General features: G+C 72.4%; 49 protein-coding genes (2 of these 49 only partly in view). 23 read left to right on the forward strand and 26 right to left on the reverse strand.

Annotated elements, in window-relative coordinates; all coding sequences use genetic code 11:
• The 3 genes in view from AB0O28_RS34795 to AB0O28_RS34805 are tightly spaced (at most 43 nt apart) and all read left to right on the forward strand, a layout consistent with a single transcriptional unit that may run on beyond the window.
• Positions 1 to 710, forward strand: the 3' portion of a protein-coding gene (locus AB0O28_RS34795) for a sugar ABC transporter permease (RefSeq protein ID WP_363646826.1). It extends 298 nt beyond the left edge of the window; the window shows 710 of its 1,008 coding nt (coding positions 299–1,008); its start codon lies off the left edge, out of view; the stop codon is at positions 708 to 710.
• Positions 703 to 1,542 carry a carbohydrate ABC transporter permease gene (locus AB0O28_RS34800; protein ID WP_363646827.1) on the forward strand — a complete coding sequence of 280 codons (840 nt, stop codon included), beginning with the start codon at positions 703 to 705 and terminating at the stop codon, positions 1,540 to 1,542. The genes AB0O28_RS34795 and AB0O28_RS34800 overlap by 8 nt, the downstream gene beginning before the upstream one ends.
• Before the next feature lie 43 nt (positions 1,543 to 1,585).
• Positions 1,586 to 2,956 carry a GH1 family beta-glucosidase gene (locus AB0O28_RS34805; RefSeq protein WP_363646828.1) on the forward strand — a complete coding sequence of 457 codons (1,371 nt, stop codon included), beginning with the start codon at positions 1,586 to 1,588 and terminating at the stop codon, positions 2,954 to 2,956.
• A 31-nt stretch (positions 2,957 to 2,987) separates the two neighbouring features.
• Here the strand turns inward: AB0O28_RS34805 and AB0O28_RS34810 are convergent, their stop codons facing one another.
• Positions 2,988 to 4,037 carry a LacI family DNA-binding transcriptional regulator gene (locus AB0O28_RS34810; RefSeq protein ID WP_363646829.1) on the reverse strand — a complete coding sequence of 350 codons (1,050 nt, stop codon included), beginning with the start codon at positions 4,035 to 4,037 and terminating at the stop codon, positions 2,988 to 2,990.
• A gap of 213 nt (positions 4,038 to 4,250) precedes the next feature.
• Between AB0O28_RS34810 and AB0O28_RS34815 the strand changes: the two genes are divergently transcribed.
• The 3 genes from AB0O28_RS34815 (at position 4,251) to AB0O28_RS34825 (ending at position 6,232) form a co-directional block, all read left to right on the forward strand.
• Positions 4,251 to 4,784, forward strand: coding sequence for a GNAT family protein (locus tag AB0O28_RS34815; protein WP_363646830.1), 534 nt, complete (start codon positions 4,251 to 4,253; stop codon positions 4,782 to 4,784).
• Between the two features lie 48 nt (positions 4,785 to 4,832).
• Complete coding sequence (locus AB0O28_RS34820; RefSeq protein ID WP_363646831.1) at positions 4,833 to 5,276, forward strand: protein-tyrosine phosphatase family protein; 444 nt, start codon at positions 4,833 to 4,835, stop codon at positions 5,274 to 5,276.
• 203 nt (positions 5,277 to 5,479) lie between these two features.
• A complete protein-coding gene (locus AB0O28_RS34825) occupies positions 5,480 to 6,232 on the forward strand; it encodes a sulfite exporter TauE/SafE family protein (RefSeq protein WP_363646832.1) in 753 nt (250 codons plus the stop codon).
• Here the strand turns inward: AB0O28_RS34825 and AB0O28_RS34830 are convergent.
• Positions 6,217 to 6,414, reverse strand: a complete 198-nt coding sequence (locus tag AB0O28_RS34830) for a hypothetical protein (protein WP_363646879.1) — start codon at positions 6,412 to 6,414, stop codon at positions 6,217 to 6,219. The two genes, AB0O28_RS34825 and AB0O28_RS34830, sit on opposite strands and share 16 nt — an antisense overlap.
• Positions 6,415 to 6,431: 17 nt before the next feature.
• Here AB0O28_RS34830 and AB0O28_RS34835 point away from each other — a divergent pair, with 17 nt between their 5' ends.
• Together AB0O28_RS34835 and AB0O28_RS34840 are read left to right on the forward strand one after the other, a co-directional pair.
• Complete coding sequence (locus tag AB0O28_RS34835; RefSeq protein WP_363646833.1) at positions 6,432 to 7,151, forward strand: hypothetical protein; 720 nt, start codon at positions 6,432 to 6,434, stop codon at positions 7,149 to 7,151.
• 153 nt (positions 7,152 to 7,304) lie between these two features.
• Positions 7,305 to 7,514 (forward strand): hypothetical protein, encoded by a 210-nt coding sequence (locus tag AB0O28_RS34840; protein WP_363646834.1) that lies wholly within the window; start codon positions 7,305 to 7,307, stop codon positions 7,512 to 7,514.
• 107 nt (positions 7,515 to 7,621) lie between these two features.
• On the opposite strand, the gene AB0O28_RS34845 is transcribed toward AB0O28_RS34840, so the two are convergent.
• Genes AB0O28_RS34845 through AB0O28_RS34860 form a run of 4 tightly spaced genes read right to left on the reverse strand, consistent with a single transcriptional unit; the run spans position 7,622 to position 12,758 of the window.
• Positions 7,622 to 9,835, reverse strand: a complete 2,214-nt coding sequence (locus tag AB0O28_RS34845; RefSeq protein WP_363646835.1) for a prolyl oligopeptidase family serine peptidase — start codon at positions 9,833 to 9,835, stop codon at positions 7,622 to 7,624.
• Positions 9,835 to 11,616, reverse strand: a complete 1,782-nt coding sequence (locus tag AB0O28_RS34850; RefSeq protein WP_363646836.1) for an N-acetylglutaminylglutamine amidotransferase — start codon at positions 11,614 to 11,616, stop codon at positions 9,835 to 9,837. Before AB0O28_RS34850 ends, AB0O28_RS34845 begins: the two co-directional genes overlap by 1 nt.
• A gap of 3 nt (positions 11,617 to 11,619) precedes the next feature.
• Positions 11,620 to 12,063: a hypothetical protein gene (locus AB0O28_RS34855; protein ID WP_363646837.1), complete on the reverse strand. Its 444-nt coding sequence runs from the start codon at positions 12,061 to 12,063 to the stop codon at positions 11,620 to 11,622.
• A complete protein-coding gene (locus AB0O28_RS34860) occupies positions 12,027 to 12,758 on the reverse strand; it encodes a YbdK family carboxylate-amine ligase (protein WP_363646838.1) in 732 nt (243 codons plus the stop codon). Before AB0O28_RS34860 ends, AB0O28_RS34855 begins: the two co-directional genes overlap by 37 nt.
• Positions 12,759 to 12,983: 225 nt before the next feature.
• Here AB0O28_RS34860 and AB0O28_RS34865 point away from each other — a divergent pair, with 225 nt between their 5' ends.
• From AB0O28_RS34865 to AB0O28_RS34880, 4 genes are all read left to right on the forward strand, one after another.
• Positions 12,984 to 14,354, forward strand: a complete 1,371-nt coding sequence (locus tag AB0O28_RS34865) for a cellulose binding domain-containing protein (protein ID WP_363646839.1) — start codon at positions 12,984 to 12,986, stop codon at positions 14,352 to 14,354.
• 275 nt (positions 14,355 to 14,629) lie between these two features.
• Positions 14,630 to 15,502 carry a universal stress protein gene (locus AB0O28_RS34870; RefSeq protein WP_363646840.1) on the forward strand — a complete coding sequence of 291 codons (873 nt, stop codon included), beginning with the start codon at positions 14,630 to 14,632 and terminating at the stop codon, positions 15,500 to 15,502.
• A gap of 111 nt (positions 15,503 to 15,613) precedes the next feature.
• Positions 15,614 to 16,099 (forward strand): DUF6194 family protein, encoded by a 486-nt coding sequence (locus AB0O28_RS34875; protein ID WP_363646841.1) that lies wholly within the window; start codon positions 15,614 to 15,616, stop codon positions 16,097 to 16,099.
• A 50-nt stretch (positions 16,100 to 16,149) separates the two neighbouring features.
• Positions 16,150 to 16,458, forward strand: a complete 309-nt coding sequence (locus tag AB0O28_RS34880; RefSeq protein WP_363646842.1) for a thiamine-binding protein — start codon at positions 16,150 to 16,152, stop codon at positions 16,456 to 16,458.
• A 66-nt stretch (positions 16,459 to 16,524) separates the two neighbouring features.
• Here the strand turns inward: AB0O28_RS34880 and AB0O28_RS34885 are convergent, their stop codons facing one another.
• From AB0O28_RS34885 to AB0O28_RS34905, 5 genes are all read right to left on the reverse strand, one after another.
• A complete protein-coding gene (locus AB0O28_RS34885) occupies positions 16,525 to 17,208 on the reverse strand; it encodes an endonuclease V (protein ID WP_363646843.1) in 684 nt (227 codons plus the stop codon).
• A gap of 170 nt (positions 17,209 to 17,378) precedes the next feature.
• The gene (locus AB0O28_RS34890; RefSeq protein WP_363646844.1) at positions 17,379 to 18,644 is read right to left on the reverse strand and encodes a hypothetical protein; all 1,266 of its coding nucleotides are present in this window, start codon (positions 18,642 to 18,644) and stop codon (positions 17,379 to 17,381) included.
• A gap of 163 nt (positions 18,645 to 18,807) precedes the next feature.
• Positions 18,808 to 19,713, reverse strand: a complete 906-nt coding sequence (locus tag AB0O28_RS34895; protein ID WP_363646845.1) for a D-isomer specific 2-hydroxyacid dehydrogenase family protein — start codon at positions 19,711 to 19,713, stop codon at positions 18,808 to 18,810.
• Positions 19,714 to 19,859: 146 nt separating this feature from the next.
• Positions 19,860 to 21,011, reverse strand: coding sequence for a glutathione-independent formaldehyde dehydrogenase (locus AB0O28_RS34900; RefSeq protein WP_363646846.1), 1,152 nt, complete (start codon positions 21,009 to 21,011; stop codon positions 19,860 to 19,862).
• Positions 21,012 to 21,200: 189 nt separating this feature from the next.
• On the reverse strand, positions 21,201 to 22,337 hold the full coding sequence (locus AB0O28_RS34905) for a histidine kinase (protein WP_363646847.1): 1,137 nt from the start codon (positions 22,335 to 22,337) through the stop codon (positions 21,201 to 21,203).
• Positions 22,338 to 22,548: 211 nt separating this feature from the next.
• Between AB0O28_RS34905 and AB0O28_RS34910 the strand changes: the two genes are divergently transcribed.
• Positions 22,549 to 23,364: a TetR family transcriptional regulator gene (locus tag AB0O28_RS34910; protein ID WP_363646849.1), complete on the forward strand. Its 816-nt coding sequence runs from the start codon at positions 22,549 to 22,551 to the stop codon at positions 23,362 to 23,364.
• Position 23,365: 1 nt separating this feature from the next.
• Positions 23,366 to 24,634, forward strand: a complete 1,269-nt coding sequence (locus AB0O28_RS34915) for a cytochrome P450 (RefSeq protein WP_363646850.1) — start codon at positions 23,366 to 23,368, stop codon at positions 24,632 to 24,634.
• Positions 24,635 to 24,664: 30 nt separating this feature from the next.
• Here the strand turns inward: AB0O28_RS34915 and AB0O28_RS34920 are convergent, their stop codons facing one another.
• Positions 24,665 to 25,957 (reverse strand): glycosyltransferase family 4 protein, encoded by a 1,293-nt coding sequence (locus tag AB0O28_RS34920; protein WP_363646851.1) that lies wholly within the window; start codon positions 25,955 to 25,957, stop codon positions 24,665 to 24,667.
• A gap of 76 nt (positions 25,958 to 26,033) precedes the next feature.
• Between AB0O28_RS34920 and AB0O28_RS34925 the strand changes: the two genes are divergently transcribed.
• Complete coding sequence (locus tag AB0O28_RS34925; RefSeq protein WP_363646852.1) at positions 26,034 to 26,918, forward strand: AraC family transcriptional regulator; 885 nt, start codon at positions 26,034 to 26,036, stop codon at positions 26,916 to 26,918.
• Positions 26,919 to 26,932: 14 nt separating this feature from the next.
• On the opposite strand, the gene AB0O28_RS34930 is transcribed toward AB0O28_RS34925, so the two are convergent.
• The 3 genes from AB0O28_RS34930 to AB0O28_RS34940 all read right to left on the reverse strand — a co-directional run bounded on the left by AB0O28_RS34930 (position 26,933) and on the right by AB0O28_RS34940 (position 29,851).
• A complete protein-coding gene (locus AB0O28_RS34930) occupies positions 26,933 to 27,961 on the reverse strand; it encodes a hypothetical protein (protein WP_363646853.1) in 1,029 nt (342 codons plus the stop codon).
• 241 nt (positions 27,962 to 28,202) lie between these two features.
• Positions 28,203 to 28,967 carry an SDR family oxidoreductase gene (locus AB0O28_RS34935; protein ID WP_363646854.1) on the reverse strand — a complete coding sequence of 255 codons (765 nt, stop codon included), beginning with the start codon at positions 28,965 to 28,967 and terminating at the stop codon, positions 28,203 to 28,205.
• Entirely contained in the window at positions 28,964 to 29,851 is an 888-nt protein-coding gene (locus tag AB0O28_RS34940; RefSeq protein ID WP_363646855.1) for an NAD(P)-dependent oxidoreductase, read from the reverse strand. The genes AB0O28_RS34935 and AB0O28_RS34940 overlap by 4 nt, the downstream gene beginning before the upstream one ends.
• A 413-nt stretch (positions 29,852 to 30,264) precedes the next feature.
• Between AB0O28_RS34940 and AB0O28_RS34945 the strand changes: the two genes are divergently transcribed.
• Positions 30,265 to 31,728 (forward strand): Ig-like domain-containing protein, encoded by a 1,464-nt coding sequence (locus tag AB0O28_RS34945; protein ID WP_363646856.1) that lies wholly within the window; start codon positions 30,265 to 30,267, stop codon positions 31,726 to 31,728.
• 112 nt (positions 31,729 to 31,840) lie between these two features.
• Here AB0O28_RS34945 and AB0O28_RS34950 read toward each other — a convergent pair whose 3' ends face one another.
• On the reverse strand, positions 31,841 to 33,094 hold the full coding sequence (locus AB0O28_RS34950) for an MFS transporter (protein WP_363646857.1): 1,254 nt from the start codon (positions 33,092 to 33,094) through the stop codon (positions 31,841 to 31,843).
• Positions 33,095 to 33,343: 249 nt separating this feature from the next.
• Here AB0O28_RS34950 and AB0O28_RS34955 point away from each other — a divergent pair, with 249 nt between their 5' ends.
• Entirely contained in the window at positions 33,344 to 34,912 is a 1,569-nt protein-coding gene (locus AB0O28_RS34955) for an alkaline phosphatase D family protein (RefSeq protein ID WP_363646858.1), read from the forward strand.
• A gap of 11 nt (positions 34,913 to 34,923) precedes the next feature.
• Here the strand turns inward: AB0O28_RS34955 and AB0O28_RS34960 are convergent, their stop codons facing one another.
• Positions 34,924 to 36,690, reverse strand: coding sequence for a thiamine pyrophosphate-dependent enzyme (locus AB0O28_RS34960; protein ID WP_363646859.1), 1,767 nt, complete (start codon positions 36,688 to 36,690; stop codon positions 34,924 to 34,926).
• Positions 36,691 to 36,702: 12 nt separating this feature from the next.
• On the reverse strand, positions 36,703 to 36,948 hold the full coding sequence (locus AB0O28_RS34965) for a hypothetical protein (protein WP_363646860.1): 246 nt from the start codon (positions 36,946 to 36,948) through the stop codon (positions 36,703 to 36,705).
• A gap of 280 nt (positions 36,949 to 37,228) precedes the next feature.
• Here AB0O28_RS34965 and AB0O28_RS34970 point away from each other — a divergent pair, with 280 nt between their 5' ends.
• Both AB0O28_RS34970 and AB0O28_RS34975 read left to right on the forward strand, forming a co-directional pair.
• Complete coding sequence (locus tag AB0O28_RS34970) at positions 37,229 to 40,390, forward strand: FAD-binding and (Fe-S)-binding domain-containing protein (RefSeq protein WP_363646861.1); 3,162 nt, start codon at positions 37,229 to 37,231, stop codon at positions 40,388 to 40,390.
• A complete protein-coding gene (locus tag AB0O28_RS34975) occupies positions 40,380 to 42,242 on the forward strand; it encodes a thiamine pyrophosphate-dependent enzyme (RefSeq protein ID WP_363646862.1) in 1,863 nt (620 codons plus the stop codon). Before AB0O28_RS34970 ends, AB0O28_RS34975 begins: the two co-directional genes overlap by 11 nt.
• A gap of 80 nt (positions 42,243 to 42,322) precedes the next feature.
• On the opposite strand, the gene AB0O28_RS34980 is transcribed toward AB0O28_RS34975, so the two are convergent.
• The 5 genes from AB0O28_RS34980 to AB0O28_RS35000 all read right to left on the reverse strand — a co-directional run bounded on the left by AB0O28_RS34980 (position 42,323) and on the right by AB0O28_RS35000 (position 47,601).
• Complete coding sequence (locus tag AB0O28_RS34980) at positions 42,323 to 43,363, reverse strand: PP2C family protein-serine/threonine phosphatase (RefSeq protein ID WP_363646863.1); 1,041 nt, start codon at positions 43,361 to 43,363, stop codon at positions 42,323 to 42,325.
• Between the two features lie 238 nt (positions 43,364 to 43,601).
• Entirely contained in the window at positions 43,602 to 44,255 is a 654-nt protein-coding gene (locus AB0O28_RS34985; RefSeq protein ID WP_363646864.1) for a TrkA family potassium uptake protein, read from the reverse strand.
• Between the two features lies 1 nt (position 44,256).
• Complete coding sequence (locus AB0O28_RS34990) at positions 44,257 to 45,606, reverse strand: potassium transporter TrkG (protein ID WP_363646865.1); 1,350 nt, start codon at positions 45,604 to 45,606, stop codon at positions 44,257 to 44,259.
• Between the two features lie 185 nt (positions 45,607 to 45,791).
• A complete protein-coding gene (locus tag AB0O28_RS34995) occupies positions 45,792 to 46,967 on the reverse strand; it encodes a GDSL-type esterase/lipase family protein (protein ID WP_363646866.1) in 1,176 nt (391 codons plus the stop codon).
• A 64-nt stretch (positions 46,968 to 47,031) separates the two neighbouring features.
• Entirely contained in the window at positions 47,032 to 47,601 is a 570-nt protein-coding gene (locus tag AB0O28_RS35000; RefSeq protein ID WP_363646867.1) for a TetR/AcrR family transcriptional regulator, read from the reverse strand.
• A 126-nt stretch (positions 47,602 to 47,727) separates the two neighbouring features.
• On the opposite strand from AB0O28_RS35000, the gene AB0O28_RS35005 reads away from it, so the two are divergent.
• Together AB0O28_RS35005 and AB0O28_RS35010 are read left to right on the forward strand one after the other, a co-directional pair.
• The gene (locus AB0O28_RS35005; protein ID WP_363646868.1) at positions 47,728 to 48,066 is read left to right on the forward strand and encodes a PadR family transcriptional regulator; all 339 of its coding nucleotides are present in this window, start codon (positions 47,728 to 47,730) and stop codon (positions 48,064 to 48,066) included.
• Positions 48,063 to 49,190, forward strand: a complete 1,128-nt coding sequence (locus AB0O28_RS35010; protein ID WP_363646869.1) for a hypothetical protein — start codon at positions 48,063 to 48,065, stop codon at positions 49,188 to 49,190. The genes AB0O28_RS35005 and AB0O28_RS35010 overlap by 4 nt, the downstream gene beginning before the upstream one ends.
• A gap of 28 nt (positions 49,191 to 49,218) precedes the next feature.
• Here AB0O28_RS35010 and AB0O28_RS35015 read toward each other — a convergent pair whose 3' ends face one another.
• Complete coding sequence (locus AB0O28_RS35015) at positions 49,219 to 49,770, reverse strand: TetR family transcriptional regulator (RefSeq protein WP_363646870.1); 552 nt, start codon at positions 49,768 to 49,770, stop codon at positions 49,219 to 49,221.
• A gap of 41 nt (positions 49,771 to 49,811) precedes the next feature.
• Between AB0O28_RS35015 and AB0O28_RS35020 the strand changes: the two genes are divergently transcribed.
• Together AB0O28_RS35020 and AB0O28_RS35025 are read left to right on the forward strand one after the other, a co-directional pair.
• A complete protein-coding gene (locus AB0O28_RS35020) occupies positions 49,812 to 50,798 on the forward strand; it encodes an FAD-dependent monooxygenase (RefSeq protein WP_363646878.1) in 987 nt (328 codons plus the stop codon).
• Positions 50,799 to 50,868: 70 nt separating this feature from the next.
• Positions 50,869 to 51,522, forward strand: coding sequence for a hypothetical protein (locus tag AB0O28_RS35025; RefSeq protein WP_363646871.1), 654 nt, complete (start codon positions 50,869 to 50,871; stop codon positions 51,520 to 51,522).
• 34 nt (positions 51,523 to 51,556) lie between these two features.
• On the opposite strand, the gene AB0O28_RS35030 is transcribed toward AB0O28_RS35025, so the two are convergent.
• Both AB0O28_RS35030 and AB0O28_RS35035 read right to left on the reverse strand, forming a co-directional pair.
• Positions 51,557 to 53,848 carry a peptidoglycan recognition family protein gene (locus AB0O28_RS35030; protein WP_363646872.1) on the reverse strand — a complete coding sequence of 764 codons (2,292 nt, stop codon included), beginning with the start codon at positions 53,846 to 53,848 and terminating at the stop codon, positions 51,557 to 51,559.
• A gap of 192 nt (positions 53,849 to 54,040) precedes the next feature.
• Positions 54,041 to 56,490 carry the final stretch of an amino acid adenylation domain-containing protein gene (locus AB0O28_RS35035; RefSeq protein WP_363646873.1) on the reverse strand. Its footprint extends 2,923 nt past the window's final position, so the window shows 2,450 of its 5,373 coding nt (coding positions 2,924–5,373); the start codon falls outside the window, past its right edge; its stop codon occupies positions 54,041 to 54,043.

The raw sequence follows: 56,490 nt of genomic DNA on the forward strand, positions 1-56,490 counted from the left end.
GCGCGGTCGGCCGCTCGCTGCTGCACTCGTTCCTCGTCACCGTAGGATTCACCGCGCTCACCGTCGGACTGTCGTGGCTGCTCGGCATCTGCGGCGCGGTGCTCATGCAGGGCTCGTTCCGGGGCCGGGCCGTGCTGCGCGCGCTGTTCCTCGTGCCGTACGCCCTGCCGGTCTACGCCGGGGTGATCACCTGGAGCTTCCTGCTCCAGCGCGACTCGGGGCTCGTCAACCACGTGCTTGTGGACCAGCTGCACCTGTTCGGGGAGCGGCCGTTCTGGCTGATCGGGTCCAACAGCTTCTGGTCCCTCATCGTGGTCTGCGTGTGGCGGTCGTGGCCGTTCGCCTTCCTCGTGCTGATGGCCGGGCTGCAGAACATTCCCGCCGACCTGTACGAGGCGGCCGCGATCGACGGCGCGGGCTGGGGCCGGCGGCTGCGCGCGGTGACGCTGCCCATGCTGCGCCCGATCAACCAGGTGCTCGTGCTCGTGCTGTTCCTGTGGACGTTCAACGACTTCAACACCCCGTACGTGCTGTTCGGCAAATCGGCCCCGCACGAGGCGGACCTGATCTCGATCCACATCTACCAGAGCTCGTTCGTCACCTGGAACTTCGGCTCGGGCTCGGCCATGTCGGTGCTGCTCCTGCTGTTCCTGCTGCTGGTGACCGCCGTGTACCTGGTCGCGACGTCCCGGAGGAGGAGCGATGCGTGAGCCCCGCTGGCTGCCCTGGGCGCGGTGGGCCGGTCTCGGCCTGCTCGGCCTGTTCACCCTGACCCCGCTGTACGTGATGCTGACCTCGGCCATCAAGCCGCTGCGGGACGTGCAGGGGGACTTCCACTGGATCCCCACGACGATCACGCTGCGGCCGTTCGCCGACATGTGGCGGACGGTCCCGCTGGCGCGTTATTTCGCCAACAGCCTGATCGTGGCGTCGGTGGCGGCGCTGGTGTCGGTCCTCATCGCGATCTTCGCGGCGTACGCGATCAGCCGCTTCCGCTTCCCCGGCCGCCGGATCTTCTCGGTCACCGTGCTGTCGACGCAGATGTTCCCCGGCATCCTGTTCCTGCTTCCGCTGTTCATGATCTACGTGAACCTCGGGACCGCGCTCGGAGTCGAGTTGTACGCGAGCCGCACCGGCCTGATCATCACCTATCTGACCTTCTCGCTGCCGTTCTCGATCTGGATGCTGGCCGGGTATTTCGACTCGATTCCCACGGCGCTGGACGAGGCCGCCCAGGTCGACGGCAGCGGCCCGGTCGGGGCCCTGCTGCGGGTCGTCCTGCCCGCCGCCACCCCCGGTATCGTGGCTGTCGCGATCTACGCGTTCATGACGGCGTGGGGGGAGGTGCTGTTCGCCTCGGTCATGACCGACGAGTCGAGCCGGACCCTCGCCGTCGGCCTGCAGGGGTACGCCACGGAGAACGACGTCTACTGGAACCAGATCATGGCGGCCTCCCTGGTCGTCAGCGTCCCCGTGGTGGCGGGGTTCCTGCTGCTGCAGCGCTACCTCGTGCAGGGCCTCACCGCGGGCGCCGTCAAGTGACCCGCCCGTAACCCATCACCCTCGAACCAAGGAGAACCAACGCATGGAGCCGCAGCGCGGCCACGTCCCCGATGTAACCGCTTTCGATGACTTCGTCTGGGGCGTCGCCACCTCGGCCTACCAGATCGAGGGCGCGGCCCTCGAGGACGGCAGGCTGCCCTCGATCTGGGACACCTTCTGCCGGGTGCCCGGGGCGATCGACGGCGGCGATACCGGGGACGTGGCCTGCGACCACTACCACCGGTGGCGCGAGGACGTCGGCCTGCTCGAACGCCTCGGCGTGGACGCCTACCGCTTCTCGGTGGCCTGGCCGCGCGTGGTGCCCGACGGCACGGGCCCGGTCAACCCGCGCGGGCTGGCCTTCTACGACCGTCTCGTGGACGCCCTGCTCGACGCCGGCATCCGTCCGTTCGTGACCCTCTATCACTGGGACCTGCCGCAGGCGTTGCAGGACCGCGGCGGGTGGCCCGAGCGCGACACCGCCCAGCGCTTCGCCGAGTACGCCGCCGTCGTGGCCGAACGGCTCGGCGACCGCGTCACCGACTGGACGACGCTCAACGAGCCGCTGTGCAGCTCCTGGCTCGGGCACCTGGAGGGCTCCATGGCGCCCGGGGTGAGGGACCTGGAGGCCGCCGTCCGCACGTCCTACCACCTCCACCTCGCCCACGGGCTGGCCACGCAGGCCGTACGGGCGGCGGCGCGGCTGACGCCGTCGATCGGGATCGTCAACAACCTCAGCCCGTGCGACCCGGCGACCGACAGCGAGGAGGACCACGCCGCCGCGCGCCGCCTCGACGGGCACGTCAACCGGTGGTGGCTCGACCCGGTCACCGGCCGGGGCTATCCCGAGGACATGATCGCCGTGTACGGCGTCGACCTGCCGATCCGGCCCGGCGACCTGGAGACGATCGCCACGCCGCTCGACTACCTCGGGATCAACTACTACTTCCGGCAGGTGGCCGCGGCCGACCCCGAGGGGCCCGCGCCGTACGCGCGCCAGGTGGAGGTGCCGGGGGCGACGACCACGGCCATGGGCTGGGAGGTCGACGCGGGCGGCCTGGAGCGCCTGCTGCTGCGCGTCACCCGGGAGTACGGCGCGCAGCGCCTGTACGTGACCGAGAGCGGGTCGGCCTGGCCCGACACCGTCGGCCTGGACGGCGCCGTCGACGACCCCGATCGCGTGGCGTACCTGGAGGACCACATCGCGGCCTGCGGGCGGGCGATCGAGCAGGGGGCGCCGGTGGCGGGCTACTTCGCGTGGTCGCTGCTGGACAACTTCGAGTGGGCCTACGGCTATGACAAGCGGTTCGGCCTGGTGCACGTCGACTACGAGACCCAGGCGCGGACGGTCAAGTCGAGCGGGCGCCGCTACGCCGAGATCATCGGCGCGAGCAAGCGGCTGCGGGTGGCCTGAGCGGCGTGAGGCGAGCGGCGCCGGTGGTCCGTCAGGCGGACTCGCGGACCACCAGCGTCGGCTGGACGATGACCGAGGTGACCCGGAAGCCCGGGTCGGCGACGTGCGCCAGCAGCAGGCGGGCCATCTCGGCGGCCATGTCCTCCATCGGCTGGCGCACGGTCGTCAGCGGCGGTCGGCAGGCGGCCGCCGCGCTGTCGTCGAAGCCGACCACCGCGACGTCCTCGGGCACCCGGCGCCCGAGGTCGCGCAGCGCGAGCAGCGCGCCCTGCGCCATGAGGTCGTTGGCGACGAAGACGCCGTCGATGTCCGGGTGCTCCTTGATGAGCCGGTGCATCCCGGCCTCTCCGCTCGCCGGCATGAAGTCGCCCTCCACGGCCGGCACGTACGGGTGGCCGTGGCCGGCCATGGCCTCCTGAAAGCCCGACAACCGGTCCTGGGCCGCGGGCACGTCGAAAGGCCCGCTGATCGTGGCCACCCGGCGGCAGCCGCGCGCCACCAGGTGGTCGGCCGCCAGCGCCGCGCCCGCCCGGTGGGCGAGGTCGACGTAGCTGATCGGGATCGGCCGGGCGGGCCGCGCCCACAGCACGGCGGGCAGCCCGGCGTCCACCAGCAGCTTCGGCAGCGGGTCCTCGCCGTGGGTCGAGACGACCAGGGCGCCGTCGGCGCTGCCCTGCCGGAGGAAGGACACGACGTCGTCGCGGGTCTGCGCCGAGTCCGCCAGCATCAGCACCGGGTGGATGCCCCGCGGCCGCAGGTAGCTCACCACGCCGCTGGCCACCCGGCCGAAGAACGCGTCGGCGAAGACCCGGGACTCGAACGACTCGCCGCCTCTCGCGTCACCCGCGCCGGAGACGACCAGCGCGACCGCTCCCGTACGGCGGGTGACGAGGGACCGGGCGGCCCGGTTCGGCACGTAGCCGGTCGTCGCGATGGCCCGGTGCACGGACTCCTGGATCTCCGGCGCGACGTTGCGAATGCCGTTGATCACGCGCGAGACGGTCGCCCGGGACACCCCCGCCACGCGGGCCACGTCCTCCAGTGTGGGAGCTCCCGATAGCGGCGGAAGGTCGCTGCTCATGCAGCCATTTATAGCATGGGACGGAGAGCGCTCTCCGCGCCCGATTGCAGGGGTGACGCCGATCCGGTCACCGGCGTGCGGCATGCGATGATCGGGCACGCGCCCGCCGTTCTGTACGGATGCCCACCGCTCCTGGACGGGCGAGGCGAACGCCGCCCCGCGTGGCCGGGCGCCCGGCCGCCCGCACTGGACCGATCGTGAGGAACGACAGGAATGCCCGATCACCTGGCACTTCGACCCGTCACCGAAGCCGACCTGGACGCCTTCGACGCGGCCTTCCAGAGCGAGAGCGGAGCCACTTCGTACCAGTGGTTCGGATTCACCCCGACCGTCGCGCTGCGGGAGGCCCTGCGCGCCCGCGGGCTCCTGGCCGGAGCCGACAACATGCTCGCCGTCACGGTGGACGGCGAGCTCACCGGGCGGGTCGAGTGGCTGGAGCGGCGCTGGGGCCGCCGTGACACGTCGCTGTGCTGGGAGATCGCCGTCGGCCTGCTGCCGGACTGGCGAGGCAGGGGGATCGGGACCCGGGCCCAGCGGGAGCTCGTCCGCTACCTGTTCACCCACACCCGGGTGGAACGCGTCCAGGCGACCACCGACCCGGAGAACACGGCCGAGATACGGTGCCTGGAGAAGATCGGGTTCCGGCTCGAAGGCGTGGTCCGGCGCGCCCAGTGGCGCGGCGGGCGCTGGCACGACCAGCTCCTGTTCTCCATCCTGCGGGACGAGTTCGACCTCACGTCCGGATGAGTCCGGAAATTCGCTGCGAGGAAGGCGCGGCGGCGGGCAGGATGAGGCATGCCCATCGACGATCTTCCTGGTGCCATCCGGCTTCCCGACGGCACCGCGGTGCGGGGCCGCGGCCTCAGACGTCCCACGCCGCCGGGCGTTCTGCCCGACCACGGCCTCTACCTGGGCAGCCGACGGCTCAGGCACAAGCATGACCACGGCCTCACCTGGCCGCACGAGTGGATCGACTGGCCCGACTTCCTCCTGCCACGCGACCCGGAGCACGCGATCGGCCGCATCCGGGCGCTGCACGCGCACGCGCGCGCCGGCCGCCGGGTGGAGGTCGCCTGCGGCGGAGGAGTCGGGCGCACCGGCACGGTGATCGCCTGCCTGGCCATCCTGTCGGGCCTGCCCGCCGACCGGGCCGTCGCCTGGACCCGGGCCGAATATCACCCGCGAGCCGTGGAGACGCCCTGGCAGCGCCGCTGGGTGCTGCGTTTCCCTTCGTCCTGACCGTCGCGCGCGGCGAAGGACACCGGCCGGCGGTTCACCAGACCGAGCCGGGCACGCCCGATCACGACGCGATACTGCCGCTCGAAACGGGATCGGGCACGGCCTCAGCTCGGATCCAGCGAGTGCGGCGGCGCCCGGCCTCGTGCGCCCGTACGGGAGGGCCGGTGCCAGGCGTCCTGAAACCTGTGTGGTTGGGTGCCTTTGTGCTTTTGGACGTGCTGGGACTGGCCGCGGTCGGCTTGGTCGCGGGAGTGGCCAGCACAGTGGTGAGCCTGGCCTCGATCGTGTCGTACCCCGCGCTGCTGGCCTTCGGCCTGCCGCCGCTGACCGCGAACGTCACCAACACGGTCGCGCTGTTGTTCACCGGTGTGGGAGCGGCGGCCGGCTCCCGGCCCGAACTCGCGGGTCAGAAGCCTCTCATCGGCCGCCTCGGCCTCGCCACCGCGCTGGGCGGGGCGACGGGCGCGGCGCTGCTGCTGGTCACGCCGTCGCGGACGTTCGAGGCGGTCGCCCCGTGGCTGATCGCGGGCGCCTCACTGCTGCTGTTGTTGCGCCCGCCCCGCCCGGGACGGGTGCGTCTCGGCGGGGAGAACGGCCTGGCCCTGCGCGTGGGCGTCTTCTGCGTCGCCGTCTACACCGGCTACTTCGGCGCCGCCGGCGGCATCATGATGTTCGCCGTGCTCGCCGCCGCGCTCGACCGCCCGGCGGCCGGCGTCAACGCGGTCAAGAACGTCATAGGAGCGTTCGCCAACGCCGTCGCGGCCGTGTGGTTCGCCCTGTTCGGCCCGGTCGACTGGGCGGCGGTGGCTCCACTGGCCGTGGGGTTCCTCGTGGGCGGCTGGCTCGGCCCGGCGGTCGCGCGCCGCCTCCCGGGCGAGACGCTGCGCCTCGCCGCGGCCCTCTGCGGTCTCGCGGTCGCGGTCAAGCTCGGCTTCGACGTCTACCGCGGCGGCTGAGCGGAGGAGCCGCCGCGGGGAACCTCCGCCGCGGCCACGGCCTCGGCGTGCCGGGCGCGCAGGCGCTCCCGGATCTCCTCCGGCGTGTACGCACGCCGCCGGCGCTCGGCCCGTGCGAGCACCACACCGGTCGCCGCGACACCCGCGAAGGCCGCCAGACCGAGTATCTTCCACCAGCGCATGTGCCTAGGCTACTGCCGTGGCTCATACGCGGATAAGCCTCGACAAGGCGCTCGAACTGGCCCGTACCGGCGACGTCTGGGTGTTCCGCGGACGCAGTGTCCCGGACCGCGCCATCCAGGTCACCACCAACAGCCCGGTCAACCACGTCGGCATGGCCGTCGTCATCGAAGACCTGCCGCCGCTCATGTGGCACGCCGAACTCGGCCGGTCGCTGCCCGACATGTGGTCGGGCACCCACCAGCGCGGCGTCCAGCTGCACGACATGCGCGACGCGGTCTGCGTCTGGGCGGCCAGGTACGGCCAGCGTGCCTGGCTGCGGCAGTTGGAGCCGTCCGCCGGCAGGGAGATGGAGGACGCCGTCCTGCGGACGATCGCGCGGCTGGACGGCACGCCGTTCCCGTCCACGGCCCGCCTGGCCGGGCGCTGGGTGCGCGGGCGGCTGCCCTCGCTCCGGCGCGGAGCGTGGGACGGCGAGCGGACCGGCGAGCGGTCCCGTGGGCGGGATGGCGAGCGGGACGGTGCGCCGGACCGTGCACTGGACCGTGCGCTGGAGACGGCCTACTGCGCGGAGGTCGTCGCCGTGACCTACGAGGCGATGGGTCTGCTGCCCGCAGGGCGCCGCCCGAACTGGTACGACCCCGGGAGGTTCTGGAGCGGCGACAACCTCGTTCTCAGCGGGGGACGCCGGCTGGGCGGCGAGATCGCGGTCGACGTCCCCGGCGGCGAGGCGCCCTGAGAAGACATCGGGAGGACCGGTGACACCTACTCGCCGGTACGTGCTCGCTCCGAAAGTTTTGCCGCGGCGGTCAACCTAGCGCCGCCGAGGCGCGTCAGGTGTAGGCACCGTTCGTCCAGACCCGGAGGGCAGAGCCCCATGCCTACTCCTGAGATGAGACGCGAGGATCTCGCCGGAAGTCCCGACCGAGAGCGGCTGGCGCGCCTCGCGCTCGACGCCATACGCCGCCAGGGCCCAGAGGCGGTGCAGGAGGAGACGCTCCGCATGAAGTCCGAGTTGTTCCGGTTGTACGGCTGGGAGGGGTACCAGCGGGTCATCGCCAAGATGGAGAGCGACCTGGCGCGGCTGCACGAGTCCCGCTGAAGCACGCACCGCGGCACTCACCGCGCGGCACTCACCGCGCGGCACCGCCGAGCGTCAGGGCTGGAGATCACCACGGCTGAGCACCGCTGAGGTGTCAGCGCCGTGAGTCACCCGGAGGAGACGGCGGTCAGGTGCCGTCCGAGCCACTCGGTCACCCGCCTCACGAACATGGTCCGGTTGGCTCGCCGCCGGATCTCGTGCCCCTCGTCCTCGAACAGCAGCAGTTCGCAGGGCACCCCCCGGGCCCGTGCCGCGCGGACGACCTGCTCGGCCTCGTACACCGGGACGTTGGTGTCCCGCGCGCCGTGCACCACGAGCAGGGGAGCCGTCAGGCGGTCGAAGGCGTGCAGAGGTGACAGGGCGTGCAGCAGGTCGCGGTCGGTCTCCGGATGGCCGTACTCGCTCACGGCGGCCGCCGCGATCCACGGCTCCGTGCGCTCGTAGAAGGTGGCGAAGTCGGCCATCCCGCACACGTCCACTCCGGCGCGGAAGAGCCGCGGATACGTGACGAGCGCGGCCAGCGTGAGGTAGCCGCCGTACGACCAGCCCATGCAGGCCAGCCTGGCGGGGTCGGCGAGCCCTGCCCGCACCAGGTAGGCGGCGCAGTCGGCCACGTCGTCGATGGCGTGGAAGCGCAGCGCGTGGTTGTCGGCGTCACGGAAGGCGCGGCCGAACCCGGCCGACCCGCGCACGTTCGGCGCGAACACGCCGATGCCGGCGGCCACCAGGCACTGGTACAGCGGGGTGAACGCCGGTCGCTCCTGGTCCTCGGGCCCGCCGTGCAGGAAGATCGCGTACGGCGCCGGGCCCAGGACGCCGGGTGGCCGGTAGAGCCACCCGCTGAGCTCCAGCGCATCGCGGGCCGGGACACGCACGAGTTCGGCGTCCACGGCCCCGGCGATCCGGGCCGTTCCGGCGACCGGCAGGTATCGGCCCTCGTCCAGGTCGCAGAGCACGACGTGCGACGGCTGGGCCGGTCCCTCGACGGCCAGCGCGGCCATCCGGCCGTCCGGCGACAGCCTGACGGAGGAGACGACCTCACCGGGCGGAGCGGGGAGCGGGCGCCGCACCCACCCGGAGCCGCCGCCGAACCCCGCGCCGGGCCGCGCACGGGACTGCGCATCGAACTCGGCACCGGACTGCGCACCGGACTCCGCGCCGGGCCGCGCCCCGGACTCGGCACCGAATTCCGCACCGGACTGCGCGCCGGATTCGGCAGCTTCGCCGTCGATTCCACCACCGACCGTGCCCGTGTCCCCGACGCCCCCGGCGCATGTGGCGCCCGTGGAGGGCTCTGAGGCCCCGCGCCCAGGGTTCACAGGGTCGGTGTCCGCACGCACGGCGTTGCGGGCACCGCCGCCGGTGTCGTTGCCCGTCTCCAGCATCTCCAGTTCCGAGCGTCCCGCCGCGTTCCACACCAGCACCAGGCGACGGCCGTCCACGCTGAGCGCGAAGCGGTCCAGCTCGGCGTCCGGACGCTCGGCCACCACGACCGTCAGGCCCTCCCGGGCCCCGGCGAGCGGTCCGGCGAGCGGTCGGCCGCCCTGTCGGCCGCCCAGTCCGCAGGTCAGCCCGTCAACCGGCACGGCGACCAGCGCGGCACGGTCGCGGCCCGCGTCGGTCAGCAGGTAGGCGGTCGCCCCGCCGGGGGAGAGCACGCCGTGCTCGGTCGAGCCGGGCAGGCCCGCGAGCAGCGACCGCTCGGTGACGCCCTCGGACAGTCCTGCGCCCCCGGACAACCCCGCGCCCCCGGACAGGCCCGCGCCTCCCGGGAGGTGCGGGCCGTCCGGGGAGAGGTCCTTGACGTACATGCGCCGGACTCCGCGCGGGCCGTGCCGCAGCAGCACCCTCGCGTGGTCGCGGCTGACCGACTCCGGGAGCAGCAGCGGTCCGGCGGCGACCGTTTCACGGCTCCCGGTGGCCGCGTCGATCAGCAGGGCCTCGGTCAGCCCGGACGCCGAGACCTCGGCGACCAGGAGCAGGTCGCCCCGGCCGGTCCAGTCGACGAACCACGCCGATCCGCCCTCGGGCGCGGCCAGCGGGCGTAGGCCGCCGCCGTCGGCGCGGACCGTCCAGACCTGCGTGTGCTCGCCGCCGCCCGGCGCCACGAGCACGGCCAGCCGGCCCCCGGCCGGCGACCAGCTCACGTCCGTGACCGGCTCGGGCCCGGTGCCGACGACCCGCGCCCGCCCGCCCGGCCGCAGCGGCTCGACCCAGACCCGTGGCACGCCGTCGCGGTCGCTGACGTACGCGACGGCCCGGTGGTCCGGGGCCAGTGCGGGCGCCCAGCAGCCCCAGGCGCCGAGGACGTGCTCCGCCATTAGATCCCTTGCGCCTGCAGCCACATCTCCAGCAGCCCGAGCTGCCACAGCATGTTGACCCCTGTCGTGGTGCGGTCGGCCTGGGGGTTGTCCAGCAGCTTCCCGACGTACGCCGGGTCGAACAGGCCGCGGGAGCGCGCGGCGGGCGCGGTGAGCGCGTCGCGCACCAGATCGAGGAACGGCCCGTCGATGTGCCGGATCGCGGGCACCGGGAAGTATCCCTTCGGCCGGTCGACGACCTCGCGCGGCAGCAGCGCCCGGGAGGCCTCCTTCAGGATGCCCTTGCCGCCCTCGGCGAGCTTCAGCTCCGGCGGGCACGCCGCCGCGAGTTCGACCAGCTCGTGGTCGAGGAACGGCGTGCGTGCCTCCAGACCGTGGGCCATCGTCATGTTGTCCACCCGCTTGACCGGATCGTCGGCGAGCATCAGCCGGGTCTCCAGGCGCAACACCGCGTCGAGCGCGGTCTCGGCGCCAGGCCGGTCGAGGTGACGGCGGACGAGGTCGGCACTCACGTCCTCCTCGACCAGATGGTCCGGTGCGACGATGCCGGCGAGGTCCTCGTGCGGCCGGTCGAAGAACTCCCTGGCGTACGTCGCGAAGGCCTCCTCGCGTGGCACGGCGGCGAGCGGGGGGAACCAGCGGTATCCGGCGAACACCTCGTCGGCGCCCTGCCCGGACTGCACCACCTTGACGTGCCTGGCCACCTCCCCGGACAGCAGGTGGAAGGCGACGCAGTCGTGGCTGACCATCGGCTCGCTCATGGCCCGCACCGCCTCCGGCAGGCCGGAAAGCAGGCGGGAGTCCTCGATGAGGATGCGGTGATGGTCGGTGCCGAACCGTTCGGCGACCAGGTCGGAGTAGCGGAACTCGTCTCCGGCGTCGCCGCCCGCGGCGTGGAACCCGATGCTGAACGTCGACAGGTCCCGCTGCCCCTCCTCGGCCAGCAGCGCCACGATGACGCTGGAGTCCAGGCCGCCCGACAGCAGCACGCCCACGGGCACGTCCGCGACCATGCGCCTGCGGACGGCGGCGCGCAGCCGGTCGAGCACGGCCTCGCGCCAGTCGTGCGCGTCCATCCCCTCGTACTGCCGCAGCCGGGTGAAGGGCGGGTCCCAGTAGACCGTGTCGCGGGACGTCCCGTCGGCCTCGACCGTGCGTACGGTCGCCGGGGGCAGCTTGCGCACACCGGTGAGGATCGTGCGATCGCCGGGCACCAGCGAATGGAAGGTCATGTAGTGGTGCAGCGCGACCGAATCGACGTCGGTGCTCACCTCGCCCCCGGCGAGCAGCGCCGGCAGGGTGGAGGCGAAGCGCAGCCGCCGCCCGTCCCCGGACACGTACATCGGCTTGATGCCGAGCCGGTCGCGGGCGAGCGTGAGCCGTCCCGTCGCCGTTTCGAACACGGCGAATGCGAACATGCCCGCGAAGCGGCGCACGCAGTCGGGTCCCCAGTGGTGGAACGCCTTGACCAGGACCTCGGTGTCGGAGCCGGAGAAGAAGTGGTACCCCTCGGCCCGCAGCTCCTCGCGCAGCTCACGGTAGTTGTAGAGACAGCCGTTGAAGACCGCGGCCAGGCCGAGGGAGGAATCCGCCATCGGCTGGGCCGCCTTGTCCGACAGGTCGATGATCTTCAGGCGCCGGTGGCCGAGGGCGACCGGGCCCTGTGACCACAGGCCCGACCCGTCCGGGCCGCGATCGTGCATCGCGTCGGTCATCCGGCCCACCGCGCCGATGTCGGCGCGCCGGCCGTCGAACCGGATCTCGCCGGTCAGTCCGCACATGTCCTACCTCCCGGCCGCCGCGAGTCGCCGGTTCCCGGACCTCGTCTCCTCCAGCAGGAGGTCCACCACGTCGGTCAGCCGGCCGCCGCGCCGGAACGCCTCGCGCTGCCGCGCGGCCGACCCGCCGTCCGCCAGCGTCCGCCCGGCCAGCGACGAGACGAGCGCCCAGTCGCCGGACTCCTCCAGCTGCGGCCGCAGCTCCTCCAGCATCCGGCCGACGACCGTACGGGCCGGCCTGGGCACGCCCTCGACGGGGTCGATCAGCTCGCCGTCGAGCCCCGAACGGGCCGCCCGCCAGGAGGCCGCCCGCACGAGCTCCGTACGCACGGGCTCCTCGGTTGCGGGGGGCGGGCCGCCGGCGGCGAGGGCGTCCAGCTCCCGCCGTACGAGCGCGCGGAACAGCCCGGCGATCAGCACGATGTCGTCCACCCGGGGCAGGCGTCGCACACCCGCAGCTCGACGGTGGGCACGTGCGCCGACGGCCGGACGTCGAAGTAGAGCATCCCGGGATCGCTGATGACCCCCGACCGCACGAGCTCGTCCACCATCGCGTCGTACTCCTCGGCCGACTCGAAGTGCTCCACAGGCCCGGCGGTCGGCCAGCGCTGCCACACCATCGACCGGAAACTCGCGTAACCGGTGTCGGCTCCCATCCAGTACGGCGAGCTGCAGCTCAGCGCCAGCAGCGGCGGCAGCCAGGGGGCCAGCCGGTGCGTGACGGCCACCGCGAGGTCGCGGTCGCGCACCTCGGCGTGTACCTGGGTGCCGCAGATGAGCTGCTCACGGGCGAGCGCCTGGTAGTCCGCCAGCATCTGCTCGTAGCGCGGGTCCGGGGAGATCTTCATCGTCTCGGCGTCGACCAGCGGGACCGCCCCCGCGGCGACCACGCCCAGGCCGAGGCCGTCCGCCGCCGCGACCGCTTCGGCCCGCAGCCCGGTGAGCTCACGCGAGAGGTCCTCCAGCCGCGTGCACGGGCGGGTGTTGGCCTCCACGACCGAGCGTTGCAACTCCTGCGTGAACCGATCGGGTGGCAACTGCTGGAGGAGCAGACCGGCGCGCGGGACGAGCTGCCGGGTTTCCAGGTCCACGACATGGAACTCCTCTTCGACGCCGACCGCCATATCCCGCGCCAACTCCGTCATATGGTCGCTCCCCAGGCTGATGAGTGCTTTCGTGTCCTCTGCCCCGAAAGTCGGCTTACGCACGTCTCTGGTTTCGCATGGTGATGAAAGTTACAGGCCCTCACCGGAGGGTCGCCCAGCTCACCGGCTCGCCGACGAGGGCCGCCCTGACCCGACCCTTGACGGAGGAGGGCTTCGCCGCCACGATCGCCGCGTTCCGAGCCGACCGTGAGCGCAGGGAGCCCGATGAACGGCCGCAGCCTTTCCTTCCGACGCCGCATCTGGGCGGCCGCCGTCGCCGCGGTGCTGCTGACCGCCTGGCCCGCCGCCACGCCGGCCGGGGCGGTCGACGACCCGCCCGCGCCGGTGACCGGCAGCGCGACCTATTTCGACGGCCTCGGCTCACCGTACGGCGGTTGCGGCATGCCGCAGTCCGAGCTGGACTCGCAGGACTTCGTCGCGCTCAACGTGTACGACACACCGGGTGACTACTCCTTCTACCCCCGGCCGCTGACCGGTGCGAACGCTTCAAAAGCGGGGCTGTGGAACAACGGCCTCAACTGCGGCCGGTACGTGAAGGTCACCGTCTCCGACTACTGCACCGGCGTGAACGACGGCGCGCCCGGCCAGGCGTTCTGCCGCAACGGCTCGTGGGTCTCCGACGCCTACAACGGCGCCACGCTCACCATGATCGTCGCCGACAGCTGCGGCGACTCCAACGGCTGGTGCCGCGACGACCGGTATCACCTGGACCTGTCGAAGCCCTCGCTCAACAGGTTCGTCAAAAACGGGGCGCCGGTCGGGGACATGTACCCGAACCACTGGAACAACCGCCACCTGACGTGGTCGTTCGTCCCGGCGCCCGGCTACAGCGGCGACATCAGGATCGGCTTCATGAAGGGCGCGCAGGCGTGGTGGCCCGCCATCGCGGTCTCCCACCTGCCCAACGGCATCCACGGAGTGGAGTACTACGCCGACGGCGCCTGGAAGCAGGCCCAGATGAACTCCGACATGGGCCAGTCGTACATCATCGGCGGGCTCACACAGGGCGCGACCCGGTTCCAGATCCGGGTGCGTGACGCGTCCGACGCGCTGGTGAACGGTGGCCGCGTCTACAGCTTCGCCCTGCCCGCGTCCTGCGGATCGCAGTGCGGCGCCGACTACACGGAGGCGAGTTACACCACGACGACGCCCAGCGGGTCGCCCTCGCCCTCGCCGTCCGCCTCGCCGTCGGTCTCTCCGTCCGTCTCGCCGTCGGCGTCGCCGTCCGTCTCACCGTCGGCCTCGCCCAGCCCCAGCCCGTCCCCCTCGGCGAACCCCGGCAACTGCCAGGTGACCTATCAGGTGGCCAGCTCCTGGCAGGGCGGGTTCACGACGAACGTCACGGTCAAGAACGCCGGCACCGCGGCCTTGTCCGACTGGACGGTCACCTGGGACATGCCGTCCGGAGTGAGCCTCGTCAGCGGCTGGAGCGCGACCGTGACCTCCAGCGGCACGCGCTGGACGGCGAAGGCGCCCTCGTGGGCGAGGAACCTCGCGCCCGGCGCGTCGGCGAGCTTCGGCTTCCAGGCGTCCGGCCCCTCCTCTCCGGGAGCGAGCGGATTCACCTGCTCCTGACATCCGCCTGCTCCCGACTCTCCGATCTGCTCCTGCCGCTCCGGTCTGCGTCCTGACCGTCCAGTCCGGTTCTGATCTTCCGGCCGGCTCGCGGCACCAGCGGCACGCGAGCCGGCCGGCCCGAGCCCGCTCGCGATCTCCTGGCTCCGACGCACCGGCCCTGCCCCGAGCGCCGCACCCGCGGAGGGAGGAAGGTCCCGCGGGGCAGGGACCAGCGGCCCTGCCCCCGACGTCGCGCAGACGGTCGGATAGGGGCAGGAGCAGAAGGAGGAGTCATGACCGGACCCGTCATCGTCGGCACAGACGGCTCGCGCGCCGCGGCCGCCGCCGTGGAGTGGGCCGCGGGCGACGCGGCGCGCAGGGGCCTGCCGTTGCGGGTCGTCCACGCGGTGGACCGCCTGCCGTACGAGATCGCGCGCTATCCCATCCCCGTGGAGGACCAGCTCGACCGGGCCGGCCGGCGGATCCTGGAGGAGGCCGAGCAGGCCGTACGGGAGACCCACCCGGCCGTCCGCGTCACCCCCGCCCTGATCGAGGGCGACCCGTCCCGTGTGCTGCGCCAGGAGGCCGCGAACGCCGCGGAGATCGTGATCGGCAGCAGGGGACACGGCGGATTCGCCGGCATGCTGCTCGGATCGGTCGGCATGCACGTCGCCGGGCAGGTCGACGTCCCCGTCGTCGTGGTGCGTCCCGGGGTGTCGGCGCCCCACGGGCTGGTCGTCGTCGGCGTCGACGGCTCCGCCGAGGCCGACGCCGCCCTGACCTACGCGTACGAGCAGGCACGGCTGCGCGAGTGCCGCCTGCTCGCGCTGTACGCCTGGCAGCTTCCGGTGCACTCCTTCGCGCCCGAGATCGCCTATGACCTCGACGAGGTGCGCACGGCGCAGGAGGACTACGTGGCGGACGCGCTGCGCACCCACCGGGAGCGGAACCCGGGCGTCCCCGCCGAGACGCGGGCCGTCTGCGCGCACCCGGTCACCGCGCTGGTGGAGGCCGGGGAGAAGGCCGATCTGCTCGTCGTGGGGTCGCGGGGGCGTGGCGCCGTCGGCGCGGCGGTGCTCGGCTCGGTGAGCCGCGCGGTCCTGCACCACGCGCACTGCCCCGTCGCGGTGGTACGGGTTCCCCGGCCGTCCGCCGAGGACGTGTGAGCCGCAGGTTGAGAGTTCACGAAGGTCCGGCTGCGAATTTCCCGAAAAAGCCTCACAGGGAAGTTCAATGAAACACTCGAAGGAGGAAATCCGCCGAGAAAGGGACCTCGTGTGACCGAGAACGACGTCATCGAATTCGTGACCGGCCTGCCGGGCGTCGTCGCCTTCACCGCCGGCGAGGACAACGGCGCCCCGCGGGCGGCGTGGGGAGACACCTTCTTCTACTACGACCCCGACGACCTGCCCTCGAACCGGCAGATGCCGTTCGCCACGATCGTCGTCACGGATTACGAGGGGTTCGACACCGCCTCCGACCTGAACCGGCCCGGTGTCTTCCGGGTCAACATCGGGGTCGGCCGCGCCGTGTTCGAGGAAGTGCTCGGCTATCCGCCTGCCGCGCACGCCGGCCGTCACGAGGCGGTGGACTATCGCGCGCTCGACCGGATCCTGCCGCATCCGGTCTACGCCGCCCAGTCCTGGATCTGCGTGCTCAACCCCGGCGACGCCACGGCCGATCGGATGCGTACCCTCCTGACGGGCGCGCATGCCCGTGCGGCCGCCCGCCACAGGAAGGGTGAGCACACCACCCGCACGTGACAAGGCGGGTGTTAGCGTGACCCCGCAGATGTGATCTTCGAGGAGGGTTCATGTCGGTTCTCGTCGCGTTCAGCGTCACGCCGATCGGCGCCGGTGAGGATGTCGGCGAGGCGGTGGCGGAGGCGGTGCGCGTGGTCCGCGCGTCCGGGCTGCCCAACCGCACGGACGCCATGTTCACCACCGTCGAGGGGGAGACCTGGGACGAGGTGCTCGGCGTCGTCAAGGACGCGGTCGCCGCCGTCGAGGCCCGCTGCTCCCGCGTCAGCCTGGTGCTCAAGGCCGACGCCCGGGCCGGGCAGGGCAGGCTCGACGCCAAGGTCGCCTCCGTCGAACGCCACCTCGCCGAGCGCTCGTCCTGACCACGGCCCGGACGTGCGACGGCGCGTACGCCGGGGGAGTTCGTCAGCGCGTCGTCAGGTCGTCCGTCAGGGGGAAGCGGCCAGGGCGGCCTTCAGCGCCGCCCGGCACAGGCGGTCGGCGGCGCGCGTCGTCTCGGGGAGCCGGTGACGGGGGGTCAGAGCGAGGACGTCGTGGCAGGCGGTCTCCAGGTCGACGCGGTGGCCGACGGAGACGAAGACCGGCTTGACGCCGTCCCGGGTGCGCAGCACGCGACCGACCACCTCGCCGTCCAGGAGCAGTTCGCTCCACGCGCCGCGCTCCCGGCCGGGCTGCTCGAAGGAGCCGACGAAGGCCGTCTTGCCGACGCCGATCGTGGGCAGGCCGGTGAGCACCCCGAGGTGGCAGGCGAGGCCGAACCGCCGCGGGTGCGCCAGGCCGTACCCGTCGCACACGAGCAGGTCGGGAGTGACGGTGAGCCGCTCCAGCGCCTCGACGAGGCTGGGCAGTTCGCGGAAGGCGAGCAGTCCGGGCACGTAGTCGAAGGCGCGCCGTCCCGGCACCGTCACCTGCTCGACCACGTCCAGGCTCGCCCCGTCGAGCACCACGACCGCGGCGGCCAGCAGGTCGTCGGCGTAGGCCACGTCCACCCCCGCGACCAGGGCGGGGTCACGGGGACCTGGACCGGTCAGGTCCAGCCGGGGCCGCAGGGCGTCCTGGATCGCCTCCGCCTCCTCGGCGGTGGCCGGAGCGGTGATGGGACAGACCTCCATGCGGAGACGATAGACGCCATCGGCGACCGTGCGGGCGCCCGGTTCACGTGACGTGAGCGGGTCTTCGCGCGGGTGCGGGTCGCCTCCCGCGCCCGAGGGTGACCGCGTCGGGCCCCTCGCGCGCCCGGTCGTCGCCCACGCCCCGGCTCATCGCGGGCAGACGGGAGTGATCAGCCCTTCGTCGGTGTGGGGGCGCCGGCTTCCGAAGCGGCGGCCGCTCCGGCATCGTGATCGGCCGCGGCCCGCCGGGCCCGCAGCAGTGGAACGGCGGGGGCGAGCGCGGCGACGGTGGCGAGTGCCGCGGGAGCGACGCCGCCCAGCTCGGCCAGCCGCTCCGCGGGCCACTCCAGGAGGTCCGCCCCACCGTCGGCCACGGTGGTGAGGACGACAAGCAGGGCGCCCGTCCGCCCGAGCAGCCGGTGTGGCGTGACGGCCTGCCGGTGGCTGAGCAGGGCGACGGCGGCGATCACCGTCCCGGCGGCGGGGACGGCGCTTCCGAGGACGTACCAGATCCGCCCCGGTCCGGTTCCGGACAAGGCGAGCAGCAGGGTGAACGGCGCGCTCGCGAGCAGCGCCCACCACGCCAGGCGGAAGGTCCCGAGCCTGCGGTGCAGCAGCACGGCGAGCAGCGCCCCGATGACGGACGGGCCGTGAACCCGCGCGATCCTCAGCCACCAGGGAAAGCCGGTCTGCGTCCCGCTCAGGCCGTTGAGGGCGGTCTCCCACGCCGCGCCCGCCGCCGCGTCGACGATCCCGGCGAACAGGGCCGACAGCACCAGATAGAGGGCGATCGCCCGCAGCGCCGGATGCCGGGCCGTGAAACGAATCGCCTCCGCCGTCTCCCGCCACAGTCCCGTTCTGGGCGGCGGCGACCTCTCCGCGGCGCGGACGCCGCGGAACAGCGCCGCCGCCGCGGCCAACGCCAGGCCGATGGAGAACAGGAACGCCCAACCCCACCACAGGACCCGCGCCAGCGTCACCGGCACGACGACGATCTGCGGCAGCAGGATCAGCAGGGCGTTCGCCGGAAGCAGGCGCTCACGCCGTACGACGGAGGGCAGGTACGCGTCCGCGCCGAGCCCCGTCACCATCGTCAGGACACCGGACGCCGTGATGACCACGAGGAGGTGAGGCAAGGCGGATGTCCCGGCGGCCCCGGCCGCCGCGACGGACGTGACCACCGCCGCTCCCAGCAGCGCGGACACCACCAGGACGGACCGGCGTCGCGTCCGGTCGATCAGCACTCCGAGCGGCAGCGCCAGCACGAGGATCGCCACCGGCACCACGTTCCGGTCGACCATGACGAGGATCTTCAACGAGAGTCCCCGGTCGGCGGTCCACAGCGCCGGTTCGGCCAGCGGGAGGCAGACACAGACGACGGCGGCGGCGAGCGCGAAGAGCGCGAACCGCCGTCGAGCCGGGCTGGGGGAGGTCATCCGGTGATCTTCGCCGCCACCGCCCGGTGCACGCAAATCCGCCCCCGGCCCGCGTCGAGCGTCGTGGATCCGAGAGAGCCCGGAGGGCCGTGCAGCCGGCCCCCGAGGCCCGGCCCGTGCCCGGCGGAGGGGCGTCTCCCGCTCCGATCAGGTTCTTGCCGCCTCAGTAGCCCCGCGCCGGATCGATCAGGCCCAGCAGCGGTTCGCCCCGCAGGTAGCGGGCGACGTTCTCGCGCACCCGCTCGGCGAGGCTCTCGGTGAGGCGGGCCTGCGGGTTGGCGCTGTGCGAGGTGATCAGCACGTTCGGCTCGGTCCACAGGCCGTGCCCGTCGGGCAGCGGCTCGGGGTCGGTGACGTCGAGGGCGGCGCCGCCGATCTCGCCGGCGCGCAGCGCGGCGAGCAGGGCGCCGGTGTCGACGAGCTCACCCCGGGCCACGTTGACCACCCACGCGTGCGGGCCCAGGGCGCGCAGTTCGTCCCGCCCGACCATCCGGTACGTCTCCGGGGTGGCGGGCGCGGCGAGGATGACGTGGTCGGCCCGCGACCAGACGGCGGGCAGGCCCTCGAACGGCACGGTCTCGGCCGCGCCCTCGACGGGCTCGCCCGAGCGGTTGACCGCGAGGACGCTCGCGCCGAGGGCGCGCAGCATGGGGATGACCGCCCTGCCGATCCCGCCCGCGCCGACGACGGCCACCGTGCTTGCGCGCAGCGTGCCGGGCTGGTCGCGCTGCCACGTGCGGCGCCGGGCGGCGGCGTGCAGCCGGTGCACCCCGGCCAGCAGCAGGGCGAGGGCGTGCTCGGCGACCTGCGGGGCGTAGGCCCCCGCCGCCGAGCACCACACGCGCGTGGAGTCGACGAGCCCCTCCCGCGTCCAGCGTTCCACACCCGCGGAGGGCAGCTGGACCCAGCGCACGCTCGGTGTCAGGTAATCGCGCACGCCCTCCGGCCGCGAGTCGGTCCAGACCAGCGCCTCCGCCCGGCGGGGATCGCCGACGACCTCGCCGCCGGCGGCGCGAACCGACTCGACGATCAGCGGCGGGTCCGCAGGGGCCACGCAGACGGTGAGCACGCGCCTGGTCCTTCCTGGTCGCGCCGGGCGCCTCCACTGCCGCGGCTTTCCATCACAACAGTACGGTCCGCCCGCTTTCGCCGATCACCGGCCCGGCTCATCGCGATCAGCGCGGCCGGGGCCGCCCGGACGCGGCCGCCAGGCGCTCAGCCGGCCTTGGTGGGATGCAAGACCACCTTGGTCCAGCCCTGTTCCCGCGCGTCGAAGTGCTGATACGCCCCGGGCGCCTCGTCGAGATCCAGCTCGTGCGAGACGATCCAGGACGGCCGGGCCCCGGCCTCGTGGATGAGGGCGCACAGCTGGCGGTTGTAGTTCTTGACGTTGCACTGGCCGGTGCTCATCGTCTGTCCCTTGGACCAGAAGGTCCCGTAGTCGATGGCGACCTTGCCCCCCTTGGAGAGGGTGTCCCCGCCGCCGGGGTCGCGGGGGACGAAAAGCCCGACGACGGCGATGTTCCCCGTGAACTTCACCGATCTGACCAGGTTGTTGAGTGTCATGTTGGGACGCTCCGCACCCTCCGGGTCGTGCGCCTGGAAACCCACGCACTCGCAACCCCGGTCGGCGCCCATCCCCTGAGTGAGCTCCAGGACCTCGTCCACCGGGCAGGACCGGGAGTCGTCGATCGCGATCGCGCCGATCTGTTCCGCCTTCTCGAGACGGTCCGGATGGTGGTCGATGACCATGACGCCGCTCGCGTTCCTGAGCACGGCGGAGTAGGCGGCCATCAGTCCGACCGGGCCCGCGCCGTAGACCACGACGGTGTCGCCGGGCTGCACGCAGGCGAGCATGGTCGCGTGCCAGCCGGTGGGCCAGACGTCGGCCAGCATGACGTAGTCGGTCTGCCTCTCGTGCGCGTCCTCCGGCAGGATCAGGCAGTTGAAGTCGCCGTACGGCACGCGCAGCAGCTCGGCCTGGCCGCCGTTGTACGGGCCCATGTCGGCGTAGCCGTACGCGGCGCCGGCCAGGCCCGGCTCGGGGTTGGTGGTCAGGCAGAAGGCCGTCAGGCCCCGCTCGCAGTTGGCGCAGAAGCCGCAGGAGATGTTGAACGGCATGCACACCATGTCGCCGACCTTGACCCGGTCGACGGCGTCCCCGATCTCGACGACCTCGCCGAGGTTCTCGTGCCCGAGCACCCGGCCCGGCGCGAAGCTGGTCCTGCCCTCGTACATGTGCAGGTCGGATCCGCAGATGTTGGACGTGGTGACGCGGACGAGCACGTCGGTGTGCCGCTCGATCCGGGCGTCCGGCACAGTGGTGACGCTGACCTGTCGGGGGCCTTCGTAGACCACTGCTCTCATGACTGTCCTCAGCAAACCCGATCGTGACGGCGGACGCGTGTATTGGCGACGCAGCACGCCGCACTCCGCCTCCGGCGACGGCGGCCCGGCGCCGGTGCGTCCCGGGCCCACGTGCTCGCGCTGTACCGGTCTGAAGGGCGTACCCCTGTAATTGGGGCGAAAACCGGTCCGCCCGTGTGACGGCCCGCTTCAGCCGTCCGGCCGCCGGAGGGGGAGCCGGGCGGCGAGCACGAAGCCGCCCTCCGGGGTCGGCCCGGAGACGAACCGGCCCTGCGCGAGGCAGACGCGCTCCCGGATTCCGGCCAGCCCGTACCCGCCGCCGAGGGAGGGCGCCGCCCTGACCGTCTTCCCACCGGCATGGGCGGGGTGCGGCGTGTCGATCACGGAGACGGCCACCTGGTCGCCGGTGACCTCGCAGGTGACCTGCACGCGGGAGTCCGGCGCGTGCTTGCGCACGTTGTTGAGTCCCTCCTGCACCAGGCGATAACAGGCGTGCGAGACCTGCCTGGGCAGCCCTCCCGGGGGCACGTCGAGGTGGAGATCGATCTGGAGTCCGCCGGCCTGGGCCTCGCCGACCAGCCGAACGATGGCCTCGCTGCCTTCGGCGAGATCCCCGTCCTCACGCCGGAGCACGGTGAGCAGCTCACGCAGCTCGCCGAGCGCCTGCACGCCCTTGTCCTCGATGGCCGCCGTCAGGTCGCGGATCTCGCCCGGCTCGGTGGTGTCACGGGCCATGCCCGCGTTGAGCACCATGGCGGTGACCGCATGGGTGACGGTGTCGTGCATCTCCCTGGCGATCTTGCGGCGCTCCTCGGAGGCGGCGATCTCCTCGCGTTCGCGTACGCCGACACGCAGATCCCGGATCAGCCGCCGATAGGCGTGCACCCAGGTGCCGACCACCGCGGGCAGGTAGATGAGGGTCAGCGCGCGCACGATGTTCAAGTAGACCGAGTGGTCGGTGTGGGGGTTCACGTAGTCGACGGCGAAGTAGATGACCGTCATGGCCAGGGCGACGTACTGCCACCGGCGCACCCGATGCTCGGCCGTCATGGAGAAGACGGCGAGGATCATCGGCACGACCTGCCCGGTAGCGCAGGCGCACGCGGCTGAGGCGACGATCGCGGGCCAGGGGGTGCGGCGCCGCACCAGCATGGTCGCCGCGGTGATCACTCCTATCGCGATCTCGAGCCCGCCCGGCGTGCTGCCCCAGAGGGAGAAGCTGTAGCCGGTGAGCGTGGTGGGGATGGTGAACGCGATGACGGCCGCCGCGAGCGCCGCGTCGACGAACCAGGTGCGATGCCTGATTGATACCCATTTGCGCCACATACTGCAAGTCTGCGAGATTCACTTTGCGACCATCACGCCGGCATCGTTCTCGCCGGCGGTGCCGGCGACGGCTCCGCTTCGGAATCCGCGGCCGCCGGGAACGGAGGCCCGGCTCCTGCCGGAATCCCAGGTGGCATTCATGGGAAACTTTTTCCTTCGCGGCCCGCGGCACGGCTTGACGCAATCAAATGAACAATCATTTAATTTCGGCATGGGGCGGATCGCGGGCGTCACCGCCGCCGAGACGCGTGAGCGGCTGTTGAGTGCCGCCGCCGACGTCTTCGCGAGCCGTGGCTACGACGGCACTCGTGTGGCCGACATCGCCGCCGCGGCCGGGGTGAGCAACGGCGCCCTGTACGCGCACTTCGGCTCGAAGGCCGAGCTGATCGTGGCCGCGCTGCGCGCCCACGGGCCGCGACTGCTGGCCGACCTGCTGGCCGCCGACCCGAGCAGGCCGGTCGCGGACCTGCTCCTGGCCGTCGGCCGCAAGCTTCCGCGCAGTCGTGACGCCCGCGGTTCCCTGATCGTCGAGGCGCTGGTCGCGGCACGGCGTGACGAGGACGTCGCCCGGCCGATGCGGGACTACGTCGGCGAGCGGGCGGACTGGCTCTCCGGGCTCGTCCGCGCCGCCCAGGACGCCGGACAGATCGACCCCGCGTTGTCGCCCGGCGCGCTCGCCCAGTTCTGCCTCCTGCTCTCGATGGGCAGCGCGCTCGTGCCGAGGGACCTGCACGCGGTCGGCGACGAGGAGTGGAGCGCCCTGCTCACCCGGCTCGTCGCCGCACTCGCCCCGACCCGACCTCACTCCGCGAAGGGGAACACCACAGTGAGAGTTCAGATCGACCCCGAGCGCTGCCAGGGACATGGCCGCTGCTACGACCTCGCCCCCACGCTGTTCACGGAGGACGACGAGGGCTACGGACAGGTCGCCGGCGACGGCGTGGTGCCGCCGGGCGAGGAGCGCGCGGCGCGCGTCGCGGCCTCCAACTGCCCCGAGCGGGCGGTCGCCGTCGTCGAGGAGGCCTGAGATGACCGTCGACGACCGTTTCATCCGCGACTTCCGGGACAGCGAGGAGCCGCCTGCCGGCACCCGCAACGAGATCGTCACCGGGCCGGTCTCGGACTGGGCGACGGACTTCTCTCACCACGAGCCCGAGTGGGCCGCCGATCCGTACCCGATCCAGGACGACCTGCGGGGGCGCTGCCCGATCGCGCACACCGGGAGGTACGGCGGCGGGTGGCTGCCGACGCGATACGAGGACGTCGCCGCGGTCGCGTACGACACCGAGCGTTTCTCCTCCCGGTCGATCATCATGAGCAACTACCGGCCGCCCAAGGACATCGCGCCGGTGGGATCCGTACCGCCGATCTCCTCCGACCCGCCGTTCCACCACGACGCGCGCAAGCTGCTGCTTCCGGCGTTCACGAAGAAGGCGGTCGCGAGGCGGGAGGAGGCGACGAGGGCGTTCTGCCACTCGCTTATCGACACGCTGGAGGGACTCGAGGTCGTCGACGCCGCGCGTGATTACGCGCAGCACATCCCGATGCGGGTGATCGCCGACATGCTGGGCTTCCCGCCGGAGGACGGGACGCGGTTCCGCAAATTCGTCGAGACCGCGCTGGAGAGCGTCAACCTGCCTCCGGAGGAGCGGCTGGCGCTCATGGAGGAGCTGTTCGGCTACCTGTACGCCCAGATCCGTGACCATGTCGCCAACCCCCGCGACGACCTCACGACCTATCTGGTCGACGCGGAGCTGTACGGCCGCAAGCTGGAGCCGACGCACGTGGCCGGCACCATCGCCCTGCTGCTCATCGCCGGAATCGACACGACGTGGAGCGCGATCGGCGCCTCGTTGTGGCACCTGGCGAAGACCCCGGCCGACCGCGAGCGCCTGGTGGCCGAGCCCGAGCTGCTGCCGACCGCCATGGAGGAGTTCCTGCGGGCGTACGCGCCCGTCACGATGGCCCGGCTGGTCAAGGAGGACATGCACTGGCGGGGCGTCGACATGAGGGCCGACGACTGGATCCTGCTGTCGTTCCCCGCGGCCAACCGCGACCCCGCGCAGTTCGACCGGGCCGACGAGGTGATCATCGATCGTGAGGTCAACCGGCACGTGGCGTTCGGGCTCGGCATCCACCGCTGCGTGGGTTCGCATCTGGCCCGCATGGAGCTGCGGGTCGCCCTGGAGGTCTGGCTGGAGCGGATCCCCGTGTTCGGCCTCGCCGACCCCTCGGCGGTGACCTGGGCCCCCGGCCAGGTGCGGGGACCGCGTACGCTCCCGCTCCGCATCGGCTGACCGCCCCGCGGGGTCCCCGCCCGGGGGTGATCACGCCCCCGGGCGGAGACGCGCCGCGTCGGCGTACGCCGCGAGCGTGCGGCGGGCGGTACGCGCCCAGCTGTAGCGCTCCCGCACGTACGCCGCGCCCCGCAGCGCGAGCCGGTCCGCCTCCCCGGCGTCGCCGAGGACACCCAGCAGGGCCGCAGCCAGCTCGCCGGGATCGTCGCGCGCGCAGCGGACGGCGCCGTCGCCGACGACCTCGGGCGAGTAGCCGGGCCCGACGACCACCGGGCTGGCGAGCGCCATCGCCTCGACGGCGACCAGACCGAACGGCTCGTACACCGAGGGGAAGACGCAGACGTCGGCGGCCAGGAAGTGCGCGAACACCTCGTCCGGGGCGAGGAAGCGGTTTTCGGCGACCACGTGCCCGGAGGTCCGCGTCCGCTCGATCAGCCGGGCCACCGCCACGGCGTCGCCGGACTGCGGCGCCTGGGCGCCGACGAGCACGAACCGCGCGTCACCGTGCTCGGAGACGACCCGTGGCACCGCCCGGATCAGCGTCCGGACTCCCTTGTGCGGCGACGGCCGCCCGGCGAACACGACGAGCCGGCCCTGGCCGCCGGGCAGGTAGCGCCGCCGCACCTCCGCACGGATCCGGTCGCGCTGGTCGTCCGGCAGCGCGCAAAGCCGCAGCAGGCCGGGCTCCTCGAAGCCGTGCGGCACGACGAGCAGCCGGTCCCGCGGCCAGCCGCGGGCGGCGAGGTCGTCGCGCATGCGGACGCTCGGCACCAGGATCAGCCGCGCCATCCTCGCCTGAGCCGTCTCCAGCAGGTCGAGCAGGACGGCGTACGCCGAACGACGCGGCGCCGGCCCATCACCCGCGGGGGCGTTCAGCTCGCGGGTGTGCACGTGGAACACGACCGGCAGCCGTCCCAGCACCCGGCACACGATTCCGGCCGCGCAGCCCATCCAGTCGTGCACGGCGACGACCGCGCCGGTCCGTCCCGCCTCGGCTCTCAGGATCCGGGCGGCCGCCCGCACGTTGAACACGAACAGTCCGGCGACCCTCAGCAGCCGACGTACGCCCGGCGGGAGGACCGATCCTCCACCGAGGCCGGGGGTGGGCAGCCGGTGCAGTGTGACGTCACCCAGGCGTTCCGTCCCGGGCGCCCGGCCGCCGCGGGGTGCGGCGCCGAAGACCACGACCGGCACCCCGGCGTCTCGTAGCGCGCCCGTCATCCTTTCGGTGTACCTGCCGAGGCCGCCGACCACGTCGGGCGGGACCTCCGAGCAGACGGTGTAGACCCGGACGCCGGGGGAGGGGTGATCAGCGGTGGGCACGGGCGGGAACCTAGTCCCTCACGCCGCGCGTCGCCAGGACATTCGCCGAAAACGTGATCGCCTGTAGTCTCGGCGCGTGCGGCACCAATCACCGGACGGCGGTGCGGGCCTGCGCCGGCATCTGCCGGCCGGCGGGACCCTGCCCGGCCACCGGCTGCGGTTCGGCTCCGGCGCGGCGGGCGTCGAGCGGCTCGAGGCGTCGCTCGTCGGCGAGGGGTTCGCCACCCACCGCCACGACACGTACGCGATCGGGATGACGCTGCGGGGCGTGCAGACGTTCCGCTACCGCGGTGAGCCGCGGCACTGCCTGCCCGGGGAGTGGCACGTCCTGCACCCCGACGAACCGCATGACGGCGTGGCGGGCACCGACGAGGGGTTCGGCTACCGGATCATCTACCTCGCCCCCTCCCTCGTCCAGGAGGCGCTGGGCGGGGCGCCGCTGCCGTTCGTCGCCGACCCCGTGATCGGCCGGCGCGACGCGGACCCCGCGCTCGCCACGTGGCTGCGGGACATCGACGAGCCGCTGGACGAGGTCGACCGGCTGACGCTCACGCTGCGGGTGGTCCGCACGCTCGTGCGGCACTCCTCCGTACGGAGCTCCTCCACGGGAAGCTCCACGCGGCCGGGCGGGCGGGCTCCGCTGGCTCTGGAGGCGCTGGCCCGCGTGCGCGACCTGATCGCCGGCGACCCGGCGGTGAGGCACACGCTCGCGGAGTTCGAGCAGGTCTCGGGCCTGGACCGATGGACGCTCGCGCGTCAGTTCCGCGCCGCGTTCGGCACCAGCCCGACCCGCTTCCGCACGATGCGGCAGCTCGACCTGGCCCGTCGGCTGCTGCGCGGCGGGGCGCCCCTGGCCGTGGCGGCCCAGCTCGCCGGCTTCGCCGACCAGGCGCACATGTCACGCATGTTCAAGCGGGCCTACGGCCTCACGCCCGCCCGGTGGACCGCCGCGCTCGCCTGAGCCGCCCGACGTGGTCAGCCGCGGTAGCACTCGGCCAGGGCGGTGAAGGCCGCCTTGGGTTCCCAGAGCATGTCCGGGTAGGTGTCGCCGTGGCCCCTGTCGAGGACCTTCACGATGCCGGGGCTCGCCAGGTCGAGGTCCGCGGTGGGATCGCCGCCGGGGCGGTGCGGGAAGTTGCCGAGCGCGAAGAGGAAGACGAAGGCGCTGTCGACGCCCGCGGCGTCGAAGGTCTCCAGCAGCTCACGGAGGTAGGCGGCCTGACCGGCCTCGTCACGCTCGTAGACGCCGTCCAGCCGGATCGGGACGCCGTCCTCGGCGTACTCGACGATCTCCATGCAGCGGCCGCCCCGGTCGCCCGCGCCGCGGTAGGCGGCGGTGCCGAACTCGGTGATCGCGACCGGTTTTCCCTGCGCGACGAGGGCGCGGACGCCTTCGCCGAACCGATCGGCGATCTCTGCCGACCGGTAGAGATCGACGCCGACGATGTCGAAGGGCGCCCAGTCGACGCGCTCCAGCGGGATGGCGGCGTAGGTGATTCTGCCGCCGAACCGTTCGCGCACGACCGCCACGGCGCGGCCGAGGAAGTCGTTGACCCGTGCGGGCAGCTCACCGATCAGCTCCCGCAGGCGGTCCGGGTCCCGCTGGTGCAGCAGCGGCCCGAGACGGTCGTCCAGGGTGTCGCCGGGCAGGAACCCCTTGTTCATCAGGCTCAGCTCGGCCCCGGCGACGAACACGACCTCGGCTCCGCGCAATCGGATCCGCTCGGCCCGCTCGGCGCAGTCGGCGAACAGCGACAGCGTCTCCTCGGGGGTCAGTTCGAGCGGGTAGGGCGAGAACCAGACTTCCAGGCCGAGGCCGGCGGCGTAGGCCGAGGCCAGCTCCAGCCGCTCGGGGTCGCCGCCGATGACACGGACGGCGGAGCAGTGCAAATCATCACGGATGATGGTCAGTTCGCGCCTCACCGCGTCAGGGTCGAAGCGGTCACGGGAGATCTCTCCGTCGCGGACGAAGCCGGTGTCGTAGCTGATGCCCTTGGCTCGCATGGGTCTGGCCCTCCCTGTCGGATCCGGGAGGCTCAGACTTGTACAAAAAGTGCGTGCACGCAAGTTTGCGCTCACGCAAAGGATCTGGAACGGTGGGACGGTGACGGCACGACAGACGGGGTTGCGTGAGCAGAAGAAGCAGGCCACCCGGCAGGCGTCGCGCTGCTGTCGATCCCCGCTCGGCCCGCGCCGCGCGACGCGTTCGTCGACGCCGCCGCCGCGATCGAACGGGGCGGATCGATCAGAGTCCGCCGTCGACGTTCAGCACGGCGCCGGTGACGTAGGAGGCCCGGTCCGACAGCAGCCACGCGACCGCCTCGGCGATCTCCTCCGGCCTGCCGGGGCGCCCCATCGGGATCCGGGCGGCCACCCGCTGCGCCCGTCCGGGCTCCCCGGCGCGGGCGTGGATCGTCGTGTCGATCGTCCCCGGCGAGACGGCGTTGACCCGGATGCCCGCCGGGGCGAGCTCCCGGGCCAGGCCCACCGTCAACGTCTCGACCGCCGCCTTGGTCGCGGCGTACGCGACGTACTCGTGCGGTGAGCCGGTGCGCGACGCGACCGAGGAGACGTTGACGATGACAGGCCCGGTCGCCGTCGCCGTCGCCGTCGCCGTGCGCCCGGTCCAGCGCCGCGCCGCCTCCCGGCACAGCCGCACCGGAGCCATCAGGTTCACCTCGACGACCCGCCGCAGGTCGGCGTCGGTCAGGTCGGCGAACGGCCCGATCCTGCCGGTCACGCCCGCGTTGTTCACCAGGCCGGTCACCTCGCCGACGGACTCGGCCAGCTCGAACAGCCTCTCCGGCGCGTCCTCGCCGGTCACGTCGAGCCGTACGCCGCGGACGAGGGCGCCGGAGCGGCCGAGCTCGCCCTCCAGCGCCTTGGCGTCGGCGTCGGAGTCCGAGTGCGTGAAGACGACGCCGAACCCGTCCGCGCACAGGCGCCGCACCGTGCTCCGGCCGATCCCGCGCGTTCCTCCGGTGACGACGACGACCGGGCGAGAGGTCATTCGCAGGTCCCTTCCTTGTTCGTCCTGGCCTCGATCGCGTGGACGACGGCGGCCATGTCCAGGTCGGCGTGGCCCAGTGCGAGGGTCTCGCCGAACAGAGCGTGACAGACGTCCAGCAGCGGCGAGGCGATGCCCGCCCGCCGCGCGGCCTCGGCGATGAGCCGGTTGTTCTTCAGCACGTCGGCGATGGCGGCCTGGGCGGCGAAGTCGCGCCCGGCCAGCTTGGTCGCCTTCACCCGCGAGACGTCGCTCGCCATCTGACCAGAGTTGAGCACGTCGACGAGCAGCCCGACATCGAGGCCCTGACGCTCGCCGAAGTGCAGCGACTCCGCGAGGCCGGTGACCGTCGTGATCAGGAGGATGTTGACGGCGAGCTTCATCAGCAGCCCCTTGGGCGCGGTCCCGCACACCACCGTCTTGGCGCACATCGGCGAAAGCAGCGGGCGGACCTCCTCCACGGCGTCCGGCCGGCCGGCCAGCATCGCGACCAGCCGCCCCTGCTCGGCGGGCACCCGGGAGCCCGAGACGGGCGCCTCGACGTAGCGGCCCCCGGCCGCGAGCACGTCGGCCTCCAGCGCGGCCGAGTAGGCGGGGGAGGTCGTGCCCATGTGGACGACGACCCGGTCCGCGACGGTGCCGGCGAAGGCGGGCGTGCCGCGCTCCAGCACCGCGTCGATCGCGGCCTCGTCGGCCAGCATGAGGATCACCACCCGCGCCCGCCGGAACACCTCGGCCGCGCTTGCGGCCACCCGCGCGCCCGCGGCGCGCAGCGGCCCGCTCCTGGCGGCCGTGCGGTTCCACACCACCAGCGGCGTCCCCGCGCGGGCCAGGTTGAGCGCCATGGGCTGTCCCATGATGCCGAGCCCGACGAAGCCCACATCCATTCGTTCGCCTCCGCGCACACGTTCTCGTGCCGCCCTGGCGGCACGCCGGGGACCGTTGTAGCCGATGGCGTGATGGCGGTCTTGAACGATTGTGCCCGGCCGGGCTCCCCGTCGCCCGGGCGGGCACATCGGGGTCTGCCGGAGTTCAGGTGGCACGGAACCCGGCGGCCGGGAGCCGGTTGATGGCCTGGCCGGTCGCGGCGTCGTCGCTAGAGCGCAGAGCCGCTGGCATCGCGACCACGTGCGTCTCCATCGCCGGCGCTCAAGACGTCTCGCGAAATCCCTCACATGCGAGCCTGCCCCGATCGCGGTCGGTTATCGCAAACGCTCACAGTGGTGAAGGCGGGTCGACTTGTGGTCGCGTCGTGATCGCGGATAGTTATTCGCCGACTACTCATAGTGAGGACGGCAAGTTGAACCGCACGCCACGCCCCCAGGCGGCCCGCCTCGCCGGCCGGGCCAAGGCCGTACCGACGGCAACCCTCGCCGGGGCCCTCATGATCCCCCTGCTCACGGCGACCCAGGCGCAGGCGGTCGCCGACGCCACCCTGCGCAACGCGGATCAGGCCGCCGTCGCGCCCTGCGTCCGGCAAGGGCAGGCGAACTATCCGGTGGAGTACTACTGGAAGAACATGGTCGGCTGGCGGCTGGGCAACGGGTCCATCTCGGTCACCACTTCACCCGGCCTGTGGGGCGGGCAGATCGCACCGGGCAGCACCTTCACCCTCAGACTGAGGCACCACACGGCGCAGTGGCCGGCCCTGGTCCGCACCTACACCACCATGTGGGACCTGTCGTCCCTGCTGGCCGGCGCCACCGTCGTCGGGCCGGTCAGCAACGGCACCCTCAGCGGCAACACCCTGAGCGTCCGGTCGCCGGGCACCAAGACCGACCCGGGACCGACGGTCATCACCTTCCGCGTCAACCCCGGCACCGTCGGGCGCAGCATGACCATCCGGCCGAGCGGCATCAGCAGCGTCATCGCCTTCCCGGGCCAGCTCGGCGACAACACCGCCGCCCCGCCCATCCGGATCGTCAGCGGAAGTTCCATCTCGCCTGCCAACGCCGCCGACGACACCGCCTCCACCACGGAGAACACGGCCGTCACCGTGCCCGTGCTGGCAAACGACACCGGGACGTCACCGACGATCAGCGGTGTCACCCAGCCGGCCTACGGCAAAGTGACCATCTCGGGCGACAAGCTGATCTACACCCCGGACAAGGATCGCGCCGGCACCGACACCTTCACCTACACCATCGACACCGCCTGCGGCACCAGCACCGCCACCGTCACCGTCGCCGTGGTCTGCACCCGGGCGCCCGTCAACCTGGTGAACGGCAGCTTCGAGACACCTGCCGTGGCCCGCTACGACTGGAACATCCCCGACGCCTCCACCAACCCGGGCGTCGGCTGGCACACCACCGCCTCCGACCGCAAGCTGGAGTTCTGGAACAGCGCCAGTGGGGTCCCGGCCGCCGACGGCGGGCAGTTCGCGGAACTCAACGCCAACGAGCGCTCCACGCTCTACCAGGACGTCCCCACCGTTCCGGGGACCGTGATGACATGGTCGCTGTATCACCGGGGCCGGGCGGGAACCGACGTGATGCAGGTCCTCATCGGCGCGCCGGGGGCCACCACCGCGCAGACCCCCGACGGGGCCGCCTCCCCTGACATCTCCGACGGCGACACCGCCTGGGGTCACTACACCGGCACCTATGTCGTGCCCGCGGGGCAGACCGTCACCCGCTTCGCCTTCGAATCGGTGTCGGCTGCCGGCGGGAACCCGGCGGTCGGCAACTTCCTCGACGGCGTCGTCTTCAAGACGCCGTCCTGTCTGCCCATGTCCGGCGACGCGACGTCCAAGAACGGGAACTGACGCACACGGTCATCGGTCAGTCCCGCGGCCGGGGTGGGGGCCGGCCGCAGGCGGAGGGGCGGGGTACGCGGACACCGCCCAGTCTTCTTCACAGCCCCCTTCACGGCCGCCGTCACGAACCGGCCAGCTTGCGCCGGCGCAGCCCCTCATAGACGAGGGTGCCGGCGGCCACGAGGGCGACCACGCCACCGTAGACCAGTGAGGTTCCCCGCAGGCCCTGCGTGGTGATGGCCACCCCGGCGATCAACGCCGGGATACTGAAGGCCAGGTAGCTGACCACGTAGATCGCCGAGATCAGCGCGGCTCGCTCATGCGGTGCCGCGAGCTGGCTGACCGTCCGGAAGGCACCGAGGTAGGCCGGCCCCCACCCGACGCCGGCGACGAGCACCGCCGCGACGAAGACGGTCAGCGAGGACGACGCCACGGCGAGGATCAGCAGGAGCGTCCCGAGGAGGAGCAGCAGCGTTCCCTCACGCTGCAGGCGCTCCGGTGCGCGCTTCCTGAGCAGCACGGACGCCAGCGCCGAGACTGCGGCGAGCGCTCCGAGCGTGAGGCCGACCGCCGCGTGGTCGTGCTCGTCGAACACCGCGGCGAGCAGCGAGGCCCCGACGGAGAAAATCAGTCCGCCGAGCATCCAGGTGGAGATCATGACGGGGGCCGCGCGCAGGAACGCACGCCTGGCCGGTGCGGGGACGAGCACCTTCGGCCGTAGCGCGGCGGCGGCGCCGGGGGTCCGAGCGACGGTCTCGGGAAGCACCGCCGTCGCGACGGCGAGGCCGATGAACGCCGCGGTGAGAACCACGAAGATCAGCCGGGTCGGGTGCGGTGCGTACTGGATCAACACACCGCTCCCGATTGTGCCGATGCTCAAGCCTCCGGTAGTGGCTGCGCCGTTGACGAGCGATCCCAGCCGCGAGCCGTCGGCGGGTTGCAGGTCGAGCAGGTACGCGCCGACCACACCGACAGCGGCGCCGGTCGCGAGGCCCTGGATGACGCGGGCGGCGAAGAGGGCGGTGACGCCGTGCGCGTCGAGGAAGACGGCCATCGCGGCCGCTTCGGTGACCAGCGCCGCGGCGAGGACCGGACGGCGGCCGAGGAAGTCGGAGAGCCGTCCGACCGTGAGCAGGCTGACCAGCAGCGCGAGCACGTAGACGGCGAAGATCGCCGTCAGCGTGAGGGCGCTGAAGCCGAACTCGGCCTGGTACACGGGATAGAGGGGGCTCGGCGCGCTCGAGGCGGACAGCAGGATGGCGGTGGTGCCCGCCACCAGCCAGAAGGCGGCGGAGCGCGGCAGCGCCGCGAGCCTGCGACGTCTCACCGCCGGGGTGTCGAGGGCGTGCTGTCGTTCGTGCAAGCGACTTGTCATCGTGGCTCCAACCGGCTTACCGTTCGAGATGTATCGAACGGTTGCAACCGCTTGGCCCCGCATTTAGTTCCAAAAATTTCGAAATGTTCGTACGGTCGGGACGTGTGTGCTTCCTCACTCAGAGGCTGAATCGGCAGAGCTCGCACATGGTTCGTTCCACGACCCTCGGGCCCGCTGGGGTGAGCATTTTTGCCATCCGTAATGTGCCGTTCGTCGGGTGGCTGTCCGAACGCGTTACAGATAAGCGGCATGACCTCCCTTGAGAGAAGAACGCTCCTTCGCGCGGGCATCGTGCTCGGTGGCGGCCTCGCCGTGCCGCCCGTGCTGGGGGCCGTGCCGGCGCGCGCCACGGCGCCCGCGTACGTCGTCTCCGGCCGGCCCGAGCTCGGCCACGGCGTGCAGAGCGGCGACGCGACGATGGACTCGGCGGTTGTCTGGGGCCGGGCGGATCGGCCGGGGCGGCTCGTCGTCGAGTACGGCATCCGTCCGGACCTGCGCAACGCCGAGACCATCCGGGGACCCTGGCTCACTCCGGACACCGATCTGACCGGACGGGTGCGCCTGGGTGGACTGCCCGCGGGCCGGCGGATCCACTACCGCGTGCGAGTCGAGAACGAGCGCGGCGCGGCCGGCAAGCCCGTGAGCGGATCGCTGGTCACCGCGCCGAGGGAGAACCAGCGCGCCGATGTGCGATTCGTCTGGTCCGGGGACATCGTCGGCCAGGGCTGGGGGATCAACCCGGACATCGGCGGCATGACCATCTTCGAGGAGATGCGCCGCCTGGGCCCGGACTTCTTCCTGTGCAGCGGCGACACCGTCTACTCCGACGGCCCGCTCGCCGAGACCGTGACGCTGCCGGACGGCCGGGTCTGGCGCAACGTCACGACCCCGGAGAAGTCCAAGGTCGCGGAGACGCTCGCCGAGTATCGCGGGCAGTTCGCGTACAACCTGCTGGACGCCAACTATCGTGCGCTCGCCGCCGAGGTGGCGCAGATCAACCAGTGGGACGACCACGAGGTCCGCAACAACTGGTACCCCGGCCAGATCCTCGACGACGCCCGCTACACCGAGAAGAACGTCGACGTGCTCGCCGCCCGCGCCCGGCAGGCCTTCCACGAGTGGGTGCCGATCGGCGACGACCGGGTCTACCGCACGCTGTCCTATGGCCGCCACCTGGACGTCTTCGTCCTGGACATGCGGACCCACAAGGACCCCAACGACGACAACCGCTACGCCGACCCGCGCCGTGGCCTGCTCGGCGACCGGCAGCGGCGCTGGCTGATCGACGGCCTGAGCGGGAGCCGCGCGACCTGGAAGGTCATCGCGGCCGACCTGCCGCTCGGCCTCGTGGTCCCCGACGGGGCCACGGCGCAGGAGGGAGTGGCCCAGGGCGACGCGGGCGCACCGCTCGGGCGCGAGCTGGAGTTCGCCGAGGTGCTGCGCACGGCTCAGCGGCGCGGCGTAAGCGGGATCGTGTTCGTCACCGCCGACGTGCACTACACCGCCGCGCACCACTATGACCCCGCGCGCGCGGCTTTCACGGACTTCGACCCGTTCTGGGAGTTCGTATCCGGTCCGCTCAACGCCGGAGCGTTCGGGCCCAACGTGCTCGACGGCACGTTCGGGCCCCGCGCCGAGTTCGTGCACGCGCCGCCGCAGGCGAACGCGTCCCCGATGGAGGGCTTCCAGCACTTCGGCGAGATCGAGATCGACGGCCCGAGCGGCGACCTGACGGTACGGCTGCGCGACGCCCGTTCCGCGGTGCTGTGGAGCACGACACTCCGCCCCGAGCGCGGACCGAAGCAGAGCCGGGGATAAGGGCACGGCCCTCACGACAGCAGTTCGTTGAACTTGTCGCGGGCCACCGTGGCGAGGGTGCCCACCTTGTGCGGCTGGCCGCGCAGGAACGCCTCGGTGAAGTGCTTGGCCTGCTCGTACTTGACCTTGCCGGGCATGGGCGGCTCGTTCGGGTTGACGTCGCAGTCCACCAGGGCGGGCCCGTCGTGCGCCAGGGCCTCGCGGACGGCGCCCGGCAGGTCCTTCGGGTCCTTGATCTTCGCGCCGTACGCGCCGCAGGCGCGGGCCCAGGCGGAGAAGTCGGCCTCGGGCTGCCGGTGCCGCACGGCGTACTCGGGGTAGCCGAGGATGATCTGCTCCCACAGGATCTGCCCGTAGCTGTTGTTGTTGTTGATCACGACCTTGACGGGCAGGTCGTGCCGCACGGCGGTGAGGAAGTCGGCCATGAGCATGGCGAATCCCCCGTCGCCCACGAAGGCGATCACCTGACGGCCGGGAAAGGCGTGCTGCATCCCGATGGCGTACGGCAGGCCCGGGGCCATCGTGGCGAGGTTGCCCGACAGGTAGAACTCCCGCCCGCCGCGGATCGTCCAGTGCCGCGCGGCCCACGTCGCGATGGTCCCGGAGTCGCAGGTGAGGACGGCGTCGTCGGAGGCCGCCTCGTCGACGCAGCCCATGAGGTACTGCGGCGCGACGGGCTCGCGCGAGGGGTCCTGCAGCGCCTTCATGTCCTCCCGCCAGCTGTCCATCCTGTGCTGGTACTTCTCCAGGAACGACCGGTCCTTCGCCGGTTCGAGCATCGGCAGCAGCGCCTGCAACGCCAGTTTGGCGTCGGCGGCGACCGGGGCCTGGGTGGGCCGGCGGATGCCGAGCAGGGTCGGATCGGTGTCGATCTGTACCACCCGGGCCTGGCCGTCGGGCGGCAGGTACTTCCCGTACGGGAAGGACGTGCCGATCATGATCAGCGTGTCGCACTCCTCCATGAGCTCCTCGCTCGGCGCGGTGCCGAGCAGGCCGAGCCCGCCGGTGGTGAGCGGGTGGTCGTCGGGCACGACGAACTTCCCGGGGAGGGTCTTGACGATCGGGCTGGCCAGCGTGTCCGCCACGGCCAGCACCTCCTCGCGGGCGTGCCGCGCGCCGACGCCGACGAGCATGGCGATCTTCCGGCCCTGCCGCAGCACCTCGGCCGCCCTGGTCAAGTCCTCCTCGACCGGCCGCAGCGGCGGGAGGGAGCAGGTCGTCAGGCTCGCGGGCGGGGTACCGGGACCGATGTGCCGGTAGGGGTCCTCGCTCGCGGGCGCCACCTGGATGTCGTTGGGGAAGGTCAGGTGCGACACCGTCCGCTTGGTCAGCGCGTTGCGCACCGCCAGGTCCACCACGCCGGGCATCTGCTGCGGATTGGTGATCATCAGGTTGTAGGCGGCGAGGTCCTGGTAGAGGCGGTCGAGGTGCACCTCCTGCTGGTAGTGGGTCCCCAGCACCGAGGTCTCCTGCATGCCGGTCAGGGCCAGCACGGGCACGTGATCGAGCTTGGCGTCGTACAGGCCGTTCAGCAAATGGATGGCGCCCGGCCCCGAGGTCGCGGCGCACACCCCGAGGCGGCCGGTCGCCTTCGCGTAGCCGGTCGCCATGAACGCGGCCGCCTCCTCGTGGTGCACCAGGATGAACCGCAGCTTCTCCCGGTGCCGGCGGAAGCCCTCCATCAGGCCGTTGATCCCGTCACCCGGGAGCCCGAAGATCGTGTCGACCCCCCACTCCACCAGCCGCCGGGCCAGACTCTCACCCACGATCTCGGTCATCTGCGCCTCCTCTCAACGGCCCCGCACTCCGCGTCCCCCGGGCGCGGATCTATGACCGCACCGCCAGCCGAGGGCGTACGCGGCGACCAGGGCGGCGGCGACGGCGAGCGGCTTCGGCGACGACATGACCGACTTGGCCTGCTTGAGGGCGCCCTTCGGGTCGGCCACGGCGCCCGCGACGCTGCCGATCGCCGACGCCAGGGTGTCGCCCGCGTTCTTCACCGCGTTGCTCTGCACGTTCATCATCGACTCCGGCATGGAACGACCCACGGCGTCCGAACGACCCACGGCATCCGGACGGCTCGCCCGGTGGGCCCTTCCCGCCCGCCATACGCGTAAACGAAAGCCCAGGTCACAGCGGCTTTGTGTGGAGCAGACCCGCAGCACCCGCATTGGGGAAATCCCCGCCGCGCCTTTACCCGTCACCGCGGTCCTGCCCGCGCTCGGCGGGAATGGTCGCGCGGGAGGCCGCCGCACACGCTGCCGCCGGGCCGTGGCGCACGCGTCCGCCCGGCCAGCGATCCGCGAGGAGGCGGACATGACCCGTGTCTTCCCGAGACCGGAGCCGTCGGCGCCGTCCCGGGCGTGGCCGGGGGCGGGGGAGGCCAGGAACCCGCCGCTGCCCGCGTACGCCGTGGAGCTGCGCGACCGGCTCGGCGAGGCCGTCGCGGGCGAAGTCGGGTTCGGCGGCGGCGACCGGGCCATGTACGCCTACGACGCGTCGGTCTACCGGCAGGTGCCGATCGGCGTGGTGACGCCTAGGGACGCCGCCGACGTCGAGGCCGCACTGGAGGTGTGCCGCCGCTTCGGCGCCCCCGTGCTCGCCCGCGGCTGCGGCACCTCGCTGACCGGGCAGACCGTCAACGGCGCCGTGGTGTTCGACTTCACCCGCCACATGGACCGGATCGCCGAGCTCACCCCCCTGCGCCGCACCGCGCGGGTGCAGCCCGGCGTCATCTGCGACGAGCTCAGGGACGCCGCGGCGCGCTATGGCCTGACCTTCGGCCCGGACCCCGCGACCCACGACCACGCGACGATCGGCGGCATGGTCGGCAACAACTCCTGCGGCGTCCACTCGGTGACGGCGGGCAAGACCGTCGACAACGTCGAGGAGCTGGAGATCGTCACCTACGACGGCACCCGCATGCGGGTCGGCGCGACCGGCGAGGACGAGCTGGAGTGCGTCATCGCGGCCGGCGGGCGGCGTGGCGCGATCTACGCCGGGCTGCGTCACATCCGCGACACCTACGGCGACGCGATCCGCCGGGGCCTGCCCGACATCCCCCGCCGGGTGTCCGGCTACAACCTCGACGCGCTGCTGCCGGAGAACGGGTTCCACGTCGCGCGGGCGCTGGTGGGTTCGGAGGGCACGCTGGCGCTGACCCTCGACGCGACCTGCCGGCTGGTGCGGCTGCCCCCCTTCCGCGCGCTCGTCGTGCTCGGCTACCCCGACATCCCCTCCTCCGGCGACGACGTGCCCTGGCTGTTGCGGTTCGGGGCCATCGGGCTGGAGTTCACCAGCCGCCACGTCGTGACCAATCTGCAGGCCAAGGGTTTCCGCCTCGGCGGCGAGGACCTGCTGCCGCCAGGCAGGGCCTGGCTGCTGATGGAGTTCGGCGGCGAGACCCAGCGCGAGGCCGACGCGCGGGCCGCGCGGCTGGTCCGCGCCGTACGGTCGCGCCCGCACGGCCCGAGCTGCAGGTTCTACGACGACCCGGCCGACGAGACCGCGGTGTGGGAGATACGGCGCCACTCCGCCGGTACCGCCCGCATGCCCGTCGGCCTGGGCGGCCACGGCGGCTGGCCCAACTGGGAGGACGCCGCCGTCCACCCGGACGTCCTCGGGCCCTACCTGCGCGACTTCCTGCGCCTGCTCGACCGGCACGGCTACGACGCCGTCTTCTACGGTCACTGGGGCCAGGGATGCGTGCACAGCCGCATCGACTTCGACCTGCGCAGCCTCGGCGGCGTCCGGGCCTTCCGGCGTTTCATGGAGGAGGCCGCCGACCTCGTCGTCGCGTACGGCGGGTCGCTGTCGGGGGAGCACGGGGACGGGCACGGACGGGCCGAGTTGTGGCCGCGCATGTTCCCACCCGAGCTGATGCGGGCGTTCGAGGAGTTCAAGCGCGTCTGGGACCCCGACGGCCGGATGAACCCGCACAAACTCATCGACCCCTACCCGCTGGACGCGCACCTGCGTGAGGGGCCGGCGTACCGGCCGCGCGACCTGGAGCACGTCTTCGGCTACCCGCTCGACGGCGGCAGCTTCACCGAGGCGGCCGGCCGCTGTTTCGGCGTCGGCAAGTGCCGTCACCTGTCCGGCGGGGTGATGTGCCCGAGCTTCATGGTGACCCGGGAGGAGAAGCACTCGACCCGGGGCCGGGCGCGGCTGCTGCAGGAGATGGCCGAGAGCGCGGGCCCGGTCGAGGGCCGCTGGCGCAGCGAGGCCGTACGCGAGGCCCTCGACCTCTGTCTGGCCTGCAAGGGATGCAGGAGCGACTGCCCGGTGCAGGTGGACATGGCCACCTACAAGGCGGAGTTCCTCCACCACTACTACGCCGGCCGGCCGCGGCCCCGGCAGGCGTACGCGCTGGGGCTCGTCGACGTGTGGGCCCGGCTGGCCTCGCGGGTTCCGCGCCTGGCCAACGCCGTCACCCACGCGCCGGTGCTCGGCCGGCTGGCGAAGCTGGCCGCCGGGATCGCGCCCGAGCGTGACGCGCCGCGTTTCGCGCGCCGCACGTTCCGCCGGACGATGGCCGGTCACGTGCCGCGCAACCCGGGCGGGCCGCCGGTCCTGCTGTGGCCGGACACCTTCACCGAGCACTTCCAGCCGGAGGTGGGGGTCGCGGCCGTGGACGTGCTGGAGGCCGCCGGATTCCACGTCATCGTGCCCGAGGGCCCGCTGTGCTGCGGCCGCCCGCTGTACGACTACGGGATGCTCACGCTCGCGCGGCGCTACCTGCGCCGGGTGCTCGACGCGGTCGGCCCGCTCGTCGAGGCCGGGATCCCGGTGGTCGGCCTGGAGCCGAGCTGTCTGGCCGTCTTCCGCGACGAGCTGACCAACCTGCTGCCCGACGACCTCGACGCGCGGCGGCTGCACGCGAACAGCTACCTGCTGTCGGAGTTCCTCACCCGGCACGCGCCGGGCTGGCCGCTGCCCCGGCTGCGGCGGCGGGCGCTCGTCCAGGTGCACTGTCACCACCACGCGGTGATGGGCTTCGACGCCGAGCGCGCACTGCTGCGCGACATGGGACTGGACATGGAGATCCCGGACTCCGGATGCTGCGGCATGGCCGGCGGCTTCGGCTACGAGGCCGGCGAGCACTACGCGGTGTCGATGGCGGCGGGGGAGCGGGTGCTGCTTCCGAAGGTGCGCGCCGCCGATCCCGGCACGCTGATCGTCGCCGACGGGTTCAGCTGCCGCGGCCAGATCACCTCGGGCACCGGCCGCAGGCCCCTGCACCTGGCCCAGGTGCTCGCGCTCGCGATCCGCGAGGGCGAGCTGGGGCCCGCCGGCCACACCGTCGACGGCGCCGTCGGCAGCGCCGCCGATCATGCCGCCGGAGACGGAGGCGGCGGACATCGGGGCCTGCGCGCGCTTGTCGCCGGCGGCGCGGGCGCCGCCGTCGCCGTCGCGGTGGCACTCGCCGCCAGGCGGCGCGTACGCGTTCCATCGAGGGAGACCCATCATGGGCGATGAGCTCACCGCCGCGGACGTCCTCGTCGACCGGCTGATCCAGTGGGGAGTGGACGTCGTCTTCGGGCTGCCGGGCGACGGCATCAACGGCCTCATGGACGCCCTGCACAACCGCAGGGCGGACCTGCGCTACATCCACTGCCGCCACGAGGAGGTGGCCGCGATGGCGGCGGTCGGCTACGCCAAGTTCACCGGGCGGCTCGGCGTGTGCTTCGCGACCTCGGGTCCCGGCGCGGCCCACCTGCTCAACGGGCTGCTCGACGCGCGCACCGACCAGGCGCCGCTCCTGGCGATCAGCGGCATGACCTATCACGACCTCGTCGGCACGAGCTATCTGCAGGACGTCAACACCGACTACATGTTCGACGACGTCGCGTTGTACAACCAGCGCATCATGGGGCCCGCGCACGTCGTCAACGTCACCGACTACGCCGTGCGCACGGCGCTGACCCAGCGCGGCCCGGCCCACCTCACGTTCCCGATCGACTACCAGGCGGCCCCGGCGAGCTCGGGCAGCCGCTTCCGGCGCAACGTCGAGGGCCACACCTCCACCGCGTACCGTCCGCCGATCCGGGTGCCGCGCCGCCAGGACCTCGACGCGGCCGCGCGGGTGCTGTCGGGGCGGAGCAGGCCGGTCATCCTCGCCGGAGCGGGTGCCCGCGGCGCGGTGGACGAACTCGAGGCGGTCGCGGAGAAGCTCGGCGCGCCGATCGTCAAGGCCCAGCTGGGCAAGGACTGCGTGCCCGACGACAGCCCGTACACCACCGGGCCCATCGGCCTGGTCGGCAGCCGTCCGAGCGAGGACGCGATGGAGGAGTGCGACGCGCTGCTGATCGTCGGGTCCACCATGCCGTACATCGAGTTCTATCCCGCGCCGGGGCAGGCCGCCTGCGTGCAGATCGACGACAGGCCAGAACGGCTCGGCCTGCGCTACCCGGTGGACGTGCCGCTGGCCGGCGACGCGCGGGCCACCCTGGCCGAGCTCCTGCCGCTGCTGACCCGCAACGAGGACAGGTCGTTCCTGGCCAGGGCCCAGCAGGGCATGCGCCAGTGGTGGCGGCTCATGGAGGAGCGCGGCACTCGCACCGACACGCCGATGAAGCCGCAGGTGCCCGCCTGGGCGCTGAACGGCGCGCTCAGGCCGGACGCCATCGTGTGCGGCGACTCGGGCACGGTCACGAGCTGGGCGGCCCGGCAGATCAAGATCCGCCGGGGGCAGATGTTCAGCTTCTCCGGCACGAACTGCTCGATGGCGGCCGGCCTGCCGTACGCCATCGGCGCGCAGGTCGCCTACCCGGGACGGCAGGTGGTCGCCTTCACCGGGGACGGGTCGCTGACGATGCAGCTCGGCGACTTCCTCACCGCCGTGCAGCACGACCTGCCCATCAAGATCGTGGTGGCGAAGAACAACTCCCTCGGCCTGATCAAGTGGGAGCAGATGGTGTTCCTCGGCAACCCGGAGTATGGCGTCAACCTCGCCCCGATCGACTTCGTGAAATTCGCCGAGGCGTGCGGCGCCCGGGGCATGTGCATCACGGACCCGAGGAGTTGCGCCGACCAGATGTACGAAGCGCTGTCCTGGGACGGCCCGGTCATCGTCGAGTGCCTGGTCGACCAGCACGAGCCTCCGCTGCCGGCCAAGGTGAAGAGCCACCAGGTGCAGAAGCTGACCGAGGCCCTGGTGCAGGGCACACCGAACCGCAACCGCATCGCCCTGCAGATGGTCAAGGACATACTGGACGAGTCGAGCTTCGCGGCCAGCCCGGCGCACGCCGTGCCCCGCAGGGTCGGCCAGGCCGCCGCCACGCTGGTGGGCAGGCTCCGCGACCGCGCCAGAGGTGAGCACCCCGAGTGAGGTCGCGGCTCGGCCCGGGGTGCCGGGCTCATCCGGGGTGCCGGGGTCGTACGGGATGGCAGGTTATCCGGGGTGCCGGCTTATCCGGGGTGACGGCGCAGCAGGAGCATGGCGGCGTCGTCGGGGATCGGTCCGCCGACGTGGCGCAGCAGGTCGCCGCGCAGTTCGTCGAGGGCCGCCTGGGGATCGTCGCCCCGCAGCATGTGCGCCCGCTCCTTGAGCGGATAGAAGCGGCCGTCCCGGTCCCGGGCCTCCACCACGCCGTCGGTGTAGAAGAGGATCTGGTCGCCGTCCCCGAACGGCACCCGGTGAGGCTTCGGGCGAGGCGCGCCGAGCATGCCGAGCCCGAGGGGAAGGGCCTCCTCCTGCGGCTCGGCGAAGTGGACGCCGCCGTCGCGCCGCAGCACCAAAGGGGCGGGGTGGCCGCAGTTGAGCAGGGAGATCTCCCCGTCGTGGACCTCGGCGAATATGGCGGTGACGAACTTCTCGCCGCTCAGGTGCCGGGCCAGGCTGGTCTCCACGCGCTCGACCACCCCGGGGAGTTCGGACTGGTCGTAGGCCGCCTCGCGGAAGGCGCCGAGCACCCACGCCGCCGTCTCCACCGCCTCCAGGCCCTTGCCCTGCACGTCGCCGATCAGGATGCGTACGCCCTCGGGGGCGGTGACCACCTCGTAGAGGTCCCCGCCGATCTGGGCCTCGGCGGCGGCGGAGGTGTAGGAGAGCGCCACCCGAAGGTCGCCCGCGCGGCGGGGGACCGGGCGCAGCAGCACGCGCTGGGCGGCCTCGGCGACCAGGCGGAGGTTGGCCAGCTCGCGCTCGCGCCGGTTTCGCAGCCTGCTGGCCAGCATGCTCGCGGCGGTGACGCCGACGATCGCCGCGATGGTGAGGTTGTTCTGGCGCCTGCCGAGAAGACCGTCGTACTGGGCCAGGGGGAGACAGATGACCAGGGCCAGCACCCCTACCAGGGCCGTGCGGCGCACGCCGCCCGCAACCGAGGCGAAGGCCGGGCCCAGGGTGAGGAGCGGCAGGAAGCCCACACCCGGCCCCGTGATGAGGTCGACGATGATGACGAGGAGTATCGCGATGAACGGCAACGCGCGCAGGAGGCTCTGGGAACTCATCGCGACTCCATTGCCGGCCCCCACGTCAGCACATGATTCCTTTTCTGATGGCTTTACTCCTTCCCGTTTTGTGACCGGGGCACTCCCGATCATCCGCGACTGATCCACCAATTCGGGCCGGTCGGTCGGGTCGTGGCACGCCCCCTGATCACTATGAGTAGTGAGGTTACTCCATTTCGTGGCGTGCTGGCCGGTAAAGCCGGACATCCGGCCTTCGCTCCGCACCGTCACGGTGCTGTCACGGCAGTTCCGCGAAGCGTTCGACCCGGTCCGTACGGCCCGACACGAGGATGACGTCGCCATAGCTGAGCTCGGTCTCGGCGGTGGCGTAGGTGAACTCCTCGCCCGGCCGCTTGACCGCGACCACCGTCACCCCGTACTTGCGGCGCAGGCTGGACTCGCCGAGGGGAACTCCGACGTACTCCTTGGGCGGGAGGGTCTTGACCAGCGCGAAGTTCTCGTCGACCTCCATGTAGTCGAGCATCCGCCCGCTCACCAGGTGAGCCACGCGCTCGCCCATGTCGTATTCGGGGAAGACCACGTGCTGGACGCCGATCCGGCTGAGGATGCGGCCGTGCTGCTGGCTGACGGCCTTGGCCCAGATGTCGTCGATTTCCATTTCCACCAGCAGCGACGAGGTGAGGATGCTCGCCTCCAGGTCGCTGCCGATGGCACACACCGCGCGGTAGAAGTCCGGCAGGCCGAGCTGGCGCAACGCCTCGGGATCGGTGGCGTCGGCCGTGGCGATGTGGGTGATCTGGCCCGAGAGGCTCTGCACCACCTTGGGGCGGTGGTCGATGGCCAGCACCTCGGTGCCGCGCCGCACGAGCTCGAGGGCGAGCGCGGTGCCGAAGCGGCCGAGACCGATCACCGCGACGGGGTCGTTCCTCATGTCAGCCAACGATGACGTCCTCTTCCGGTAATTCATAGCGGCGGATGCGCTCCTTGAGCGCCAGTGCGGAGCCGAGGGTGAGCGGGCCGATCCGGCCGACGAACATCAGCAGGGTGAGCAGCACCTGCGCGGCGGGAGAGGCTTCGGGGGCGACGCTGACGGACAGTCCGGTCGTGCTGAAGGCGGAGACGACCTCGAACAGCACCCGGTCCAGGGAGTGCGGGGTCAGCACCAGCAGGACGTAGGTGAAGAGCGCGACCAGGCTCACGCTCAGCACGGTGAGCGAGACCGCCTGTCGCTGTGCGGCCTCGGTGAGGCGGCGGTGGCCGATGTTCACCCGGCTCTCGCCGCGCAGCTCCGCCCAGACGATGAACGCGAGCAGGCCCAGGGTGGTGACCTTGATGCCGCCCGCGGTGCCCGCGCTGCCGCCGCCGACGAACATCAGCAGCTCGGTGGCCAGCCAGCTGGAGGGGTGCATCTGCGTGATGTCGATGGTGTTGAACCCGGCGCTGCGCGGCATGACGGCGGTGAAGAAGGAGGCCAGCAGCTTGCCGTTGCCGTCCATGGGGCCGAGCGTGCGGGGGTTGGTCCACTCCGTGACGAGGAAGACCAGCGTGCCGCCGGCCAGCAGGACGGTGGTGACCGCGAGCGTGATGCGGGTGAGCAGCGACCAGCGTTTGGGGCGGCGCCAGGACCGGCGCAGCTCGAACACCACCGGGTAACCGAGCCCGCCGACGATCACCGCCGTCGCGACGGTCAGGCAGATCCACGGATCGACGGCGAATCTGACCAGGCTGTCGGGCCACAGCGCGAAACCGGCGTTGTTGAACGACGAGACCGCGTGGAACAGGCCCAGGTACAGGCCGCGCCCGACGGGCTCGCCGTACCCGAGCACGAACCTGAGTGTGAGGACGGTCCCCACAACGGCCTCGCAGAGCAGGTTGAATACGACGACCTTGCCCACCACGCGCCGCAGGTCGCCGGCGTTGAGCACCTTGGCCTCGGCCTGCGCCGACAGCCGGGCGCGCAGGCCCAGCCTGCGGGAGACGAGCAGGGTGAAGACGGTCGCGAGGGTCATGATGCCGAGACCGCCCACCTGGATCAGGGCGGCGATGACCACCTCGCCGAACGCCGACCAGTGCATGGCCGTGTCGACGACGGTCAGCCCGTTCACGCACACCGCCGAGGTCGCGGTGAACAAGGCGGTGATCCAGTCCGCGGGCTCCCCAGAAGTGGTGGCGAGCGGACTGGACAGCAGGGCGGTCCCCAGGAGGACCGCCGCCCCGAATACCGTCGTGATGACCTGCGCCGGATGGTGGAATCGCCCCAGGGCGGCCCAGAACAATTTCATGTCGGTCGCTCCGCGCCTGCGCGGCTGTCCTCGCGGCCGTGTCCGCCGCCCTGCCGGGCCGTTTGCAGTACCACCGAGAACCTCCGTGCGGGCAACGCGATCACCTCGCCGACCCGACTTCCCGGCACACCGCGGCCTACCGTAACAGCACATTTCCCGCCGGGCACATCAGGGCGGGAGTCCGGTCAGCCGGTCGTGACGGCGAACGGGCCGCCGGCGCCGAAGACGAGGCGGGCGAAGTTCTCGCCGATTCGGCGGTGTCCCGCGGGGTCGGGGTGCACCTCGTCGGGCAGCGGCAGCTCCGCGTAGTCCGCCTCGCCGTAGAGGTCGCGGCCGTCGAGGTAGTGCAGGTTCGGGTCGTCGACCGCCCGCTGCCGGACGATCCGGGCGAGTTCGTCGCGGATGACGTTGAGCGTGAGACGCCCGGCGGCGCGCTCGGCGGGATCCCCCGTGGCCTTGAATCGCACGGCCCCGCCATCGAAGTCGGGCGCGAGCGGGCCGGGGGTGTCCTCCTGGACCGGGCACAGGATGGAGGACACGACCAGCAGCGGCGTGGCGGAATGCCCCTCGCGGATGGTGTCGAGGAAGCCGTGGACCGCGGGGGTGAAGGCGCGCAGGCGCATCACGTCGCCGTTGACGATGTTGATGCCGATCTTGACGCTGATCAGGTCGGCGGGGGTGTCCCGCATCGCGCGGGCGGTGAACGGGTCGAGTAGCGCGCTGCCGCCGAACCCCAGATTGATCAGCTCCACTCCGCCCAGGGCGGCGGCCAGGGCCGGCCAGATGGCGGTCGGGTGGGCGGCGTTCGAGCCGTGGCTGATGGAACTGCCGTGGTGCAGCCACACCCTGAGTCCGCTGTCCGGCGCCGGCTCGATCGGGGCGTCGGTGCGCAGCGCGATCAGCTCGGTGATCTCCGTATGAGGAAGCCAGATCTCGACGTTCTTGTCACGCGCCGGAAGATCGGCGAAGCGGGCGGTGCCGGGAGGTCCTTCGCGCAGCTCGGCCGACTGCGTGGCCATGTCGATCACGCGGACGTTGCCGCCGGTCACGGTGGCCTGGGCCGTGAGGCGGCCGTCGACGAGCAGGTCGTATACGCCGTCCGCCGGGGCCGGGAGACCCCGGTAGGCCCTCTTGGTCGGCAACGTGTCCAGTTCGATGGTGGTGGCCCGAGTCCGGAACGCCAGGCGTACGCCGGACGGCTGGGCCTCGGCCATGGCCAGTTGCCCGTCGGGGATCTGCCGGCGAGCCCATGCGGGCAGCCGGTGCGGCAGCAGGCCGTGCGCCGTGCGTTCCAGGTCGAGGACGCCGCGCAGGACGTCCTGGGTGACGGGGGTGGTGATCCAGTCGTGCTCGATGCTCATGTCCTCAGTCTGTTGATCGAGATTCCCGGGGGTGTTCCGCCGGGTCGGTGCGGGTCCCCGGCGGTCAGGGCATGGTCCGGTTGCGCAGCAGAATGTCGAGGGAGTCCACGATCCAGGACCAGGATTCCTCCGGGTCGACGGGGGTGTGGCTGAAGCCCCCGCTCATCTCCAGGCTGACGTAGCCGTGGAAGACGCCGCCCAGCATCCGGACCGCGTGTGTCTGGTCCGGCTCCGCGATGTCGTAGCCGCGCAGGATGGCCCGCGTCATCTGTGCGTGCCTGACGCCGGCACTGGCGGCCGCCGTCTCGGGGTCGAGCCTGAGCCGGGCGGCGTCGTAGCGGCCTGGATGCTCCCGGGCGTAGCCGCGGTAGGCGTCCGCGAAGGCGGCCAGGGCGTCCTTGCCGGCGCGCCCGGCCAGCGCGTCGGCGGCTCGGTCGGCGAGCTCCTCCAGCGCGAACAGGGCGATCCCGGTCTTCAGGTCCTGGGAGCTCTTCAGGTGTGAGTAGAGACTCGCGACCTTGACGCCGAACCGCCGGGCCAGCGCCGAGATCGTCACCTGGTCGAAGCCGACCTCGTCGGCCAGCTCCGCCCCCGCCCTGATCAGGCGTTCCGTGGTCAGCCCCGCCCGCACCATAACCCTCTCCCTGCTTTGCCTAAATTTATTATGAATCTGCCTAATGCATTTAGGCAAATCGCCGATGGTTCTCGAGGTGATGTACGGCGCGCTTGAATATCATGTCTTCCGATATATTCTGAAGGCATGACAGCACGAGCGATGACGGAACCCGCCTTCCTCGTTCTCACCGCACTGGTCGACGAGCCGCGGCACGGCTACGGCATCGCGCAGGAGGTCGAGCGGCTATCCGGAGGGCGCGTCCAGCTCAAGGTCGGCACCCTGTACGGCGTGCTCGACCGGCTCGCGGCCGACGGGTTCGTGGAGGCGGACCGCGAGGAGGTGCGGCAGGGACGGCTGCGCCGCTACTACCGCCTCACCGACGAGGGGGCGGGGGCGCTGGAGGAGGAGGCCGTGCGGCTGGCCGACAACGCGCGCCGCGCCGTCGAGCGGCTGCGGCTGCGGCAGGCGGGAGGTCTGGCATGAGCGAGCGGAGCGAGCCCGTCGACAGGCACGGCGCGAGCCGCGAGGCGAGGGGTGGCATGAGCGTTCTCGAGGAGCGTTACCGGTGGTGGCTGCGGCTGCTGCCCGCGTACTACCGCGCCGAGCGCGAGGAGGAGATGGTCTCGGCCTTCCTCGAAGGCGCCCAGCCCGGTGGGGCCGGGCACGACGACCAGCGCCCGCGCTTCCTGGAGATCGCCAGCGTGGCCGCGCTCGCGCTGCGGCTGCGGCTGGGCGGTCCGGGGTCGCCGCCCCGGTCGTACCTGTGGGGCGAGGCGGTCCGCCGGGCCGCCCTTCTCGGCCTCGTCTTCTGGACGATGATCGGTTGCGTCTTCGCCGGGCAGGCGGTGCTCACGTACGCAATCCCCGCGGACGCGCTCCCCGGCGGTGTCATGGGCATCGGCGACCCCGGGTCGCCCGATCGAGTGCGGCTCGTGCTGGCCGACCTGACGCCGCTGCTGTGGGCCGCCGGCCTCGGCGCGCTCGTGCGCGGGCGACCCCGCGTGGCCGCGGCGGCGGCCGCGGCGGCCCTGGTGGTGCCGCACGTGCTGGTGCCTCCGCCCCTTTCCGGGTGGGAGAGCGCGGTGCGCTGGGCCTGTTCGGTCCTCCCGGCCGTGATCACGGTGCTGGCTCTGGCGCTCGGGTTCCACCGCGACGCGCCGCCGCCCGGCCTGCCCGTGCGGCGGGCGCTGCGCCTGCTCGCGCTTCCGGTCGCGGTGGGCCTCCTGCTCTCCCTGGTCGTCGGTGTGCTCGGAGCGACGACGAGGGCCGGGACGGCCCCGGCGCCGGTCCTGATGCAGGCCTGGATGTGGGTCGACATCCCCGGTCTCGCCTGCCTGTCGCTGCTGGCGCTGACGGTGTGGTGCGTGGCCGTGGGCGGGGCGGTGAGGCGGCCCGGGCCTACGGCACTGGCGGGAGCGATACTGGCCGCACCGGCCGTCGTCGCCCGGGCGGGCACGTTGTCCCCGGACACGACCGGCGTGACCGGTTTCGTGGCGACCCTGCAACTGGCCGTGCTCCTGGTGAGCGGGATCACGCTCTTCGTCATCGGCATACGTGCGCTGCGGGCGACGGATGACGCCGGGGCGCTGGGCGGGCAAGCGCGGTGACACTTCGCGGGCTCCGGCGCCGTCGCCCTCAGGCCGGAGAGGCGACGTACCGCTGGACGACCGGGCCAAGCCAGTCGACGAGTTCCTGGCGGGTCATCGTGCCCAGCGAGGGAAGGGCGAGCACGTAGCGGCACAGTGCCATGCCGAGGATCTGGCTGGCGGCCAGTGCCGCGCGCTTCCGGGCGGCGGCGTGATCGCCGGAGATCTTCGCCGCCACCGGCACCAGCTGGGCGGAGAATATCGACCGCATCCGTTCGGCGACCGCCTCGTTGGTGACCGCGGTCCGCAGCAGGATCACCAAAGTCTCGTCACGTTCCCATCGGTCCAGGAAGTGGGCGACGAGCGTCGCGCCGACGTCGTCGCCGGGGACCGACGTCAGGTCCGGAAGTTCGAGGTCGAACTCCGCGGCGGCCGCGAACAGCCGCTCCTTGGTGCCGAAGTAACGCATCACCATCGACGGGTCGATGCCGGCGTCCGCCGCGATGGCGCGGATGGTCGCCCGGTCGTAGCCGTCGGCGGCGAACCGCTCACGGGCGGCGGCCAGGATGAGCGCCTTGGTGTCCTCCGAGCGTCTCCTCATGCCAACGACTGTAGGCCAACACGTGTTGACGCCTGGAGCTGCTGGCGCCGTACGGCGTGACGCCCGCGCTGGTGGAGCGGGGACTCCGCGCCCCGCGCTTCACGATCAGGGACCGGGACACGATCCTGGTGCCGGTGCCGTTCGGTGGCCTGCCGACGAGGTATCCGTACACCTTGATGATCTCGCAGGCGGACACCGAGGCGTTCCTGCTGGCCCGGCTGCGGGAGGAGGGTGGAGGCGTGGAGCGCCCCGCCGTCGTCGCCCGCGTCGAGCAGGACGACGAGGGGGCCGCGGTGACCCTCGCCGACGGCCGCCGCGTCCGGGCCCGCTACGTCGTCGGCGCGGACGGCCTGAACAGTACCGTGCGCGAACAGGCCGGCATCGCCTTCTCCGGCGGGACGTACGCCGAGTCGTTCGCCCTCGCCGACGTCCGGCTGTCGGGCGCAGTGCATCGCGACGAGGTGGTCCTCTACTTCTCCCCGGCGGGCATGGTCGTCGTCGCGCCCCTGCCCGGTGGCCTGCACAGAATCGTGGCCGCCATGGGAGACGCCGGGGAGGCTCCACGGCACCCGGACGCCGCGTTCGTCCAGGACCTGCTCGACGCCCGCGGCCCGGAGCGGCGCCCCGCGGTGGTGCACGAGGTGATCTGGGGATCGCGGTTCCGCGTCCACCACCGGATCGTCGAGCGATTCCGGTCCGGGCGGGTCCTGCTCGCCGGAGACGCCGCTCACGTGCACTCTCCCGCAGGTGGCCAGGGCATGAACCTCGGCGTCGAGGACGGCGTCGTCCTGGGCGAGACCCTGGCGCGCGTGCTTGCGGGCGCGCCGGACGACCTGCTGGACGACTACGCCGCGAGCAGGCGGCCGGCCGCGGAGGGCGTGGTGGCCCTGGCCGGTCGCCTCACCGGCCTGGCCACCGCCTCGGCCGGCCTGCGGCGCGTCCGCAACCTGGCCCTCGGCCTGGCCGGGCGGCTCCGGCCCGTCCAGCGGCGTCTGGCCTGGCGGCTGTCCGGGCTCGACCGCCGCTGACCGGCGAATTCCGCCCGCCGCCGCGGGGACATGTGATCATCGGTAGTCCCCCTACCGACAGGACGGTCTCATGAGACACCTGCCCCGGATCGCCGCGACCGCGCTGGCGCTCGCCACCGCTTTCGTCACCGTCACCCCCGCGTCCGCGGCCGCCGACCGGCCCTTGAGTCGTACGCAACTGAAGAAGGTCCTGCTCACGAAGAAGGACCTGGGCAAGGGCTGGGGCGTGATCGACATACCCCTGAGGCGGATCGACCTGACGGGCCTCGACGTGAACGACGCGGCCTGCGTGACCGCCGCCAGGGAGTTCGACGCCGCGTTCGAGACCGCGGGGAAGAGCCAGTGGATCCTCGGGCGGATCTCCGGCGCCGAGCGCGTCTACACCGGGAGCTCCTCGAAGATCGAGCGGATGACCTCCGCCGCCAGACGGGTGGCCGCCGCCTGCGACGGCGCGGGCGACGCCCGCAACATGGTGAAGATCACCAAGCGTTCTCCCGGCGACCTCGGCGACGCGGCGTACGGTTTCGAGGTCCGCGACGAGAACCCGCCGTATCCCGGGCAGGGCTCGCAACTCGTCCACTTCGACTACGTGGTGATCCGCTACCGGTCGGTCGTGGCCCTCGTCCAGGGCGCCGGCGGCGGCAGGAACCGCTGGAAGGACACGCTCGAACTCGCCAGGAAGGCCGCGGGCAAGCTCGCCTCGGCCTATCCCCGGCGCGCCTGACGCGCGACGGCGCGGCCGGGGGCGGCAGGCGCGTCTACCGCCGGGACCACACGACGTGCCGGTGCCCGGCGTGGCGGCGGGCCTTGCCGTGGTGTGGGGGCTTCGGGTGCTTCGCATGCCGCACGGGTCTCGCGGGCCGCACCGGCGCGGTCGCCGCGGACGTCGCGACGCCCGGCTCGTAGCCGCGGGCGGACGCCGTCACCCGTACGGACAGGCGGGCGCCGCGGTCGCGGCTGCTGACGTGGTAGGTCCGCCCGGTCGCGCCCCCGACCTCGGCGCCGTCGCGCAGCCACTGATAGCGGATCCGCGTGGGCGACGGCGTCCAGGCGCCCGGGGAGGCGCTCAGCGTACGGCCGGCCTTCGGGACGCCGCGCACGGCCGGGGGCGCCGTGTTGGTGACCGTCGTCGGCCGCGCGTCGTGCAGGTCCACGTCGGCGGCGCGGACGAAGACCTGGCGATGGGCGTACCAGAGCTGGTAGTAGCGGTCCTGTCCCTTGAGGTCGGTGCGGTCCCCGGGAGCCGACCCGTCGAACGTCGTGGCGCGGTAGTAGTCGGTGACGACGTCGTCGTCGCTCACGGCGTACGCCTGCCCGCCGGGGAGGGCGTACTCCAGGGGCGAGATCGCCTGCACGGGGATGCCGGTGCCGCTGTAGGCGGACGCCTCGGGGTAGGCCCGGCCGTACACGGCGGCGGGGGCGGTCGCTCCCGCCTTCACGGTGACCGTCCTCGCCGACGCCGGGACCACGACGGGCCGGTCGGCGGGATTGTGCAGCCAGGCCAGGGAGCCCGCCCACCACACGCCCAGCCAGTCGCCCTGCACCTGCGCGACGACGAGCTTGTGTCCGGAGACGACGCGGGCGCTGATGTCGCTGACGTACGTCGTGCCCGCCTCCCCGCCGGGCTTCCACGCCGGATCGGCGGCGAGCGGCGCGGTTTCGGACGGCGACTGACGAAGCGGGACGAAGTTGGTGCCGGCCCCCGCGACGCACTCCGGCGAGGGCGGCGACGCTTCGGCGCAGCCGGTCAGGGGCTGCGGGTTGTCGTGGTAGCCGGTGCGGACCTCCACCACGTCGCCGGGCGCGACCCGGGCCGTGGCCGCCCGGCCGCCGCCGATCGGCGCGCCGAGCAGCTCGAAGTAGTGGTCCCAGTCCCAGTACGGCCCCGGGTCCCAGTGCATGCTCTTGGTGGCGCCGAGGACGGTCCCCGGCACCTGGTCGTGCCCGATGACGTGCGCCCGGTCGAGCGGGATGCCGTACTTCCCGGAGAGGTGCTTCACCAGCGCGGCGGAGGTCTGGTACATCGACTCGGTGAACCAGGTGGCGCCGCCGGCGAAGCCCTCGTGCTCGACGCCGATGGAGTGCGCGTTCACATACCAGTTGCCGGCGTGCCAGCCCACATCCTTGGCGTCGAGGTGCTGGGCGACGTGGCCGTCGGAGGAGCGGATGGTGTAGTTCCAGGCGAGGTACGTCGGGTCCTGCACGAGCCGCACCGAGGGGTCGTAGTAGCCCTCGGTGTCGTGGATGACGATGTAGTCGAGCTTCGGCCCGCCCGGCCCGGTCCGGTCGGCGATGTCGTGGTTGCCGTAGTCGGTGGTGCCGTCCGGGGCGGTCGGGTCGTGCTTGGCGTACGGCGCCGGGATCGGTTCGCATTCGAGATCGGCCGGGCAGTCGGCGCCGGGGTCGGCGGCGGCCTTGGCCTGCGGGAGCGTGACCGACTCGTCGGCGGCGAGCGTCACGGTCTGGCCGTCGGCGGTGACCCGGCTCTCGCCCGTGCGCAGGGTCTGGTAGACCTGCCGGGTGAAGTCGTGCTTCGCGCCGAACCGCGTCACCGCGTCCCGCCAGGAGGTCAGGTCGTCGCCGCCGTCGTGGTAGGACGCCAGCAGCGCCGCGCCGCCGCAGATGTTCGCGTTCGGCTCCCGGCGCAGCACGTCGGTCGCGAGGCCGGTCAGCTCGGCGGCCGCCGCCAACTGGCTCTTCACCCCGTTGCCGGCGGCCCGGCCCTTGCCGGCGCCGTCTCCCGTCACCGGCGTGTCGTCGCTCAGGTCGAACACGCCGTAGCCGCCGTCGGAGCTGGGACGGCCCTTGTGGTCGTCCCAGCGGGACAGCATGTACGCCACCGCCTTCAGCAGCGGCTCGGGCACGCCCGTCGTCCGCGCCGCCTCGCCGAAGGCGGTCTCCCGGGACGGCGCCGACAGCGTCGCGGCGCAGGACACCCGGGGCCCGGCGCCGTCCTCGGCCGAGGCCGGCCCGGGCAGGGCGGCCGGCAGCAGCATCGCCGCGGCGGCGCCGGCGACGGCGACCGTGGTGGTGCGCGGTACGAGTCTCACGGGGGTGGGCCCTTTCCCTGCGGGGGCGTGGGGAAGATCGGACAGGGGTCATCACATCGCCGCGCGAGGGCCGGACGCCAGGGAATCGGGTGAATCTCGGCGAGATCGTTAACTGAAACCCGACAGAACAAGTCAAGTAGGCATCGACCGCCCGGATGTCGGACGTAGCGGCCCCGAAAGCCCCCGCGGAGGCTAGGTCCGGGCGCCCTCCCGCAGCCGGGCGTCGGCCTCGGCCTGGACCGCGTCGAGGTCCTCGGCGATCTCGGCGCCCGCGACCGCGTCGGGCAGCGCGTCCTCCATGCGCCGCAGCGGCCGGAACCACAGGCCGAGCGCGCCCCACAGCATCAGCAGTGCGCCGCAGACGGTCAGCAGCAGCGCGACGCCGCGCCCAGGCCCCACCTCTACGACATCGCCGACGACCGTGTCCGCGAGCGCGCCGCCCGGGACGAGCAGCGGCCCGAAGACGTCGTCGGCCAGCGCCGGCGCGGTGAGGAACGCCAGCGGCGTCATGGACACGGCGAGCATCTGGTTGGTCGCCAGCACCCGGCCCTGAAGCTCGAGCCCGACCTTGAGCTGGATGATGGCGAGCCAGTGCGCGTTCAGCATGCTCAGGAACGCCCACGACACCAGCCCGCCGAAGGCGGCCAGCGGGAGCGAGGGCCGCAGGCCGACGAGCAGCACCCCGGCTCCGAACCCGATCACGAAGCCGACCATGCCGATCGCGCGCCGTTCCGTGCCGCCCCAGAACACCATGGCCAGCGAGCCGAGCACGGCGCCCAGGCCCTGCATCGCGGTCACCGTGCCCACACCCGCGACGTCGCCGAACGACAGCACCGCGGGCACGGTCACGGCCTGGGCGAGCATGCCGAGGTAGTTCTCGACGACGAAGAACCCGATCATGATCATCAATGCGCGCCGCCGTACGAGGAAGCGCCACCCTCCGGTGATGGCCTGCCAGAAGGACTCCTCCAGGCGGCGGAACAGCCGGTCGGGGAAGCGGACGAGCAGCAGCGTGCCGAGCCCGAAGAGGAACGTGACGACGTCCACCGCCACCACGCCGTGCAGCCCGACCGTCGCGACGAGCGCGGCGCCGCCCAGCGGGCCGATGAGCATGCCGAGGCCGGTGCCGAGGTTGGCCAGCGCGTTGGCCTGCATGAGATACGGCTTGGGCACCAGTTGCGCGACGGCCGCCAGGTACGCCGGCCGGTGGAATGCCGTCACCAGCGACAGCAGCCCCGCGATGATCCCGACCTGCCAGATCTCCAGCCGTCCCAGCCAGAGCAGGATCACCAGGGCCGCGGTGGCCACGGCCGAGACGCCGTCGCACGTCAGCATGACCAGCCGCCGGTCCACCCGGTCGGCGACCGCGCCGCCCAGCGGCGCCGCCAGCAGCGACGGCAGCAGGGCGAGCATGCTGACGAGGGCGTAGTCGAGCACCCGGCCGTTCTGCTGGTAGGCCCACACGCCCAGCGCGAAGGAGGTCAGGGCGGCGCCGAGCAGCGACACGGTCTGCCCGGCCGCGACGGTGTAGAAACGGCGCAGGTCCCGCCGGGCGCTTCGCCCCGCGACCTCGACCGGCCCCACCGGATCGGGCAGGGCGCCGCCGGCCCAGCGGTCCAGACGCTCGCCGACCAGCCGCGCCAGCGTCTCGGCCTGGTGCTTGAGGAAGTAGTGACCGGCCCGGGGGATCGTGGCGAGCTCGACCCGTTCGGCGAACGCGCCCCACTCGCGGTAACGCTCCCGGTAGAGCTCGGTCGACCGGTCCCGCTCGCCGATCACGCACAGCAGCGGCGCCTTCAGCCTGCGCTCCTCGTACGCGGGGGAGTCTTCAGTGGAGTCCTCGGTGGAGTCCTCAGTGGAGTCCTCGGAGGAGTCGAGGTGGCGGCTGAACCACGCCTGCGCCTCCTCGACGTCGTGCCGCAGGGCGCGCAGCATGATCCCGGTGTCGCCGAAGTCGTCGTCCACGGCGCCGAGCGTGCGCAGGAAGTCGCGCTGGGCGCGGTCGGAGGACCAGCGGTGGGCGGGGAACCTCCGGTTCCACCAGGCCGACAGCCGTCCGGGCAGCCGCGCGTCGGGGAAGCTGCCGCCGACGACGACACCGGCGACCGACGTCCCCGCGGCCTCCAGCCGCAGCGCCAGCTCCATCGTGGCGGCGGAGCCGACGCAGTGGCCGTACAACGCGACGGGCCCGCGGATCGCGGCCAGTTCGGCCGTGAGGCGGCCGGCCAGCTCCGGGATCGGCAGGGGGTCCTCGTCCGGCCGCGCCGAGTCGTGCCCGGGCAGCTCGACGGCGACCACCGCGGTGCCGGGCGAGAGGCGGGCCAGCTCCTCGGCGAGCGGCCGGAAGGCGGCGGCCGAACCGCCGCCGTACGGCAGGCACACGAGGGTGCGGGTCGCCGTACGCGGGCCCGCCAGGTGGTGCAGCAGCCCGGCGGGGGCCTGTGCGCCGCCGTCGAGGTGGGCGGCGAGCTCACGCACCGTGGGCCGGGTGAACAGGTCGATCACCCGCAGCGCCGGGTCGATCTCCCGGACGGCGCGGACCGCGCGGAAGGAGTCGCCGCCCAGCGCGAAGAAGTCGTCGTCGACGCCGAAGTCCGCCACGCCGAGGACATCCGCCCACACTGCGGCGATCCGCAGCTCTG

The organism is Microbispora sp. NPDC088329 (assembly GCF_040685655.1).
Lineage (GTDB): Bacteria > Actinomycetota > Actinomycetes > Streptosporangiales > Streptosporangiaceae > Microbispora.

Bases quoted from the DNA above. Each gene is read 5' to 3' on its own strand.
- AB0O28_RS34915 (WP_363646850.1), top strand. From the start codon at position 23,366: ATGACCGTCGACGACCGTTTCATCCGCGACTTCCGGGACAGCGAGGAG.
- AB0O28_RS34930 (WP_363646853.1), bottom strand. From the start codon at position 27,961: ATGCGAGCCAAGGGCATCAGCTACGACACCGGCTTCGTCCGCGACGGA.
- AB0O28_RS34960 (WP_363646859.1), bottom strand. From the start codon at position 36,690: ATGACCGAGATCGTGGGTGAGAGTCTGGCCCGGCGGCTGGTGGAGTGG.
- AB0O28_RS34865 (WP_363646839.1), top strand. From the start codon at position 12,984: ATGAACGGCCGCAGCCTTTCCTTCCGACGCCGCATCTGGGCGGCCGCC.
- AB0O28_RS34880 (WP_363646842.1), top strand. From the start codon at position 16,150: ATGTCGGTTCTCGTCGCGTTCAGCGTCACGCCGATCGGCGCCGGTGAG.
- AB0O28_RS34830 (WP_363646879.1), bottom strand. From the start codon at position 6,414: ATGCGCTGGTGGAAGATACTCGGTCTGGCGGCCTTCGCGGGTGTCGCG.
- AB0O28_RS34890 (WP_363646844.1), bottom strand. From the start codon at position 18,644: ATGACCTCCCCCAGCCCGGCTCGACGGCGGTTCGCGCTCTTCGCGCTC.
- AB0O28_RS34800 (WP_363646827.1), top strand. From the start codon at position 703: ATGCGTGAGCCCCGCTGGCTGCCCTGGGCGCGGTGGGCCGGTCTCGGC.
- AB0O28_RS34990 (WP_363646865.1), bottom strand. From the start codon at position 45,606: ATGAAATTGTTCTGGGCCGCCCTGGGGCGATTCCACCATCCGGCGCAG.
- AB0O28_RS35010 (WP_363646869.1), top strand. From the start codon at position 48,063: ATGAGCGAGCGGAGCGAGCCCGTCGACAGGCACGGCGCGAGCCGCGAG.
- AB0O28_RS34860 (WP_363646838.1), bottom strand. From the start codon at position 12,758: ATGACGGAGTTGGCGCGGGATATGGCGGTCGGCGTCGAAGAGGAGTTC.
- AB0O28_RS34885 (WP_363646843.1), bottom strand. From the start codon at position 17,208: ATGGAGGTCTGTCCCATCACCGCTCCGGCCACCGCCGAGGAGGCGGAG.
- AB0O28_RS34905 (WP_363646847.1), bottom strand. From the start codon at position 22,337: ATGTGGCGCAAATGGGTATCAATCAGGCATCGCACCTGGTTCGTCGAC.
- AB0O28_RS35025 (WP_363646871.1), top strand. From the start codon at position 50,869: ATGAGACACCTGCCCCGGATCGCCGCGACCGCGCTGGCGCTCGCCACC.
- AB0O28_RS35000 (WP_363646867.1), bottom strand. From the start codon at position 47,601: ATGGTGCGGGCGGGGCTGACCACGGAACGCCTGATCAGGGCGGGGGCG.
- AB0O28_RS34810 (WP_363646829.1), bottom strand. From the start codon at position 4,037: ATGAGCAGCGACCTTCCGCCGCTATCGGGAGCTCCCACACTGGAGGAC.
- AB0O28_RS34805 (WP_363646828.1), top strand. From the start codon at position 1,586: ATGGAGCCGCAGCGCGGCCACGTCCCCGATGTAACCGCTTTCGATGAC.
- AB0O28_RS34970 (WP_363646861.1), top strand. From the start codon at position 37,229: ATGACCCGTGTCTTCCCGAGACCGGAGCCGTCGGCGCCGTCCCGGGCG.
- AB0O28_RS34940 (WP_363646855.1), bottom strand. From the start codon at position 29,851: ATGGATGTGGGCTTCGTCGGGCTCGGCATCATGGGACAGCCCATGGCG.
- AB0O28_RS34820 (WP_363646831.1), top strand. From the start codon at position 4,833: ATGCCCATCGACGATCTTCCTGGTGCCATCCGGCTTCCCGACGGCACC.
- AB0O28_RS35015 (WP_363646870.1), bottom strand. From the start codon at position 49,770: ATGAGGAGACGCTCGGAGGACACCAAGGCGCTCATCCTGGCCGCCGCC.
- AB0O28_RS34850 (WP_363646836.1), bottom strand. From the start codon at position 11,616: ATGTGCGGACTGACCGGCGAGATCCGGTTCGACGGCCGGCGCGCCGAC.
- AB0O28_RS34950 (WP_363646857.1), bottom strand. From the start codon at position 33,094: ATGACAAGTCGCTTGCACGAACGACAGCACGCCCTCGACACCCCGGCG.
- AB0O28_RS34955 (WP_363646858.1), top strand. From the start codon at position 33,344: ATGACCTCCCTTGAGAGAAGAACGCTCCTTCGCGCGGGCATCGTGCTC.
- AB0O28_RS34935 (WP_363646854.1), bottom strand. From the start codon at position 28,967: ATGACCTCTCGCCCGGTCGTCGTCGTCACCGGAGGAACGCGCGGGATC.
- AB0O28_RS34995 (WP_363646866.1), bottom strand. From the start codon at position 46,967: ATGAGCATCGAGCACGACTGGATCACCACCCCCGTCACCCAGGACGTC.
- AB0O28_RS34975 (WP_363646862.1), top strand. From the start codon at position 40,380: ATGGGCGATGAGCTCACCGCCGCGGACGTCCTCGTCGACCGGCTGATC.
- AB0O28_RS34815 (WP_363646830.1), top strand. From the start codon at position 4,251: ATGCCCGATCACCTGGCACTTCGACCCGTCACCGAAGCCGACCTGGAC.
- AB0O28_RS34985 (WP_363646864.1), bottom strand. From the start codon at position 44,255: ATGAGGAACGACCCCGTCGCGGTGATCGGTCTCGGCCGCTTCGGCACC.
- AB0O28_RS34900 (WP_363646846.1), bottom strand. From the start codon at position 21,011: ATGAGAGCAGTGGTCTACGAAGGCCCCCGACAGGTCAGCGTCACCACT.
- AB0O28_RS34980 (WP_363646863.1), bottom strand. From the start codon at position 43,363: ATGAGTTCCCAGAGCCTCCTGCGCGCGTTGCCGTTCATCGCGATACTC.
- AB0O28_RS35005 (WP_363646868.1), top strand. From the start codon at position 47,728: ATGACAGCACGAGCGATGACGGAACCCGCCTTCCTCGTTCTCACCGCA.
- AB0O28_RS34910 (WP_363646849.1), top strand. From the start codon at position 22,549: ATGGGGCGGATCGCGGGCGTCACCGCCGCCGAGACGCGTGAGCGGCTG.
- AB0O28_RS34965 (WP_363646860.1), bottom strand. From the start codon at position 36,948: ATGCCGGAGTCGATGATGAACGTGCAGAGCAACGCGGTGAAGAACGCG.
- AB0O28_RS34870 (WP_363646840.1), top strand. From the start codon at position 14,630: ATGACCGGACCCGTCATCGTCGGCACAGACGGCTCGCGCGCCGCGGCC.
- AB0O28_RS34840 (WP_363646834.1), top strand. From the start codon at position 7,305: ATGAGACGCGAGGATCTCGCCGGAAGTCCCGACCGAGAGCGGCTGGCG.
- AB0O28_RS34845 (WP_363646835.1), bottom strand. From the start codon at position 9,835: ATGGCGGAGCACGTCCTCGGCGCCTGGGGCTGCTGGGCGCCCGCACTG.